The sequence below is a fragment of the Acidimicrobiia bacterium genome (assembly GCA_018057765.1).
Lineage (GTDB): Bacteria > Actinomycetota > Acidimicrobiia > IMCC26256 > JAGPDB01 > JAGPDB01.
On record JAGPDB010000011.1, the window covers coordinates 1 to 53906 of the forward strand.

Annotated in this window: 51 protein-coding genes; 26 read left to right on the forward strand and 25 right to left on the reverse strand. The window is 35.6% G+C overall.

Annotated features, from left to right (window positions below; genetic code table 11):
* From KBF89_04885 to KBF89_04910, 6 genes are all read left to right on the forward strand, one after another.
* The coding region (locus KBF89_04885; GenBank protein MBP9115661.1) for a hypothetical protein at nucleotides 1–825 on the forward strand (825 nt) is incomplete at its 5' end.
* A gap of 60 nt (nucleotides 826–885) precedes the next feature.
* Nucleotides 886–1524 carry a class E sortase gene (locus KBF89_04890; protein MBP9115662.1) on the forward strand — a complete coding sequence of 213 codons (639 nt, stop codon included), beginning with the start codon at nucleotides 886–888 and terminating at the stop codon, nucleotides 1522–1524.
* 17 nt (nucleotides 1525–1541) lie between these two features.
* Nucleotides 1542–2633, forward strand: coding sequence for a PDZ domain-containing protein (locus KBF89_04895; GenBank protein MBP9115663.1), 1092 nt, complete (start codon nucleotides 1542–1544; stop codon nucleotides 2631–2633).
* 60 nt (nucleotides 2634–2693) lie between these two features.
* Nucleotides 2694–4649 carry a DivIVA domain-containing protein gene (locus tag KBF89_04900; protein ID MBP9115664.1) on the forward strand — a complete coding sequence of 652 codons (1956 nt, stop codon included), beginning with the start codon at nucleotides 2694–2696 and terminating at the stop codon, nucleotides 4647–4649.
* A gap of 16 nt (nucleotides 4650–4665) precedes the next feature.
* Nucleotides 4666–7623, forward strand: a complete 2958-nt coding sequence (locus tag KBF89_04905) for a UPF0182 family protein (GenBank protein ID MBP9115665.1) — start codon at nucleotides 4666–4668, stop codon at nucleotides 7621–7623.
* Between the two features lie 54 nt (nucleotides 7624–7677).
* Entirely contained in the window at nucleotides 7678–7956 is a 279-nt protein-coding gene (locus tag KBF89_04910) for a non-heme iron oxygenase ferredoxin subunit (protein ID MBP9115666.1), read from the forward strand.
* Nucleotides 7957–7966: 10 nt separating this feature from the next.
* Here the strand turns inward: KBF89_04910 and KBF89_04915 are convergent, their stop codons facing one another.
* The 3 genes from KBF89_04915 to KBF89_04925 all read right to left on the reverse strand — a co-directional run bounded on the left by KBF89_04915 (nucleotide 7967) and on the right by KBF89_04925 (nucleotide 9912).
* Nucleotides 7967–8953 (reverse strand): L,D-transpeptidase family protein, encoded by a 987-nt coding sequence (locus KBF89_04915; protein MBP9115667.1) that lies wholly within the window; start codon nucleotides 8951–8953, stop codon nucleotides 7967–7969.
* Between the two features lie 66 nt (nucleotides 8954–9019).
* Nucleotides 9020–9184: a hypothetical protein gene (locus KBF89_04920; GenBank protein ID MBP9115668.1), complete on the reverse strand. Its 165-nt coding sequence runs from the start codon at nucleotides 9182–9184 to the stop codon at nucleotides 9020–9022.
* 224 nt (nucleotides 9185–9408) lie between these two features.
* Entirely contained in the window at nucleotides 9409–9912 is a 504-nt protein-coding gene (locus KBF89_04925) for an SUF system NifU family Fe-S cluster assembly protein (protein ID MBP9115669.1), read from the reverse strand.
* Between the two features lie 23 nt (nucleotides 9913–9935).
* Here KBF89_04925 and KBF89_04930 point away from each other — a divergent pair, with 23 nt between their 5' ends.
* The 10 genes from KBF89_04930 (at nucleotide 9936) to hisE (ending at nucleotide 20391) form a co-directional block, all read left to right on the forward strand.
* Nucleotides 9936–12134 carry an MMPL family transporter gene (locus KBF89_04930; GenBank protein ID MBP9115670.1) on the forward strand — a complete coding sequence of 733 codons (2199 nt, stop codon included), beginning with the start codon at nucleotides 9936–9938 and terminating at the stop codon, nucleotides 12132–12134.
* 366 nt (nucleotides 12135–12500) lie between these two features.
* Nucleotides 12501–13397 carry an ATP phosphoribosyltransferase gene (hisG, locus tag KBF89_04935; GenBank protein MBP9115671.1) on the forward strand — a complete coding sequence of 299 codons (897 nt, stop codon included), beginning with the start codon at nucleotides 12501–12503 and terminating at the stop codon, nucleotides 13395–13397.
* Nucleotides 13394–14434, forward strand: a complete 1041-nt coding sequence (locus tag KBF89_04940; GenBank protein ID MBP9115672.1) for a histidinol-phosphate aminotransferase family protein — start codon at nucleotides 13394–13396, stop codon at nucleotides 14432–14434. Before hisG ends, KBF89_04940 begins: the two co-directional genes overlap by 4 nt.
* Complete coding sequence (gene hisH, locus KBF89_04945; protein MBP9115673.1) at nucleotides 14434–15024, forward strand: imidazole glycerol phosphate synthase subunit HisH; 591 nt, start codon at nucleotides 14434–14436, stop codon at nucleotides 15022–15024. The genes KBF89_04940 and hisH overlap by 1 nt, the downstream gene beginning before the upstream one ends.
* Nucleotides 15024–15725: a 1-(5-phosphoribosyl)-5-[(5-phosphoribosylamino)methylideneamino] imidazole-4-carboxamide isomerase gene (locus KBF89_04950; GenBank protein ID MBP9115674.1), complete on the forward strand. Its 702-nt coding sequence runs from the start codon at nucleotides 15024–15026 to the stop codon at nucleotides 15723–15725. Before hisH ends, KBF89_04950 begins: the two co-directional genes overlap by 1 nt.
* Nucleotides 15725–16492 (forward strand): imidazole glycerol phosphate synthase subunit HisF, encoded by a 768-nt coding sequence (gene hisF, locus KBF89_04955; protein MBP9115675.1) that lies wholly within the window; start codon nucleotides 15725–15727, stop codon nucleotides 16490–16492. Before KBF89_04950 ends, hisF begins: the two co-directional genes overlap by 1 nt.
* Nucleotides 16489–18072: a hypothetical protein gene (locus tag KBF89_04960; protein ID MBP9115676.1), complete on the forward strand. Its 1584-nt coding sequence runs from the start codon at nucleotides 16489–16491 to the stop codon at nucleotides 18070–18072. The genes hisF and KBF89_04960 overlap by 4 nt, the downstream gene beginning before the upstream one ends.
* Nucleotides 18062–19387 carry a histidinol dehydrogenase gene (hisD, locus tag KBF89_04965; GenBank protein ID MBP9115677.1) on the forward strand — a complete coding sequence of 442 codons (1326 nt, stop codon included), beginning with the start codon at nucleotides 18062–18064 and terminating at the stop codon, nucleotides 19385–19387. The genes KBF89_04960 and hisD overlap by 11 nt, the downstream gene beginning before the upstream one ends.
* Nucleotides 19380–20102, forward strand: coding sequence for an HAD family phosphatase (locus KBF89_04970; protein MBP9115678.1), 723 nt, complete (start codon nucleotides 19380–19382; stop codon nucleotides 20100–20102). Before hisD ends, KBF89_04970 begins: the two co-directional genes overlap by 8 nt.
* Nucleotides 20095–20391 (forward strand): phosphoribosyl-ATP diphosphatase, encoded by a 297-nt coding sequence (gene hisE, locus KBF89_04975; protein ID MBP9115679.1) that lies wholly within the window; start codon nucleotides 20095–20097, stop codon nucleotides 20389–20391. The genes KBF89_04970 and hisE overlap by 8 nt, the downstream gene beginning before the upstream one ends.
* A 44-nt stretch (nucleotides 20392–20435) precedes the next feature.
* On the opposite strand, the gene KBF89_04980 is transcribed toward hisE, so the two are convergent.
* The 3 genes from KBF89_04980 to KBF89_04990 all read right to left on the reverse strand — a co-directional run bounded on the left by KBF89_04980 (nucleotide 20436) and on the right by KBF89_04990 (nucleotide 26857).
* Nucleotides 20436–21059, reverse strand: coding sequence for a hypothetical protein (locus tag KBF89_04980; GenBank protein ID MBP9115680.1), 624 nt, complete (start codon nucleotides 21057–21059; stop codon nucleotides 20436–20438).
* 64 nt (nucleotides 21060–21123) lie between these two features.
* Complete coding sequence (locus tag KBF89_04985; GenBank protein MBP9115681.1) at nucleotides 21124–22368, reverse strand: SufS family cysteine desulfurase; 1245 nt, start codon at nucleotides 22366–22368, stop codon at nucleotides 21124–21126.
* Nucleotides 22369–22453: 85 nt separating this feature from the next.
* On the reverse strand, nucleotides 22454–26857 hold the full coding sequence (locus KBF89_04990) for a hypothetical protein (GenBank protein ID MBP9115682.1): 4404 nt from the start codon (nucleotides 26855–26857) through the stop codon (nucleotides 22454–22456).
* Nucleotides 26858–27118: 261 nt separating this feature from the next.
* Between KBF89_04990 and KBF89_04995 the strand changes: the two genes are divergently transcribed.
* From KBF89_04995 to KBF89_05005, 3 genes are all read left to right on the forward strand, one after another.
* Nucleotides 27119–31051, forward strand: a complete 3933-nt coding sequence (locus tag KBF89_04995) for a fibronectin type III domain-containing protein (protein MBP9115683.1) — start codon at nucleotides 27119–27121, stop codon at nucleotides 31049–31051.
* A 49-nt stretch (nucleotides 31052–31100) separates the two neighbouring features.
* Nucleotides 31101–31562, forward strand: a complete 462-nt coding sequence (locus tag KBF89_05000; GenBank protein ID MBP9115684.1) for a hypothetical protein — start codon at nucleotides 31101–31103, stop codon at nucleotides 31560–31562.
* Between the two features lie 84 nt (nucleotides 31563–31646).
* Entirely contained in the window at nucleotides 31647–32183 is a 537-nt protein-coding gene (locus tag KBF89_05005; GenBank protein MBP9115685.1) for a DUF488 domain-containing protein, read from the forward strand.
* Here KBF89_05005 and KBF89_05010 read toward each other — a convergent pair.
* Both KBF89_05010 and KBF89_05015 read right to left on the reverse strand, forming a co-directional pair.
* Nucleotides 32180–32830: a DsbA family oxidoreductase gene (locus tag KBF89_05010; protein MBP9115686.1), complete on the reverse strand. Its 651-nt coding sequence runs from the start codon at nucleotides 32828–32830 to the stop codon at nucleotides 32180–32182. The genes KBF89_05005 and KBF89_05010 overlap by 4 nt on opposite strands.
* 168 nt (nucleotides 32831–32998) lie before the next feature.
* The gene (locus KBF89_05015; GenBank protein MBP9115687.1) at nucleotides 32999–33787 is read right to left on the reverse strand and encodes a hypothetical protein; all 789 of its coding nucleotides are present in this window, start codon (nucleotides 33785–33787) and stop codon (nucleotides 32999–33001) included.
* A 79-nt stretch (nucleotides 33788–33866) separates the two neighbouring features.
* Here KBF89_05015 and KBF89_05020 point away from each other — a divergent pair, with 79 nt between their 5' ends.
* The gene (locus KBF89_05020; protein MBP9115688.1) at nucleotides 33867–34814 is read left to right on the forward strand and encodes an SPFH domain-containing protein; all 948 of its coding nucleotides are present in this window, start codon (nucleotides 33867–33869) and stop codon (nucleotides 34812–34814) included.
* 141 nt (nucleotides 34815–34955) lie between these two features.
* Here the strand turns inward: KBF89_05020 and KBF89_05025 are convergent, their stop codons facing one another.
* From KBF89_05025 to KBF89_05035, 3 genes are all read right to left on the reverse strand, one after another.
* On the reverse strand, nucleotides 34956–35219 hold the full coding sequence (locus KBF89_05025) for a hypothetical protein (GenBank protein MBP9115689.1): 264 nt from the start codon (nucleotides 35217–35219) through the stop codon (nucleotides 34956–34958).
* A 95-nt stretch (nucleotides 35220–35314) separates the two neighbouring features.
* The gene (locus tag KBF89_05030; GenBank protein MBP9115690.1) at nucleotides 35315–35878 is read right to left on the reverse strand and encodes a DNA-3-methyladenine glycosylase; all 564 of its coding nucleotides are present in this window, start codon (nucleotides 35876–35878) and stop codon (nucleotides 35315–35317) included.
* Between the two features lie 7 nt (nucleotides 35879–35885).
* Nucleotides 35886–36341 (reverse strand): hemerythrin domain-containing protein, encoded by a 456-nt coding sequence (locus KBF89_05035; GenBank protein MBP9115691.1) that lies wholly within the window; start codon nucleotides 36339–36341, stop codon nucleotides 35886–35888.
* A 201-nt stretch (nucleotides 36342–36542) separates the two neighbouring features.
* On the opposite strand from KBF89_05035, the gene KBF89_05040 reads away from it, so the two are divergent.
* A complete protein-coding gene (locus tag KBF89_05040) occupies nucleotides 36543–37808 on the forward strand; it encodes a hypothetical protein (GenBank protein ID MBP9115692.1) in 1266 nt (421 codons plus the stop codon).
* Nucleotides 37809–37847: 39 nt separating this feature from the next.
* Here KBF89_05040 and KBF89_05045 read toward each other — a convergent pair whose 3' ends face one another.
* Nucleotides 37848–38030, reverse strand: a complete 183-nt coding sequence (locus tag KBF89_05045; protein ID MBP9115693.1) for a hypothetical protein — start codon at nucleotides 38028–38030, stop codon at nucleotides 37848–37850.
* Nucleotides 38031–38184: 154 nt separating this feature from the next.
* Here KBF89_05045 and KBF89_05050 point away from each other — a divergent pair, with 154 nt between their 5' ends.
* Nucleotides 38185–39669, forward strand: coding sequence for a hypothetical protein (locus tag KBF89_05050; GenBank protein ID MBP9115694.1), 1485 nt, complete (start codon nucleotides 38185–38187; stop codon nucleotides 39667–39669).
* Between the two features lie 78 nt (nucleotides 39670–39747).
* Here the strand turns inward: KBF89_05050 and KBF89_05055 are convergent, their stop codons facing one another.
* From KBF89_05055 to KBF89_05070, 4 genes are read right to left on the reverse strand one after another with little or no spacing between them, the layout of a single operon-like run.
* The gene (locus KBF89_05055; GenBank protein ID MBP9115695.1) at nucleotides 39748–40797 is read right to left on the reverse strand and encodes a hypothetical protein; all 1050 of its coding nucleotides are present in this window, start codon (nucleotides 40795–40797) and stop codon (nucleotides 39748–39750) included.
* Nucleotides 40794–41999 carry a hypothetical protein gene (locus KBF89_05060; protein MBP9115696.1) on the reverse strand — a complete coding sequence of 402 codons (1206 nt, stop codon included), beginning with the start codon at nucleotides 41997–41999 and terminating at the stop codon, nucleotides 40794–40796. The genes KBF89_05055 and KBF89_05060 overlap by 4 nt, the downstream gene beginning before the upstream one ends.
* 14 nt (nucleotides 42000–42013) lie before the next feature.
* Nucleotides 42014–42448, reverse strand: coding sequence for a DUF4188 domain-containing protein (locus KBF89_05065; GenBank protein ID MBP9115697.1), 435 nt, complete (start codon nucleotides 42446–42448; stop codon nucleotides 42014–42016).
* Between the two features lie 42 nt (nucleotides 42449–42490).
* Nucleotides 42491–44032, reverse strand: a complete 1542-nt coding sequence (locus tag KBF89_05070; protein MBP9115698.1) for a phenylacetate--CoA ligase family protein — start codon at nucleotides 44030–44032, stop codon at nucleotides 42491–42493.
* A 199-nt stretch (nucleotides 44033–44231) separates the two neighbouring features.
* Here KBF89_05070 and KBF89_05075 point away from each other — a divergent pair, with 199 nt between their 5' ends.
* Nucleotides 44232–45629 (forward strand): FAD-dependent monooxygenase, encoded by a 1398-nt coding sequence (locus KBF89_05075; GenBank protein ID MBP9115699.1) that lies wholly within the window; start codon nucleotides 44232–44234, stop codon nucleotides 45627–45629.
* Here KBF89_05075 and KBF89_05080 read toward each other — a convergent pair.
* Nucleotides 45604–46125 (reverse strand): hypothetical protein, encoded by a 522-nt coding sequence (locus KBF89_05080; protein ID MBP9115700.1) that lies wholly within the window; start codon nucleotides 46123–46125, stop codon nucleotides 45604–45606. The two genes, KBF89_05075 and KBF89_05080, sit on opposite strands and share 26 nt — an antisense overlap.
* Before the next feature lie 121 nt (nucleotides 46126–46246).
* On the opposite strand from KBF89_05080, the gene KBF89_05085 reads away from it, so the two are divergent.
* Nucleotides 46247–46570 carry a hypothetical protein gene (locus tag KBF89_05085; protein MBP9115701.1) on the forward strand — a complete coding sequence of 108 codons (324 nt, stop codon included), beginning with the start codon at nucleotides 46247–46249 and terminating at the stop codon, nucleotides 46568–46570.
* Nucleotides 46571–46832: 262 nt separating this feature from the next.
* Here the strand turns inward: KBF89_05085 and KBF89_05090 are convergent, their stop codons facing one another.
* Complete coding sequence (locus KBF89_05090) at nucleotides 46833–47219, reverse strand: hypothetical protein (protein MBP9115702.1); 387 nt, start codon at nucleotides 47217–47219, stop codon at nucleotides 46833–46835.
* Nucleotides 47220–47302: 83 nt separating this feature from the next.
* On the opposite strand from KBF89_05090, the gene KBF89_05095 reads away from it, so the two are divergent.
* Nucleotides 47303–48355 carry a hypothetical protein gene (locus tag KBF89_05095; GenBank protein MBP9115703.1) on the forward strand — a complete coding sequence of 351 codons (1053 nt, stop codon included), beginning with the start codon at nucleotides 47303–47305 and terminating at the stop codon, nucleotides 48353–48355.
* 1037 nt (nucleotides 48356–49392) lie between these two features.
* On the forward strand, nucleotides 49393–49629 hold the full coding sequence (locus KBF89_05100; protein ID MBP9115704.1) for a DUF1059 domain-containing protein: 237 nt from the start codon (nucleotides 49393–49395) through the stop codon (nucleotides 49627–49629).
* Between the two features lie 139 nt (nucleotides 49630–49768).
* Here the strand turns inward: KBF89_05100 and KBF89_05105 are convergent, their stop codons facing one another.
* The 7 genes from KBF89_05105 to KBF89_05135 all read right to left on the reverse strand — a co-directional run.
* Nucleotides 49769–50410: a class I SAM-dependent methyltransferase gene (locus KBF89_05105; protein ID MBP9115705.1), complete on the reverse strand. Its 642-nt coding sequence runs from the start codon at nucleotides 50408–50410 to the stop codon at nucleotides 49769–49771.
* Nucleotides 50411–50589: 179 nt separating this feature from the next.
* Nucleotides 50590–50847: a GlsB/YeaQ/YmgE family stress response membrane protein gene (locus tag KBF89_05110; GenBank protein MBP9115706.1), complete on the reverse strand. Its 258-nt coding sequence runs from the start codon at nucleotides 50845–50847 to the stop codon at nucleotides 50590–50592.
* Nucleotides 50848–50870: 23 nt separating this feature from the next.
* A complete protein-coding gene (locus KBF89_05115; GenBank protein ID MBP9115707.1) occupies nucleotides 50871–51323 on the reverse strand; it encodes a hemerythrin domain-containing protein in 453 nt (150 codons plus the stop codon).
* Between the two features lie 299 nt (nucleotides 51324–51622).
* The gene (locus tag KBF89_05120; GenBank protein MBP9115708.1) at nucleotides 51623–52315 is read right to left on the reverse strand and encodes a hypothetical protein; all 693 of its coding nucleotides are present in this window, start codon (nucleotides 52313–52315) and stop codon (nucleotides 51623–51625) included.
* Nucleotides 52315–52425 carry a DUF4044 domain-containing protein gene (locus tag KBF89_05125; protein MBP9115709.1) on the reverse strand — a complete coding sequence of 37 codons (111 nt, stop codon included), beginning with the start codon at nucleotides 52423–52425 and terminating at the stop codon, nucleotides 52315–52317. The genes KBF89_05120 and KBF89_05125 overlap by 1 nt, the downstream gene beginning before the upstream one ends.
* Before the next feature lie 166 nt (nucleotides 52426–52591).
* On the reverse strand, nucleotides 52592–53392 hold the full coding sequence (locus KBF89_05130; protein MBP9115710.1) for a hypothetical protein: 801 nt from the start codon (nucleotides 53390–53392) through the stop codon (nucleotides 52592–52594).
* Between the two features lie 74 nt (nucleotides 53393–53466).
* On the reverse strand, nucleotides 53467–53906 hold a 440-nt coding region (locus KBF89_05135; protein MBP9115711.1), incomplete at its 5' end, for a hypothetical protein.

Sequence of the window (53906 nt, forward strand, 5' to 3'; positions counted from 1 at the left end):
TCATTATCTGCAACAGTAACAATTATTGATTCAGCATTTCCTGGTAACCAAGGATTTGGAGCTACCTCAGAATTTGCACAAAACATTTCAGTAGGTTCATCCGCTGACTTCGACTCAGATGGTGTATCAGATATAGTTGAAAATGCTGCACCTAATAACGGCGATGGTAATGGTGATGGGATCTTAGACTCATTACAATCAATTGTTACATCATATAAAATTCCTGACAGTGCAGTATATGCAACATTTGTAACTAATGGTTGTTCAGAAAATGGTACAGTTTCTTCTCTTAGCGAATCAAACTTTGTCGCAACGGATGGTAACTACGAATACCCATTTGGGCTAACAGACTTCTCGTTGAATTGTTCACGAGGTGCAACTGTAGATGTAACGAAAATTGTACATGTACCAGATTCAGCTGATGGGCTATCTGTTCGTAAATACCGTCCAGAAACAGCAGAACACTTCTTAGCTGTTCCAGATTCTACAGTGACGAATCAAACTGTAGGTGGTGAACCAGTATTAGTATTGAACTATCAACTAACTGATGGTGGAGCTCTTGATGATGATGGAATCGCTAACGGTATAATTGTCGACCCTGTAGGTATTGCTAGAGTTGCTGTAGCTAGTCAACAAATCACTACTCCAACTAATGGAAATACTGGCTCAACTGCTGGGAATTCTCCTCAAAGATCAACATCCGCGAAAGGTGTTTTATCTTTAACTGGTACTAACTCAGTAGACAATTTAATTATTGCCTTTGAGTTAATGATCTTTGGATTCTCAGTATTTCTTGTTTCAAAAAGGAGATACCAAAAAGGTTAATATTAGGGAAATACGATTTTAAAAACTAGAATGGCTAGCAATTAAATTGTAAGGGATGACATGTTTAAATCAAAGTTTAAATACGTATCAATAACTTTAATTGTCGTTGCTCTAAGTTTGTCGGCTTTTTTTATTATAAATAAGAACAAAGAAAATGCTAATGCCCAAGTTGATAATCCAATAGGTCAAGTTACAAAACCAAAAGCTACGACTAGCACTACAACAACTATTTCAACATTGCCAGCATTGCCGCAACCTTTAGATTCTCCAGCAGATCCAAATGCCAAAGTTCCTGTTGTTCAAATTGGTTCTATAGAAATTCCCAAATTAAGTATGATACAAAATTTGTATGAAGGTGTAGAACTTACAGTTTTAAATGTAGGCCCTGGACATTGGCCAGGGACAGCAGAGCCAGGCGGATATGGCAACACTGTAATTGCAGGTCATCGTGTAACTCATTCTAAACCATTTAGAAATGTCGACCAATTAGTAGTTGGTGATGATATTTTTGTATCGCATAACAATAAAATATTTAATTATAAAGTTAGCGGTACTGAAATTGTCTACCCTAAAGATATTTGGATAGTTGATCAAACTCCAGGCTTTCGATTGACATTGTTTGCTTGTCATCCTCCTGGTTCAGCTTCACAACGTATAGTCATTTACGCAGATCTTGTAGACCCACCATTTGATGTATAACCTAGTAATATCTAATAGTGAAAACTTCAGACCAAAAAGTAGATTCTATTTATAAAGTAACAAAGTTACAGGTATTTTTCTCTGTTCTAGCAATATTATTGTTCGTATTTATACAAGTAGGCCAAAACTATCATCTAGATAAGGTAATTTTGTCTCCAGGAACTGCAGATTCTGTTTCAAAAACCATACATATACAAGGTGCAAAGTCATATAATCCTAACGGAACAATACGTTTCCTCACTGTTCTAGTTACAACAAATCGTCCAACACTTTTTGAGTTCTTAAAAGCAAAATATTACGATGATGATACAGAAATTATAAAGTGGGAAGAAATTCGTGGAGATATCAGTTCTAATGATGAGAATGCAATGAATCAAGCAGCAATGACTGCAAGTCAAAATTCTGCAAAAGTCGTTGCTTTAACAAAACTTGGTTGTGATGTGAAAAAATCAGGTGAAGGTGCATTAATTACTAATGTTGAAAAAGATAGCGCTGCGAGTAAATTTAATATTAAAGCAACAAATATTATTACAGCCATTGACGGCACGAATGTTTCGACAGATCAAGATGCTGTAAGCATACTTTCTAAACATAAGCCTGGTGAAGAAATAGTTTTGTATATTAGAACTAATTCAATCTCAGATGCCAAAGAATATAAAGTTATTCTTGGTGAAAATCCAAAGAAACCTGGTGTAGGTTTTTTAGGCGTAGGTCTTTCAACGAGTCTTTTAAAATTTGATTACCCAATAAACATAGAAATAGAACAAGGTGACGTCTCTGGACCCAGTGCTGGCTTAGCGTTCACTCTTTCTATCATCGATAAACTAACAGTAGGTGAACTTACTGGTGGTAAAGATTATGCCGTGACTGGTGAAATTGGTATAGATGGAAAAGTATATCCTGTTGGAGGTGTAGCACAAAAGGCTGTTGCTGCAAAAAATTCTGGTGCTAAATTTATGATCGTACCTAAAGGTGAAGCAAAAGATGCAAAGCCCAAGGTAGGTAAGATGAAATTATTTGAAGTTGAAAATATAGACCAAGCACTCAAAGTTTTGAATAAAAATGGTGGCGATCCGCTACCACAGGTGCGCGCCTGTCCCAATTCATAGTACAATATTATGTATAAATTATCCTATTTATACCGAAGTAACTGAACGGGGGAGATCAAAGTGTCAGAAACTAATTTCACGCTTTCATCACAGGCTCAAATAACACCAGAAGAAATCGAAAAACGTAGCTTTTCAAACAAAGTTAGAGGTATTTCAGAAAGCGAAGTACGATCATTTTTGCGTCGTATTTCTGACGAAATAACACGATTAAATGACAATGAAACCAAACTTATAGAAAAAGTTAAAAAACTAGAAGAAAATAATTCTTTAAAACATGTTGCATCCAAAGCTGAACTATTAGAGAGCTTGGGTGAGCAGACAGCTCGAATATTAGTAGGTGCTGAAGAAGCAGCAGAACAGATGATTGTCGATGCAAAGGAATTAGCAGCAAATTTAACTGAAAAAGCTAATAATAATTATGACGAAATGTGCATTAAGACTGATGATGAAAAAGAATTGCGTGAAAAAGAAATAAGATTAAATTTTGAAAATTCTAAAAAGCAAGCAAATAAAAATGCAGAAATGATAGTTGAGAATGCAAGAGTGCATGGCCGCGAAATTTTTCAAGAAGCAACAGTATTACGTGAAAAAATACTTAAAGATTTATTACGTCGTAGGGAACTTTTAAGTGAGCAAATAGATGAACTTCGAAAGGGTCGAGAAGAATTACTTGATTCTTATAAAGTTGTAAAAGGTTCATTTCAAAAAGCTACTGATGCATTAGTAGGCGTTGAAGAAAAAGCATCAAGTGAACTAATGGCGAATCCTATAGATGTTGATGAACTACTTGCAGCTCATATTGAGTTACCAGCAATGTTAAATTCATCAAACCCCATAGAATCATTTGTAGATACAGAAGAAAAATTAACAAACGATGATGAAATAAAAGATGATAAAACAGAAGTTCCTACAAAGGAAACTTCTTCTGTAAATATCATAAGTAAAGATTCAATTCAAAGTATTAACGAGCCGGCAATTGAAAAACAAAAAGAAATTTATGATCAAGAATCTACATCGACGGAACATTCTAAAAAAACAAAGTCTTTAAAAACTTATATGAAAGACGCTTTAGGCGTCGAAAAGAATGATGATATTGACATTGATTTAGTTGATGAAACAATTGATATAGAAGAAACTAACAGTGAAGAAATAGTTGAGGATAAAAAAGATGTTAGCGAACTTTTCAAAAATCTAAAAACACCCAAAGATAAGCAACTAAAAGATTCAGTTTTGAGAAAAACTGAATCAGACCCAAATGAAATTGAGCAGACTAATTCTTCTGAAACCTATAGCGACTCGCCAACAATAGAGAGTGAGTCCATAGATGTCAAGAGCGAAGCTGAAGGAACTAAGCCTAAGAAAAAAGCTCAAGCGAAAATAAAAACTACATCACCAATAAAAATGCGTGACAATGCAGTAGCAGAATCAAGCGCGTCAGCTTTGCGTAAAGCAAAAAAACAGCTACAAAACGAACAGAATGAGCTATTAGATAGTCTACGAACAACTAAATCAAAAAAGCGCCTAAATTCAATGGATGTTTTACCATCAATAGATTCACATCTAAAAATTTGGGTAGAAAATTTGCGTGAAGAAATAGAATCCGTATTTGATGCTGGTGTTAAATCAATAAGTAAAGAAAAAATTGTTGTTAGCGAAGGGTCTTTAAGTGAAATAGTTAATTGGATTATTTCTCCACTCAGCGAATCCCTAGCAAGTTCAATTGATGAAGGTGATATAGCAGATGTCACCACTCGTGTTGGTGCAAAATATAGAGAATGGCGTAGTAGTGATCTAAAAATTGCTTTAACTGATGCTTTATGTGCAACATATTCACATGGTGTGATAGCAGCTTCGCCAAAAGGTGCAGTACTTAAATGGATAGTTGAGAAACCAGGACAATGTGTTGATTGTGACGACAATGCTTTGGAACCAACCAAAGTCAATGAAGAATTCCCAACAGGACAAACTTGTGCACCAGCGCATTCTGGTTGTCGGTGTGTGATTGCACTTAGCTAACGTCTAACATATTCGCATGGCTAATAATGTGCGAACACAAACTAATTTTAAACCACCTTCCAAAAAGACCATTGTTATTTTTGCAATTGTTGCTTTTATCTTCCTTTTTGGTTCAAGTTTTAAATCCATTGCAACTTTTTTTGTAGAGAAAATGTTATTCTCTTCGCTTGGACAAGGTGATACGTTCAACAAATTGCTAAGTGCAAAATATTTTATTCCTACACTTTCATTTGTGATTATGACCTTTGTATGTGTATTTATTATATTCCTTACTAATAGGAATGCAAAACACCACTCGACACAGAACAAAACAGATGTGTTCATGACTGTACCTGCTTCAATATTTAAGACAAAACCTGTTTTGATTAGAAACATAATTTCTATAATCGTAGGTGCATTTTTTGCTTCAACGACTTATGGTTATTACAAAGAATGGATACTTTTTAGAAATGGCTCAAATACTGGGATTAAAGATGCAACTTTTAAGAAAGACATAGGTTTTTACTTATTTAAATTACCATTTATTCAAGTGTCACTAACTTGGTTGTTCACTGCTTTAATAGTGTTGATCTTAATTAGTGTTCTATCGCTACTGCTAACAGGTGGATTGCGACTTGAAGCGAATAAACGCCATATTTCTACATATGGAAGAATTCTATTATCGGTTTTGTTATTTCTCACTACATTGGTTAAAGCAGCAGAATATTATTTTGAGAAATTTTCTCTTGTACACTCAACAAGAGGTGCAATAGATGGTGCTACGTACACTGATATCAATGCCCAAATTCCAGCACTACGTCTGATGGTATTCGTTGCAATTATTGCATCAATATTATTTTTGGTAAATGTTTTTCGTAAGGGTATCGTGTTACCCCTTGTTGCACTTGGGCTTTGGCTAGCTGTTGGTCTCGTCGTAGGTACTGTATATCCAGCAGTTATACAAAGATTTGTAGTTACACCTTCTAGGAATACAAAAGAAAAGCCATATGCTAAACAAAATATCGAAGCTACAAAGGCTGCATATGATCTCGATACTATTGAGTCATCAAATGTAAATTATGAGCAGACAATATCTCCAGAGACAGCACAAAGTGTAAAGGCCGCATTAGCAAATGTCACACTATTTGATGAATCTAGCGTTGCTCCCTATATACAGCAAAAAAGAGGAACACAATATTATGAATTTGGCGTAGGTGATCGCGATAGATATACCGTTGATGGCAAAGTGTTACCATCAATAATTTCTTCACGCGAACTTGTTGCAGCTAGTAATCTACCTGATAAATCATGGCAAAGTATCCACTCGGTTTATACTCACGGATTCGGAGCAGTTGCCCTTAATTCATCAGAAGTATTACCCGATTCCGCTCCAGACTATTTAGTTGCAGATCTTCCAAATGTTACAGAGAAGAAAACTGGCAATAAATCTAAAGATACTAGTAGTGTTGTGAAACCAGCAACTAATAGCCTCTCGTTAGATACTTCGAAAGCAAGGGTGTATTTTGGTGAAGGTCTAAATGATTTTGTATTTGTTGGTTCTAAAAAAGAACAAACACCTACAACTGACAAATTTGATCTAGCGGAATCTACGGGAGTTAAATTAGACTCATTTTTGAAAAAAGCTGTTTTTGCACTCAACTATGCAGATTATAATATTATGATTTCTGATGTTGTAAATAAAGATACAAAGATCATTTATGATCGTAATCCTGCCCAGCGTGTTAAAACCATTGCACCTTTTTTAGATATTGACTCTGATCCATACCCTGTAATTACAAATAATGAAATAGTTTGGGTTGTGGATGCTTATACAACTTCTAACCAGTATCCAAATTCTCAATATTTAGATCAGGATAATTTAGATTTCAGTAGCTCTTTAAATAAAAGAATAAATTATGTCCGCAATAGTGTTAAGGCAACAGTTAATGCACGAACTGGTGAAGTAAATCTATATGTTATAGATCAAAAAGATCCAATAATTAAAGCATATGAGAAGGCTTTTCCTAAGTTATTTAAGAAGGAAAGTGAAGTTCCAAAGGATATAGTTGATCATTATAGATATCCTAACGATATTTTCGATGTTCAAAGCCAAGTTTTAGCTGACTACCATGTGAGTGATGCAACAACATTGTTAAAGAGTTCTAATAAATGGCAAGCAGCTCCTGATTTAGCTGGTACTGGTACTACAACACAGATTACAACAGTTGCAGAAAAAGGTGGTCGTGCAGATAAATTAAAATCAGTTGGTACCCCAATCCCTGGTTTATACCAATATATTTCTCATACGGCAATGGAAAAACCAGAGTTTGTATTAACTCGCTCATTTACACCTATCGGTGAAACTTTTAAAATGGAATCTTATCTATCCGTAAGTTCTGATCCCGGTAGTTACGGGAAGATGAGATTGGTTAACTTTAAATCGACTGCAGATGCTAGCGCGTTGACTCCAACACAGATTGTTGGACAAATAAATGGTGATGAAGCTTTTTCTAGAAACAAAACTTTATTAGGTCAGCAAGGATCTTCTATTGTTCCGGGTGCATTACAGATAATTCCAGTCGGAAATACTGTTGTGTATGTTCAGCCACAATTTGTTCAAGGTGATTCTGCGGATTCTAGACCTGTGCTTAAATATGTGACTGTATCTGTCAGCGGCTTAACTGTTTGTGCTGCTTCTATCGATGAAGCAGTAGATATGCTTATTAGCGGAAAACAGGAATGTTCTGAATTCGCTGCAGTCTCGTTGCCCTTGCCAGGAAGTACACCAAAAACAGATACTGTAACAACAGATACTACTGTAAGCACTCCTTCAAGTGATATCTCTAAATTGTCAGATAAAGACCTTGTTAACGCTTTGGCGCAAGCTCGTGCAGATTACGATAAAGCACAAAATCCTGTAGATTTAGGTGCATTACAAAAAGCTGCAGATAAAATGGCTAAATTTATAGATGAACTTGAGAGACGTAATAAATAAAAGATAATAATGTTAATAGAACTTTGTGATATTTCAGTACTAGACGTCGGTTCTATGAAACGCATCATAAAAAATGTTGATGATAAAGAGATGCGTTTTTGTATTATCAATCTGGGTACAGATATTTATGTTTTAGATGATCTTTGTACTCATGCTGATTTTTCCTTATCGGAAGGTTTCCTAAGCGCTAAGACTCATGAGCTTGAGTGTCCTAAACATAGTGCAGTTTTCGATATCGATTCGGGCAAAGCTAAATGCTTACCTGCAACTGAACCTGTGCAAACCTATAAAGTCATTCTAAAAAATAACATTATCTATATTGAATTAGAATAATTAATTATGGTCAAACTGGTGGAACAACAGGTACCGGTGGTTCCGGTGGAGGTGGTGGAGGAGTTGTTGTAGTAGTTGTCGTAGTCGTTTTTGGCGAAGTATCTACAACTTCACCAACTTTATTCCATGAATACTCAACAGGCTTAGCGGCTACTACGTAAACTGGCTCTCCTATAGTCACTAAGCTTGGGAAGTATTCAGAAATATACATCGGTATTCGTGTGCAACCATGACTTGCTGGTGTAGTCGGTACTGAAGAATAACCGTGAACTGCAACTCCACCTTTGAAATATACTGGGTTATATAGGTCACCGAGGTCACCTTTTTCGGTACCCTTGTATTTGCGATAAAACTCGAATCGTCCTGTTGGTGTATTAGCTGCCGCGCATGTTCTTCGTGATGTTTTTTTAGATATGTAGCAATAATTTTTTTGATTCCCAGTAGATGTTGTTGTAATTAATTTTACAAAATTGTTTTCATATAAAACACCTATTTGTTTATCTAAACTTATTTCATAACGGTTAGCCTCAGCTGGGTAGACAAATGGTTCTTCGTATTGGAAAGTATTTAACAAATTAATTTCTAAATCAGTAATGCGATTAGTAATAGGAATACCCTTATATTTTTGTAATGATTGGACAGCGAATTGTGTTTTATAATCAAATTTTGTGTCAACAGTACCTGGATCAAATTTTAAGTCAACGAGTCTTTGTTCTACCAAAGTTACAATGTCATAATTAGAACCCATTCCCAATGATTGTCCATTTAACAAAGGTATATTAGCGGGTGGTGGTTGAGGTGTTTTTGGCGGGAGAGTGGTAGTTGTCGTGGTTGAAGTCGTTGTAGAGCTTGTTGAAGATGTTGTAGTTGTAGTAGTAACAGCTACTTCAGCTGATGAAGAATTCCGGAAATATAGCCCACCTATAACGAGTGCACTGAGAATAATTGCACATGATATACATATCAAAAAAATACGTGATTTAATTAATTTTAACAATGGACTAGACCTTAATTAGAGAGATTTCCAAATATAATAGTCGAAATATTTATTTTAGTCTAAAAATTAATTAGTTATAAGTTCTTTGTCGATTTGTGTGTGAACGTTGCTAACAGCAGCATTTCTTAAGTCGAGTAAAAAATCAACGACCTCAGCGCCTTCAACCAAAGTTCGACCTTTGTACTCATCCAATTTAGAATCTATTAGTAATATAAGTGTCGCGTTTTCCATGTCATAGTCCTTCGGGGTGTCAAGGGTCTTATTGTACATTGTCTTCCATTTGGGTTGATTTGTCTATAGGTTTATTGGGTATTGCCTAGTTGTATATATAACATAACTATATGACATGCTATTCCATAAAGTGTTACAATAACGAAAACATTACATCTACCTGGTCTTTCTCTTCTTATCATCATCATTATCATGTTCATTATCACGATAGATAAGGGGAAGAACTACTCAGTTGTAGCAAATTCTCCTGATTTACTTTCTTTATCGTCAGCTATTGCTCGAGCCAAAGTGTTAAACGACAGTGTTGCACACTTAATACGCACAGGAAATTTCACTACACCAGTTAATGCTTCTAACTCTCCGAGGAGTTCAGTCTTTTCTTCGTCAGCAGTTGAACCATCTTCATTTCCTTCAAGTTGAGATTCATGTACATCCATAAGTGCTTTAAATTCGTCTATGAGTTTTAATGCATGACTAATTGTTTTACCTTTTATAGCTTTAGTCATCATTGACGCACTTGCTTGTGATATTGAACAACCACTACCGGACATTTTTACATCTACAATAATTTCATCCTCAATTAATATATATAGAGTTAATTCATCACCACAAAGAGGATTCTTGCCTTCGGATACAATGGCCGGTGGGCTTTCAAGTTCTCCTCGATTACGTGGCGCACGATAATGGTCAAGTATAACTTCTCTATATAATTCTTCTAAGTTTGACATGCAATAAGTGTAGACTTTTTCTTATGCTACTTTCCATTACAAAATTCTGTTTTAAAAAATATCGTATTGTGATTTCAATATGGCTAATAGCTTTAGTTGCTTTTGTCGCATTAGCATCGAGCTATTCAGGAGAATGGTTAGACCAAGGAGCGTTGCCTAATACAGAATCGTCCAAAGCTATAGAGGTATTAAAGAAAATAAATCCTGATTTGGCAGACAATGCAGCACAATATGGTGCACGTATAGTATTTGAATCAAAAGATGGAATTATTAATCACGAGAAGGAAATAGATGCTTATCTAAATACATTAGTTGCGAAGAAAGATAAAACTAATATAGCAACTTTCCAATCACCATTTGACAAGAAAACTAATGGTATACAAATTTCAGATGATGGAAATATTTCTTACGCAGAAATTACTTTTGAGTCGGGTATAAAACTTCAAAAGGCTGGAGTTCCATCTATAGATTTAGCAAAAGATTTACGCAAAAGCATTACTGTTGAATTTAGTGGCCAGGGTTATCAAAACTTTGAGATACCAAGTAGCGAAGCAATAGGCATATTTGCTGCGTTGCTCATATTGCTTTTCGCATTTGGCTCACTAATAGCAGCAGGTGTTCCAATATTTACAGCAATCGTAGGGATCGTTATTTCATCTAGTGTTGTTGCACTTATTGCAAATCTTGTAGGTATTCCTGAATTCACAACACAAGTAGCAGCAATGATCGGTATTGGTGTTGGTATCGATTATGCATTATTCATTGTTACTCGATATCGTGAATCTTTAGCTAGGGGAAACGATCGTGAATCAGCAACTATAGAAGCTATGACTACGTCTGGAGCAGCGGTACTTTTCGCTGGTATGACAGTTGTAATTTCTCTATTAGGCATGTTATTCATAGGCCTAGAATTCATTAACGGTTTAGCAATCGGTACATCAATAACAGTTTTTATAATGGTTCTAGGTGCGCTAACTTTCGTGCCAGCATTATTAGGTTCAGTAATCGGAAAAAATTTACATCGTCTGTCTGTTCCTCAGCGTAAAGTTGACCCAAATAAAAAGAAATTCTGGGTAAGATGGTCAGAATTCATACAGCGCCGTGCTTTGATATCGTTATTATTAGGTGTGGTAATACTTGGTACTTTAGCTATTCCATTATTTTCATTACGTGTTGGTGCTAGTGATGATTCAAATGTTGGAAAGAAAGAAACAGTACGTAAATCGTATGAGCTTTTAGCTAAAGGTTTTGGGCCTGGTTTTAATGGGCCATTACTTATTGTTTTAGATTCTGGTCAAGCAGGTAAACCGGAAGTATTAGCAAAAGTTGTTGGTGAGCTCGAAGCAATAAAAAATATTGAGAGCGTATTTCCTTCATCGCAAGTTATTAAAGCAGCAAGTCAAAATGCTAATGCGATGCCAAAACCTGGCGAATCTCAAATTTCTGTAATAAATGTGAAGCCAAAAACTGGTCCACAAGATGAAGCAACAACAAATTTGATAAATCAATTGAGAAATGATATTTTGCCGAAAGCATTAAAAGATTCTGATGCGAACACAAATGCAAAAACATATGTGAGCGGCTTCACGGCTTTTAATGCAGATTTTGCAACTGTTATGGGCGAAAGAATCCCAATATTTATTACTGCGGTTTTAATTTTAAGTTTCTTATTGTTAATGGCAGTATTTAGATCCGTATTAGTTGCATTAAAAGCAGTGCTTATGAATCTACTTTCTATCGGTGCAGCCTACGGTGTAGTTGTTGCTATATTTCAATGGGGTTGGTTGTCAAAACTCATTGGTATCGAAGGGGCAGGACCAATCGAAGCTTGGGCGCCAATGATGCTCTTTGCCATAGTATTTGGACTTTCTATGGATTATGAAGTTTTCTTGCTTTCAAAAATCAAAGAAGAATATGATGATACAAAAGATAATGCAGCAGCTGTGACACACGGACTTGCTGCAACTGCAAGAGTAATAACAGCAGCTGCTCTAATAATGGTATTTGTCTTTGGTGCATTCATACTTGGTGACAACCGACAAATAAAACTAATGGGGGTTGGTCTCTCGATGGCTGTATTGTTGGATGCAACTATTGTTCGTATGCTTTTAGTACCTGCAGCAATGGAGTTATTGGGCGACAAAAACTGGTGGATTCCTAAATGGTTAGACAAAGTAATACCTAAGATCCATGTAGAGGGCGTCAAAGCTGAAAAGCATTAGATTTATAGAACTTCATATATCTCTCCAGCGCTTCGCGATAGTTCCGAGATACATAAAGCCTTAAACATATTTTTATATATAATTTTCAGTATTTGACGTATATATGTCGTTTGGCTATAATTAATGTCATGTTAAAGCGAAATATATTTTCTAACCAGTCATTTGCTTCATCTTTTCATGCACATCATCACCATATTATGGCGGTGAGCTGATTTAGTTTTTATATACTAATTTCTTTGACCCGCCACATTAGGCGGGTTTTTTTATTGCTCGTCTATTTGCAAACTTTGTCATTCGTACCTAAGTAGAGTCCTTTAGAACAATGTCAAAAGATCTAAAATCAATTCACAGACCAAAAAGGAAATCATGAATCAACAAGAAAATTCTTCTACACTAAAAGTTGCTATGCCACGTAAAGGTCGAATTGCAAGTTCATTAAGCTCACTATTTATTAACGCAGGTTATGAGTGGCCAATAAATGATAAAGAAGGAATGCTATTTGCGAGATTATCTAAAGATATTGAAGCAATGTATATTAGAACAACAGATATTCCAGAAATCGTTGCAGATAATATCGTTAATTTAGGGATAACTGGAACGGATTTGGTTGAAGAGTCGGGCTGTAATGTGAAAGTTATTCAAGAACTTAATATTTTCAAATGTCGGCTAGTTCTCGCTGCAAGCCCGCAATGGGCTGAAAAATATAATAAGAAAAAACAAAACACTATAAGAATTGCAACATCTTTTCCTAAAATAACTAGGAAATGGGCGCAAGAGAATGGTCTCGACATTATGATTGTTCCACTTTCTGGTTCTGTAGAAATTGCTCCGCGTTTGGGTATTGCAGATGTCGTGGTTGATCTGACTCAAACTGGAGTTACACTTCGCAACAATGGTTTGATTGAAGTTGAAACTATACGCGATGTCAAGGCATGTATTGTTGCTCCTGGTGATTTTGATATTGAATCAACGAATACAGAATCATTACAAACAAAAATATTTGTCGATACATTAATGTCTGTATTAAATGCACGTGGCAAAAGGTATTTGATGATGAATGCGCCAAAGTCGGCTATTGATGAAGTTCGCAAGATTATACCTGGGTTAACTTCTCCAACTGTATTAGATCTTTTCCAAAATAGTGATGTAGTAGCTATACATGTAGTTGTTGATTTTACTGATATAAATGTTATTGTCCCAAAGCTTCGTGCCTTAGGCGTTAAGGGAATTTTAGTTTCACCTATAGAAAAGCTAATACCATGAGTAGTTCTTTAATGCGACCTGAATATGAAGGCATGGATACTTATAACGGTATTGAAAATCGAGCTCTGATTGATCTCGGTCAAAATACAAATCGATGGGGTATGAATCCGGCAGCGAAAAGAGCATTGCTTAATATTGATGATGATATTATTTTTAAATACCCAACTCCTTATGGAGATGATCTAAAAGACGAAATAGCTAAGTATGTTGGTGTTAATTTTGATCAAGTTTCAATTGGGTCTGGTTCATATGACCACTTAGACACAATTATTCGAGCTTGTTCAAAACCCGGTCAAGTATTTGCAATATCGAACCCGAGTCTACCTGTAGCAGAACTTGTAGCAAAAATGAATTGTCTTAATATTTCTTTAGTGGATTTTAAAGAAAACTATTCAATTGATACAGATGCATTAGTTGACACTGGCGCTCAGGTCATATTCCTATGTTCACCAAATAATCCTACAGGTACTATTATCTCAGCTGAAGAAATTATTGCTGTCATAGAAAGAGCAAAAGGTCTTGTGATTCTTGACGAAGCATACAGCGAATTTAGTAATACTAATTATGATGAGCTCATTAATAAATATGACAACTTAGTTATATTGAGAACTTTTTCAAAAGCATTCGGTCTAGCTGGTATGAGAATAGGCTATGCATTAGCTTCAAATGAACTTACTAAAGCTATTGAAATATCTCGAGGTATTTTTAAAACGAGCGCATTATCAGAATACATTGCTAGTCAATGTTTGCAAAATGGTGTTGATGAGATGAAAAATATTGTCAACGAAACAATTGATTCACGTGAAAAATTTATTGCAGATTTAAAAGAACTTTCGCTAAATCCAATAGAAAGTGAAGCAAATTTTGTGCTAGTTCCTTTTAATGATGCTCAAATTTTTGGTGAAAAACTTTTTAGTAATAATATTAGTGTGCGAGTTTGTATAGGACTCGCTGGTATTGGTGATGCACTCCGAATCACTATTGGCCCAAAAACAGAAATGGCTCTAGTGATTGAAGCATTAAGAAAGATATTGTGATGAAAGTAACTATTTTTGATTACACAGTAGGAAATGTGCACTCATTAGCTAAAGCATTTTCTATTGTCGGTGCAGATGTAACTATTGAAACAAAATTAAAAAGCTTTAAGGGAGTGGATTTGTTAGTACTCCCAGGTGTTGGTGCTTTCGATCCTGCAGCAGAAACATTGAATACTTATAAAAATGATATTCTTGAAAACCTTAATGATGGACTTGCATGTTTTGGTGTATGTTTGGGAATGCAAATCTTTTTCGAAAAATCAGAAGAAGGTGAACTTCCTGGCTTAGGTATCATTAAAGGTGAAGTTAGGAAAATTGAATCTAAGCGTACTCCGCATATGGGTTGGAATGATATTTATGGCAATGATAAAATATTAAAACAATCTGGTATGACAAATGGATACTATGCAAATAGTTTTGTGTGTCAGCCAGAAGATGACAAAGTTGTGGTTGCTTTATCTAAACAAGATAATGACGAATTTCCTGCAATAGTAAAACAAGACAATATCACTGGTGTGCAATTTCATCCAGAAAAATCTTCTGTTGGAGGAATAAATTTTTTGAGAGAATACGTAAGGAGTCTCAGCTAATGAAAATAATCCCAGCAATTGATTTAAGGGAAGGTAAATGTGTCCAACTTCGTGGAGGATCATATGATGATGAGTTAGTACGACTTGATGATCCGGTAAGTGTTGCTAAAAGTTGGAAAAATAAAGGATATAAAATGCTTCATGTTGTTGATTTAGACGCAGCAACAAACAGAGGGAGTAATCGTGAGATTATCGAAGAATTAATTGATGTATTCCCAGAGAATATACAAATTGGCGGAGGAATCCGTGAAGTTGATGATATTTCTTGGCTAATAGATAAGGGTGCGTCTGCTGCCATGGTTGGAACAAAAGCAGTTTTAGATCCAAAATGGCGAAATTTAATTGCCAATAAGTTTCCTGGAAAAATAATTTATTGTGCTGATGTGATTGCAGATGAACGTATTGTTGTATCAGGGTGGAAACAAGACTCTGGTATAACACTTGTTAAGGCACTTGATGATATTTCTAGTCTTGATTTATTTGGTGTTTTAATAACATCTATTGTTCAAGAGGGAACAATGGGTGGTGTTGATAGTGCACTTTTTGAAAAGGCAACATCTTATTCATCATTGCCAATTATTGCCGCAGGCGGTATTGCTTCGTATAAAGATATTGAAATATTAAAAAATGCAGGAGTCTCGAGTGCTGTTGTTGGAACAGCAATGTATTTAAACGATTTTTCTATTAAGGATGATAACTAATGGTCTATCAAAGAATAATCGCTTGTCTTGATGTCGCTAATGGTCGTGTTGTTAAAGGTACTAAATTTGTTGACCTAACCGATAAAGGTGATCCTGTTGAACTAGCTAAGCGATATGAAGCTCAGGGGGCTGATGAACTCGTGATGTTGGATATTTCTGCAACGATTGAAGAACGTGTAACATTTCTAAAAACTGTCGAGCAAATCGCAGAATCTATTTTCATACCATTGGTTATTGGAGGTGGCATAAAAAATCTTGATGATATTACTAATGCATTACGTTCTGGCGCGGATAAAGTTGCTATTAATTCAGCTGCAATTGCCGATCCAACAATTATTAGTCGTGCAGCTGCACAATTTGGATCACAATGTATTGTTGCATCAATAGATGTCCGACAAAAAGGTGATGCGTGGGAAGTGGTATCGAGAAGTGGCACTACAGATGTAGGATTAGATGCAATTATTTGGGCTCAACAATGTGTTCAAAATGGTGCTGGTGAGATTTTGATGACAAGTATTGATCGTGATGGCACACGTATTGGCTATGACACTGAGCTCTTAAGTACAGTGCGAGAATTAGTAGATGTACCTCTAATCGCATCCGGAGGAGCCGGTACTATTGAAGATATAGCCTATGTCTTTACACAATCTAATGTTGATGGGGCACTACTTGCAGGAATATTGCACGATGGGAAAATAACAGTTGAAGATATAAAAGATGAATTAATAAAAAATCCAAAATTATCGATTAGAAAAGTTGTTTTATGAAAAGCAATATTGAAAAATTCGATATCGAACTTATTGATTTTGAGAAAGGTAACGGCACTATTGCCGTTGTTACAATTGATGACAACAATGGTGAAGTACTGATGTTGGCTTATGCCGATCGTCAAGCTATAGAGTTGTCTCTTTCAACGGGCCAAATGCATTATCTTTCAAGAACGAGAGGTTTATGGCATAAAGGGGCAACTAGTGGAAATTTTCAAAAACTCATCAGATTAAGTCTAGATTGTGATAATGATTCTATTATCGCACATGTAATATCTAATGGGCCTGCTTGTCATCTTAACACTCGTTCATGTTTTCGTGAAGTAGATATAACTAATCAAGTTAATAATTCTGATATTCCTATATTAGAACAAATTCAAAAGATTCAACATAGCGATCTTTCTCTCGCGCAAGATATGACAAAAGCATGGTTTAAGAACGCACTTGATATAGAAGCGACTGATGTTATTCTCACTCCGCAGCCAACATCTTTAAACTCGTTTAATGGCATAGCAATAATTAACGCTGAATCCGTCTTCTTTAAATCTCACACTGAACCAGATAGTGTAATTACTGAATATTATAATTGCCAGATTTTAGATGATGCTAAATATTCTATCGTGAAACCTTTACGCACTGAAAGGAGCCTTGATCAGCAAATAGTTTTTTATCCTGTAATTAATTATTCAACATTATTCGATTTATCGCGATCTATTGAACGTGAAGAAAATGACAAAATATCTAGTGAAACAATTATTAAAGCAGAAAAAGATGATTGTCTGAAACTACAGAAGATATATAGTGATACTTTAGAATTAATTGATGAAAAAGAAAATGCACTAGCTCCAATACATCAACTTTTCTTTCACCGAATTACTGGCGAGCGTTTTATAGATTACTATGATGGGAAATCTATAGACACTCTTGATGATAGTCGAATATCAATCCAAGATTTATTTCATAAATCTTGGACCATCAATGGTGTGAAACAAGGATCAACCCTAGGAGAATTAATTGATAGAGCAAGTATTGTTTTAGATCCATCCCAAAAAACCTATTCATGCATCGGTCATGGCGATGCACATTTTGGAAATATATTTCTTGACGATGATAACAATTATCTTTATTTCGATCCTGCCTTTGCTGGAAGACATTCACCAATTTTAGATATGGTCAAACCATTTTTTCATAATATTTTTGCTCAGTGGATGTATTTTTCACAAGAGAAAGCAAAAGAAATAGATATTAAAGTTTCAATTGATGACGATAATATAAAACTCGAATATTCTGGGGCATTTACTTCTCTGAGAAAAGAACTTTACGAAGTTAAACAAGAATATCTTGTTAATCCTATTATGGAAATGTTAATTGAAAAAGGTGAGTCGCAAGAATCGCTAATGGAATTATTCTCACTGGCGCTAATGTGTTGTCCATTGTTGACACGTAATTTATCTGACACAGATATTTACTCGCCATCAATTTCTTGGCTTGGTTTTGCGATTGCAGTCCAGTTGGGTAATGGTTTTGAACTGCAAGATTTTAGATTTCTAAATTCTACAAAAGGAAAAAATGATAAATAAATTCATATTAAATGAAATGTCCGATTCAGATAAGAATAGAATTATGCAAAGGGCACAAGCTGACTATTCTCGCGTTGAGCCAATTGTTCGTATTATTATCGATGAAGTTAGGCAAGGTGGTGACAGCGCTATTGTTGATATAACAAAGCGCATCGACAAAATAGATTTAGAAGTTGACGCTCTTAAAGTTTCTAAAGAAGAATTCGAAATTGCTGAGAAAGAAATATCTCCTGAACTAAAAAAATATCTTGAAGATGCATTTAAGAATATTAATTTGCACCACAAAGAACAGTTACCTCAGAAGTCTTGGCAACAAGAAAATGTTCCTGGTGTCATAGTCGGCGAGAAAACTACTCCTATTATGTCTGTGGGTCTCTATGTTCCACGTGGTAAAGGTTCTTTCCCTTCAGTAATGTTGATGCTTTGTACTCCAGCTGTTATTGCTGGTGTGCCAGATATTTATGTTTGTACTCCTCCGGGTCCTGATGGATCCATTGATGCTGCTTCACTTGTTGCTGCAAGAATTTGTGGTGTAGAAAATGTATATAAAGTTGGTGGCGCTCAGGCAATGGCAGCATTGGCTTATGGTACGCAAACGATACCAAAAGTTGACAAGATAGTCGGTCCAGGAAATCAGTATGTTTCTTGCGCTAAACGATTAGTCTATGGAATAGTTGATCCTGGTTTGCCAGCGGGTCCGAGTGAATCTATTGTACTCTGCGATGAAACTGCGGACCCAGAAATTGTAGCGCGCGAATGGTTAAATGAGGCAGAACATGGACCTGATTCAGCTGCACTTTTAGTTACTAATTCGATTGAACTGATAGGGAAAGTTGAGAAAATTGTTCCAGGTTTAATTGCTCAACTCACCCAGGAAAGAAGAAATTTTATAGAAACTGGTTTGAGTACTTACGGTGGAATAATTATTTGCTCAGATTTTGAAGCGGGTATAGATTTTGTCAATGAATATGCACCTGAACATTTGCGAATAATTTCTAAGAATGAAACTGAAGATATGGACAAGATCATAAATGCAGGCGAAATTCTTGTAGGAAGTTATTCTTCTATCTCTTATGGGAACTTTGCTATAGGTCTTAATGCCATTTTGCCAACTGGGGGTACAGCGCGAAGAGATTCTTGTGTCGGTGTTGAAACATTTCTAAAACGTTCATCATTTTCTATTGTAAGTGCACAAGGTGCTGTAATCATTAGTCCTATTGCTGAAGCACTAGCACAATGGGAGGGTTTCCCAGGCCATAAAGAATCGGCAAGATTTGCTCGTATAAAAGCAGAAAAGGAATTGATAGATGAATAATATTTCTAAAGATATTGTTGTTTTAGCTGGTCGATTGAGTATTCCATCTCAAAGCAAAGCCTTATTGTTTGATATGGATGGGGTATTACTAGATACCCTCTCATTTGATTATAAATACGTAAATATTTTATTAAGAAAATATATTAATGAATCAATATCTGTATCACAAGAAATAATCCAAAGAAACTTTGCACTAGCCGTACCAGATTTTTTTGGTGTTATTTTAAAAGAATACGATATTGTCGTAAATGAAAAAATATTCAGTTTGATAACTGAAGAATTTGATCTGCTAAGGTCACAAAGTAATCCGAGTATTCACGAAGGTATATTAGAAATATTGCAAGATGCAAAGGAACGAAATCTATTATTATGTGTTGTCTCTAATAACGCGAAAAATGACGTAACTTCTATCTTATCGAATACTGGTTTACTTTCGTATTTCGAAAAAGTTGTTGGAAATGATAAACCAGGAATACTAAAGAAACCTGCACCTGACATGTATTTAGAAGGTGCTCGATTATTAAACGTTGATCCATCTAGTTGTGTTGTAATTGAAGACTCCGTTTTAGGAGCACAAGCTGGTTCAACTGCACAATGTTTTGTAGTGGGAGTTGGCACTGGTGCGAATAGTTTCATTGAACTTGAAGAAAATGAATATGTTAATGTTGCATATCCTAATTTTTCTATAAATCCAGACCGGAGTAACCATGAATAATGTAAATGAAAGTTCACCACTTGCGAAATTGGATGCAATCATTGAACAGAGACTAATCGAACCAAAATCAGGTTATACTGATGAATTGTTGGCTGATAGTAACAAACGCATGAAAAAGATTGGTGAAGAATCAGCTGAACTTATAGTTGCATGTGTGCAAGGTGATAAAGAGTCTGTAGCAGGTGAAGCTGCTGATCTCTTTTATCATATACTCGTAGCAATTCGTGGTGTCGGTGTAACTTTCAATGATGTCGAAAATATTTTAAAGCAAAGAAATAAATCTAAGTAGTAAAAACCTATCTAATTACGTATGAAATAAAGAATATCAATAACTTATTTCAAAGTTGCAGCTTGTGCAATCTTTGTGAGTGCATCTTTAGCTGAAAGTACATCAAATGTCGTTGGACCATCTGGTATTGCAATAACGAATAAATACACGTTAGTACCTTTGATTGCAGTTATTGTAAATTCTTGCCCTCCAGTGATAGGCTGACTCGCAAGGAATTTTGCTTTATCTCCTACATTTTCAATATCTTGTCCTGAAGTGGCTGTAAAATCTTTTATATCATCAAAAGATCCTTTTGAATACTGAGCTAGATCTAAATAGAATGAATGCGAGATTGTTCCATCTTTTTCAAATGGAAATATACAAGATGTACCTTTATCTCCATCGCCTAGACTTTGAACGCCGGTAGATTCCGGACCCTCAAGAACTGGGGCAGCTGTGCCTAATGCAGATTTTATTGTATCTTTGCTCACAATATCACATAAACCAAGTTCATCCTCAGCGCCAGATGAACTAGAGTCCTCACTGTTATCAGTAGGGGCAGCCGAAGTTTTAGTGCTTGATGATTCTGGCTTTTTATCTTCGTTGTCACCACAAGCTGTAAACATTGTTGCAACTAATAAAAGTGAAAGGGCTAATACTATAAGTTTAAAATGTTTCAAATTTGACATTATTCTCCTTAGATTTTGTTATTCTTATCTTAGGAGATTATTAGTCTTGAGTATTGGCTTATAATTAAATGGCAAAGAATTTTATTGCCTTCTCTATTGCATCACCAAGTCGATCAAAATCATCTGTTGTGTTATATAAATATGCACTTGCGCGCGATGTTGCACCAATACCTACTCTATCGCCCTCAGATAAAACACGCATAAGTGGTTTTGCACAGTGATGTCCCGCTCTAACACATACTCCGCTTTCATCTAATACTTGTGAAACATCGTGCGGGTGTACTTCTTTTATTGTGAAACTAAAAACTGCTAAACGATCATCGGATATTTTTGGCCCGTGAAGTGTTACTTTGCCGTCGAAACGATTCTTGAACATATCTAATGCATAATCAGTCAGCATTTTTTCATGATCGAGTAGATTTTTAAAACCTATTGATTCTAAATAATCAATAGCGCTACCAGTACCAATAGCTTCTACAATTGCTGGAGTCCCTGCTTCAAATTTTTCTGGTAGGGGAGCAGACGTGAAACCCTCAAGAGTCACTTCTTCAATCATTGATCCTCCACCTAAAAATGGATCCATTGCATTTAATAGTTCTTCTTTGCCCCATAAGATTCCAAGCCCAGTAGGACCGAGCATTTTGTGTGCAGAAAATGCAATAAAATCCGCATCCCAGTCTTTAATATTTAGTTTTAGATGGGGGACGTATTGACAGGCATCAACAACGCTTATTGCCCCTGCAGCTTTCGCTAGTTCAACAAGTTCTTTTACTTGTGTAACGGTACCTGTAACATTACTTGCTGCGCTAAAAGCAAAAACTTTTGCATTTTTTAAAATCTCAGTCGCATTATTTAAATCCAGACGAGTTTCATCTGTTAATGGTATCCATTTAATAATGGCACCTGTACGTGAAGCGAGTTGTTGCCAGGGAACAATATTGCTATGGTGTTCTAGATGGGTTAAAACAATGACATCGCCAGTTTTAATATTTTTGTCGCCCCATGCACGTGCTACAAGATTTATAGATTCTGTAGCATTACGTGTAAATATAACTTCTTTGTCGGTACTAGCACCAATAAATTTAGCTATTTTTTTACGTGATAATTCAAACTCGTTACTTATCTCTTGTGCTGTTGTATAAACGCCACGATGTACATTTGCATAATGGTCATTATATACATGATCCATTACATCGAGTACTTGTGTTGGTGTTTGACTCGATGCACCAGAATCCAAGAAGGTTATCTGATGCCCGTTGACAATTCGTTCTAATCCAGGAAAGTCTTTTTTAATTCTTTGTACGTCCATATAAACATTCTAATTCGACATAAGTTAAAAGGCCATAGCGAGCAATTTCAAATAAATTTTAGTAAATATTATTTAAAGGGAATATTTAAATCATTTTTGTTCTACGTTTAAAAATCTTTGATATTACTAGACCGCCAATAATAAACATTAATGCGGTAAGACTACCTAAACCACTATACCCGGTATTTGCAAGGCTACCATTTGCCTTAGCATCATTGCCAGAGACATCACTTGGTCTTAATCGTGTAAAGGCAAAGTCATGTGTAAGATCTGATGTTAACAAAGCGCTAAGAACAGGATAAGAAACAGCATCAAATTTTGAATCAGGGTCGTAAGATTGTTGACGTATATTACTAGGTAAAGTTGAAGTATCAACTGAAACTTTATATGAGCCAATAGGTAGGCCAGTAAATAGATAAACTCCTTCAGAATTTGTTGAAGTAGTTAGAACCATGTCATCGCCACCACCAAAGATATTGTCAATACCAAACCAAGTAAGTGTGACACTTATATTTGCTAAACCAATATCTTCAACTTCTTGAATTCCATTACCGTTTACGTCGTAATAAATTGTGTCACCTATTGTTGAGTATCCAACTAGTCCAAAGTCATAATTTAAATTAGTAGCATCTACTAACACTGATTCAACTACACCATTTATATCTGAATCTATTGTGTCATCTGAACCAATATTACTTTTTGCGGCTTCGTATCCGGCAGGTAAAGTATATGACACAGCGTATGTACCAGCTGGCCCTACAATTTGCCACTGCCCTGAAGAATCTGTTGTAACATTAAATGTCTCATCGTCGCCTCCACCTAAAGTGTCATCATCTCCATAATATAAAGCAGTGATTGTGATTCCACCAATACCTGGTTCACCTAAAGATTGTAGACCATCGTTATTGAGGTCTAACCAGACGAAGTTTCCAATCGATGCTGGTAGCTCAAGAGCGAAGTCTATTGTTAAGTTCGATGATGAATCCCACAAACCTGAATCGCCGGCTTCTCCAACTGGCTCTCCAAGATTTGTTAAATTGAAATTTGATGAACGAATATTTGTTGATGAATACATGCGTGCATTATGATCTTGTGTTTCATCATTATCATTACGAATATTTGATGAACCAAATTTCTGTGCTCGATATCCAGTTAATGCTCCGTTGTTTTGTAATTCACTTGGTGCTATTCGAATATAATAATTTCCTTCAACATCGGTATTTAAAATATAGTATCCGTTGGTATCTGTTGTGGTCGTATTAACAATGCTGTCATCAGAAACTAAACGTAACTGCATTTCAACATTTACTACTGGTGTATCGCCGCTATCAAAATATCCATTATTATTAATGTCTACAAATACTCGATTTCCGACTTGTAAATGTTTAGTTTTGAAATATACATCCTCTGAGTGAATCTCGCCTGTTAGTCCAGACGCTCGTCCCATTGCATTATTTGTATATATGTCACGACCTGTATTGTTTTGAGTATCTATTGTTATACGTACCGTTTCACGCGCTGTAGCAGCTAGAGGTAGGGTTGTGAAACGAATACCAGTAACTTGTGCACTTGTTGGACAGCCTACAGTATCAACTTGTGCAAGGGTACAAGACCAAATACCTGTTCCGACAGCAACATTCGAAGCTGGGTCAGGATTTATAGTCGATGAAGTTTGAGAAGTTACATATGTTTGAGAGATGTTAGGCGCACGAGAAAGATCAATATCATCTAGAGAAATTGTTCCAGTGAAATTTGATGGAGGAACTCTATTATCACCATTGTATGGTAATACGTCAATGAAGTCGAAAGTTCGTGCAACAGTGGATGCATTTGTATATGTGATATCGTAACGACCTTGACCGTCAATTGGAATAAAAAAGTCTGGTGTCCACTTTGAAATAATGAATTGCGCAGTCTGAGTAAAACTTATCCAGTCATCGTCGAAGCGCCCATTGGAGGCATTATCGTAATAGCCACCCCATGTACCTTCAACTGTCGGCCATGTTACAGACTGTGTTGCTAAGCCACTATCAGCAACTAACCAAGCTCTTGTTTGTCGTTTTATACCGTTAGTAAATGCAAGGTCGGTGTGGGCAGTAACCTTCCAGTAGCCAAAAAATCCTTCAGCAACATATGCCACGCCTGGATCATTACCACTTGGAAATTGAAATTGATAGTCACCTAATTCCCATATTGCGCTTGAATATCCTAGGTTTGTTCGACTACCAGGATTAGTAATACATGATGGGTTTATTGACGCATCGCAGTCACCTATTATATCTGAAGGTGAAAGTGTTGAAGATTTAAATGTTATACCTTCTGGAAATACAACGTAAGCTTTTGCATTTTCTATATCAATATTGCCGTTATATGACATTGAAGCGCGGAGATCGAAGGTCCAATCGGTTCCTGCTTGAACACTTTTTGTTGATTCTGAAGCTCTATGTTGGGTTCCGTTTACTGAAGTGTCAACATTGTCAGTTAATTCTAGGTGGCCATTTGGTGGTACTACATATGCTCTGTCGCAATTTGATGGGAAGTTATTTATAACACCCCAATTGTAGACTTCGCAGGCTGACGTTAAGTTTGTCCACACATTTGAAGTTTGAGTATTGGTTGTAGTTCCTGATCGAGATCGCATCACATTTTGTACAATGTCACCTACTTGTTTATTAGGTAATACTTGCATTGATACAGATACTTCAATTCTTCTTCCCGGTATTAAGTCTTTTCCATCTGTTAGTCGTACGCGTATAACGTTTGCTTTTGTTATTCCGCCTGTTACATCATTAGGATCTAAATGCCAATCTCCTGAACCAACTGTGTCACAATCAAAAGTTCTAAGTTCACTTGAAGTTGTCATTGGTGCAACAGAACTATATTCGACAATTATGTCGGATTCACTTGGTACAGTTCCGGCTGGGAAACCGGTAACGTTTGTAATAGCATTTAACTTTGCAGAATGATAGTTATGTTGCGTATAGCCATATGATACAAAAGAGTTATAGCCAGATAGATCGCCATAAAAGTCATTTGCGACTATTTGTAAATTTGAGTTATCAATAGTGTCGCACATTTGCGGAGATGATATTGCCGTTATAGAAGTCGAATTATTACTATAAAGTAATTGCGAGAAAAGTTTCTCGCCTGGTAATACTACGTTGTCATTGTTTGGAGACACACTACCAAATGATGCAGGTTGAGAATTTATATATTCATTTACACTATTGTCGTTTGCCCCACCCAAAGAAAATCTCTTAGTAGATGATTCGCCTGTACCTATTCCTACGTCAGTACAAGCTGAATTATCTGTTATTTGATCAACAAAACTTGGATCTGAACCAACAACATTTAAATCACTAACTGTGTTACAAACACGAACGGTATTTAGTTGGGGAATGGGGTCATTTCCTGATGTATCAAAAGCAAGAATATCATTCCAAGGAATTGTTGTTGTAACATAACCAGCAGAAACTACAGCATGATTATTTGTACCAATTGGTGAATCCCACACTTCATTTGGAATACCTGGTGTATTCATTCCATAATATGCTGCAGGGGTTGCATTGACATATCCAAACGGAAACCATGTTGAGTTATAGTCAATACCTGTATTTGATATATTGATATTTGTTCCAGCACCGCCAGCTTGGGTACAATTAAATGTTCCTGCATTTTTTACAGCGCTTCTATTTCCATTTGGCCTTGGAGTACTACTCACACCTATTGGTATTGGCATATTGTCACCCGCAACACCAATCCCACAAGAGTCTAAGGTTGCATTTTGCCAAAGCGTTCCCATAGATGAAAGATCATCATTTAGAGTTATATCACCTAACGAATTACTGTTGGCACCCTTGACTGTGTTTGCAAGCGGGTTCATTAAACCAAAAGTGACACCCCATGAAAATGTTACACTTTCTGGTTCACCCGTTCCATTGTTTCTATTGATATTATATGCACCAGGCCACTTGCGAGTTTCTATACCTGAACTCGCTGAAACCGCAGTAATGCTTTCTGTACTAGAAGTCACATCATCAGGATTGATAGGTGTTGGGTAAAAAGAATCTGGAGTCATAACACCTGATACAGTAAAACTCACATCAACATTTGTATTGTTCGGAGTTATTGCTGAAGGTGACCAAGTTGCAGAAATCTTATTTACAGAACCTATAACAAATGGTCCATTGATTTTACAACTTATAGTTAGTCTGTCTACACTAACTTTTCTTGCACCAGGATATTGACCAATACAAGAATTCGGTAAACTAGTTTCATCCCACAATGCGCTACCTGCAGCAGGGTTTAGTGTCGCTGTTAATATAACGTAGTCGAGGTTGTGGCTATTTCCATCATTAGTATTTACAGTGAAATCGAAGTCTTGTCCAACGCTATCATTGTTTGCAACAATGTGGTTTGTTGTTGAATTATCTAATGAGGTTGGAAGTGGAGCAGCGCCATCAAATGTAGTTGTAAGTGTTGGAGCCAAATATATAGGTTATCCAGGATCTGCATATGCTGAAACCTGAGGTAGTGATGTGATAATAAAAAGCATTATAAAAATAAACGCATTTAATTTCGGAAAAAGAGAGAATTTAGATTTCATAGGTCAAAGTTTATCGTCATAAATGATGAAATGTTTAGCAATAAAATACTTTAAAGTTCAGTTTATAAATTTTTGTTATTAAAGAATACACTAAAGAATACCTCTTATTTGTCCGATTAATACAATATGTTTAAAATGGTAGTCATGCGCGTTATTACGCTGGTTTGCTTACTATCATTCCCAGCGTCATCTTTCGGTAGTGGTCCTATGCCAGAGACTAGTACGGGAATTTCAACTCCAATAAATGGAAATTACTCAATCTTACGTGGAACAGCCACGGGTGAATCAATAAGCGAATACGGATTTGAGTATGGTGAAACAACGCAATATGGTTCAACTACCTCGTCTTCACGACAGCTCCTTGATGTTGCGACACTAATTGAAAATGGGAGCATAAGTTTTGGAAGTTCTGGCGATCCCAATGATGAGTTGGGCTATGTTGAAGGAATTTCACGAGATAGTGAAGGCAATATTTTTGTTGTTGACGCAAATAATGATGCTATCCGTAAGTATTCCTCTACTGGCAAATTCTTACTCAAATTTGGAACAACCGGTACAGATCCAGGACAATTTAATAGAGTTGGTCCAATAGCTATTGATTCAGATGACAATGTTTATCTAGGTGATATGTATAATAACCGTGTACAAAAATTTGATACACAAGGTAATTTTATCAACTTAATTAATTCTGATGTTTCTGGCGAGAATTTCCATAATCCAATGGCAATCGCGCTCGATGCCGACGACAATCTCTATATTGCGGATTCTTGGATTTCGAAATATGATTCCAATGGCAACCACATTGCTGAAATAGCATCTGATGGATATGGATCCGAGCACTCATCATTTGGTGGAATAGATATTGACAATTCTGGAAATATATTTACATCAGAAATGAACAGTTCAACTGTTCGCAAATATGGTTCCGATGGGATACTTATAAATTCATTCGATACAACATACAATAATCATCAAAATATTAATTATACAGGAAGCATCAATCTCGATAGTTCAGGTAATATTTTTGTTACTGACGAATATGATAGGCGTATACAAGTATATAGCCCAACGGGAACATATATTGGAGAAACTAATCCATCCGAATCATGGAGCTCAATTTATATTGCAGATGATGACACTATCTATTACAGTGGATATTCTGGTATTGGTATATACGCTTTAGCTCTGGAACCGGGCACTTTTTCGGCGCAAACAGATTTATTGCAATGTAATACTCAATATCACTATCGTTCTTATGCAACAAATGAAAATGGAACATCTTATGGGCAAGATTCAACAATTGATACTGGTGATTGTCCTGACGGTCCTGAAAATGTTCTTGCTTCACCAACTGGTCGTACAGTTACACTTTCGTGGAGTAGCGATACAGACCCAGATGTCTTGTCACATTATCTAATTGAATATAAAAAGTCTTCAGATTCCAATTGGACTGAACAACATACTTTAATGGATCAAGATGCACCTAATACTGGAACAATTGCAGGTCTTGAACCGCAAACACAATATGATTTTCGTATTGCACTAGTTTCAGGAAACCAAAATAGTGGAATGTCAAATTCGAACTGGTCAGATACAACTATTGCTAGCACTGCATCTGTTTCAACATATCAAATTTCTACTTGCGAACAATTCGAATCAATTGGTGTCAATCCAGATACATATGTAACAGGTGATCAAGAGGGTATATATCTTTTAGCAAATGACATTGATTGTTCTCAGTCACATAATTGGACATGGAAAAATGTAGAAATTGATGATGCGTCTATAGAAGTTGAGGGTTTCCTTCCTATCATGAAACCAGATGCTATCGGAGGTGCTTTACATGGTTTCCGTGGTGAACTAAACGGAAATGATCACAGTATTTCAAATATTTCACAGAGCTCGTATGTATATAGTGGAGTTTTCTATTCTTTGCAAGGAGCTTATATCCACGATATTGCATTTGATAATCTATCCATTCAGATAAACTTACCACGAGGATATATTGGTGGTTTAGCGGCTACTAGTGAGGGAAATGTAAAGATCGAAGATGTTAGTATTAACGGAGATTTGACTAGTGTTGTTGACACAAGGCCACATTTGGCAAATATACACATTTCAGGTGGTATAGCAGTTGCCCCTAACGGTCATATTTTTATTGGCGATTTTGAGAATGTAATAGAAACCGACGATCAAGGTATTGAGATAAATAGATTTTCAGGAGATTTTCATGAAGTAACAGATTTGGATATTGATGGTAGCGGAAATATTTTTGTGACCGATCGTTCATCACAAAATGTATATAAATATGACTCAGAAGGTACACTTCTAGGAACGGTAAATCCAGATACTTCAGGCTCTAATCCTGGTTCATTTCCTATGTCTTCAGCCATTGCTCCAAATGGAGATATTTATATTGCGGGCTGGTCTGAATCGCATCCGCTCCAAAAGTTTGATTCAAGTTTCAATCTTTTAAATAATAGCACTCAGTATGGACAAGATCCTGGACAATTGAGTCAAGCTTATGGTGTTGCAATTAATCTTGAAGGTCATATTTTTGTTACTGATAATTCACGAAAAATTTCTGAATTTGATTCAAATTTAAATTATGTTTCTGGTTTTTCATCACCTGTTCCAAGTTATGATTTTGGGTATAACATTGCTTTCGATCAGCAAGGAAACTTTTATGTAGGAACTAGTGTTGCTGGTGTAGTGCTAAAGCTTAATGCTGAACGAGAATTTCTAAACCAGATTGGCCCAACAGGTGTAAGAGCTAATTATGGTTTTATGGGGTTGGGTGTTGACTCTCAAGGTAATGTTTATAAATCAAATCCACTAAATTATCATGTTGAACTCTATGATACTGACGGAAATTTCTCGCGCAGGATCGGAACAAGTAACAACCTTGAGTCGGAACTTACTGTTGGTGGGCTAATTGGTTATTCTGGCTTCCCTAATCAAACAACTCCAATAGCTATATCAAAATCTTCTGTTGACATGTCAATTAATCTTGAAAATGGTCAGCCTTTACAACCTACAGTTACTATAGGGGGGGTTATTGGTTCCGGAATTGGAAATATTAATCAAACTGTATCAAGCGGCGACATTACTACCACTGGAGGGATATTGTATTTTGTTGGTGGTATTGCAGGTTATTTTGCTGGTAGCATTATTGATTCGCATACAAATAATATTGTTAACATTAGTGGTAGCGAAATTAATACGATAGTAAATGGTGGATTAGCAGCTTCGGCAAGAATTGAAGAACTCACAGATGACAATTTTATTATTCATGAATCGAATATCGAAAATTCATATTCTGCAGGTACGCTGACTCTTGCCGGTGGAAATGATGCTGAAGTAGTAGTTGGTGGGATAGCAGGTATGTATCAAGGTAGTACATTCAAAAATGTGTTTAGTGCACGAACCAATAATATTAATATGGATCGTTCAACAAATGGAATGAATGTACCTGTGAGCGGTCTAGTTGGCATGATAATGGTAGATGCAGACGCAGTCATAAATAACGCTTTTGATGTAACTTTGGCGGGTACAGATATTTGTTTCGGGATGTTGTATAGCTTTTTAACAGGCCCTGGGGATGCTTCTGGGCTTGATTGTAATTTAGCTAATGTTGATGGTAATGATCCTGATCATTTTAAAAACAATAATCAGGTAGAACCATTGGTCGACTGGAATTTTGATCAAATTTGGTTAGCGGAAGCTGGTGTCTATCCTCAATTGAAAGTTAAGGGCATATCAGTTAATCATGGACCTGATGAAAATCCTGGTGCTAATGAAAGTCCCGTTGATACTCCTAACGATAATCCGAATGAAGTAGTTGATACTGCTAATGGTAGTAATCAAGATAGTTCTGCAAATGCAGATAACCCATCGAGAGGTAAAGCTCTAAACTCTGGAAGCTCTAAACCTATACTTGGTCAGTTATCTCTAACTGGTTCTAATAGTTTTGATGCAGCAATACTTTCCTTAAATCTAATAGTTCTGGGTTTTGTTTTAGTCTTGTTGGTTCGTGGACGTTCTATCGCAAAAAACTTACGGTCCAACTATAAATAGGCAATAAAGACCATTTGCACTATATAGACGTATAGCCTAAACTTTATATATGAAAATTAAAATAGCGGATATTTCTGATATAGCACGTATTTGTGAACTAGACCTTTTCAACGAAATCCTACTCAGGCTGTACTCTTTAAAAGAAGAAGACATACAGTTGCATGAACAACTTGTAGAAGAAATTAAATATAACCCTATGTCTGATCCTGCAAATACTTTGTTGGTTCAAATGCTTTATCAGGTACTTCATGATTTAGACAAAAAGGACGAACTTCCGCCAGAATTAAAATACAAATATCATCTAACAGATTTTTTGATTATTGAGTCAGGTATTTTAGCTTCAATAGATCAAAATTCTGTTAGAGAATTTATGGCTAAAAATGGTTTTAATTCGGAAAGAGTTGAAGAAATAATTGATCTAAATAGCAAATTTCAAGCAAGCATAGAAGCTGTTACTCAAAAACTACAAAGCGACCCAGAATCACCAGCACAACCCTACATTGGTCTTTAGTCCGATTATACATTTGCTCGCGAGCAAACAATTTTAAAATCCTAAACTTTAATATGACTATGTATTAGTAGTAATCTAACGATTATGCTAGATACAATTTTTACTATAGGACATTCCACACGTACTATAGAAGAATTCATTTCTCTATTAAATACTTACGATATTTCTCTTGTAGTTGATGTGAGAACCATCCCTAAATCACGTCACAATCCTCAATTTGGTGAGGATGAAATATCAAAAAGTCTCAAGGCTGCAAAAATTAAATATAAACAACTTCCACTATTGGGTGGATTGAGACCTACGACTAAAGATTCTATAAATATGGCATGGCGGAACACCTCATTTCGTGGCTTTGCTGATTATATGCAAACGAAAGATTTCGAGAAAGGTATCGGACAGCTTTTAAAACTGGCTAAAAAAGATATAACTACAATTATGTGTGCAGAAGCAGTACCTTGGCGTTGTCATCGTTCATTAATCGGAGATGCACTATTAGTTCGCGATATAAAAGTATGCGATATTATGACAGAGAAATCTTTAAAACCTCATAAGCTCACTGGATGGGCGCAAGTACAAGGAACAACTGTCACTTATCCCGGTGAGCAGATTCAACTATTTTAACAACTAGTAGCTTTGGTATTTTCCCAAGCTTGATTTAGACCTTCAAGTATTACATTGGTACCTTGCGCTCCTGAAATTCCATATTCCATATTGAACACAAACATAGGAACGCCGCTAATTCCGAGTTCAGCTGCATGATACTTATCGGCTTCTACATCATTTGCAAAATCAGAGCTATCTAACATTTCTGAAACCTCAGTTTTGTCAAGTCCAATTTCATGTGCAAGTTTTATAAGAACGTCTTGATGACCAATATTTAACCCATCAGTAAAATATGCTTTTAGTAACTGCTCTTTAACTTCGGATTGTTTATTTTTTGTAACAGCATATTGTAAAAGCCTGTGTGCATCAAAAGTATTTGTAAGTTTCATATCGTCAAAATTTAGTTCAATATCATATTGTTTTACATCACTAAAAGTTCGGCTATTAGATTCACGCATTTCCTCTTGTGTCTTGCCAAATTTTTCTGAGAGCATCTCGTAGGCACTTATTTCATTATCGATTTGTGCATCTGGGTCTAGTTGAAACGAATGATACCTAACATTTACTTGATCTCTATGTTCGAATTGATGGAGAGCTAAATCAAATTGTTTTTTGCCAACATAACAAAAAGGACAGGCAATATCGGACCAAATATCTACATTCATAATTCCCCCAAAGAATCTTAAGAGCATTATGCTAGTGCGGTCTTGTGGAAATCACCAGTTACCACTGTGTCACAAGTCTACCCAAATAGTTTTTTGGAGAATTTTCCTTAAAAAACATTGAGAAGTCGTTTGCTAGATATGTATTAAAAAATCTGATAATTATAAAAATTAATTAAGTGATGTTTGCTTGATAGATGGCGGAGCAGTGCGACCTGATACAAGTAATGATCCATTAATCCCAGCTAATTCTCTTAACAATTCATCTAGGTGGCTGCTAAGTTCATCTTTTGAAATATTACTTTTTGCTGTTACACCTAAAATGTGTGCTAGTTCTCCATTATATGTACAACTAGCTACATCAAATCTTACACACCAATCTTTCTTGCTCATTAGAGCCTCAATAGCTGCATACTCAAAACGATTCAATCTGCTTTTGTCTACATTAGTTATTTGGTTAGTGTTGATTGTTTTAAAAGCCTGTGGCATCGATGCTTGAAAATAGGAATTAACATGGTCGAGATCTACAATAATAGGAGTATTTTCTTTTATAGCGACTATACCAATTCGATCAAGAACAGCTGAAGCTATAACATTTCTTAAGAGAGTAGGGATGACTCTAATTTCTGTGTCTTCAGTAAAATATGCATGTGCTCGTTCTTCTGTTGGGAATATACTAACAACAGCGTTAGTTGGAGAAACAAGATTATTGATCGCAATTGTATTCGAGGTTATGTCTTCTGGATCTGCAAGCATCATTTGAAGATGCTCAAGTGTTTCAATCACTACTGTTCCTTCCCCAAGTGCGGTATTACAGAATCCTACATAAACCTCTAAATCAAGTAATTCCTGGGGGATTACGAAACTTGCTGGCAAGGTACTCTTTCTAGCAAATATCTCTATTAGAGCATCGAAATTTGATTTTGGCTCTTTAGGTTTTGGTCTGTTTCTATGTGTCATCTTTACTTCCTTGTTGATGCTCGATATAGTTTATTAGATTAATATATTTATGTCTAAAATTTAGGCTAGAATTTTATTCGTGATTAAATCTAATATTAAAGTTCCAGCACCATCGAAGAAATTTGTCTATAAAATATCAGCATTAGTATTAATTGTTTTGTTGGTAATAATTGCTTTGGCTGGTGCTCCCTTAAAGAAAGTTCCTGCAGACAAAATTGCGCTTTCTTATGGAGGAGGTCTTTTTGAAGGCGCGCAATATCAAGATACTATTGAGCCAGGTTCAAGTCTAAAATTTAATGGCTTTTATGACAAGTGGTATGAATATCCAACTACACAACGCAACTTTATTCTTACTGATTCTGGCGAAGGCGAGGAACAATCGGGGGGTATTGATGCTCCCGATAAAAATGGTGTGAGTGAAAGAGTTGAGCTAACTGTTACTTTTAAACTTAATACAAGCAAAATTCGAAAGTTCCATGAGTCTATTGGCCTGAAATATAAAGCGTGGACAGAATATGGATGGAACCGTATGCTTTCAGAGAATTTCCGTGGTCCGTTATATTCTGCTGTTCAACAAAAGTTACGTGAATATACAACTGATGAGATACGTGTTTCGCCAGATGTAATTGTTTCTGTGCAAGATGATGTTGAAGCGAATCTACGTAAAGATATTGTAAAACTTTTGGGTGATGAATATTTTTGTGGTCCTGATTATAAGTTAGATTCAAAAGAATGTCCTGATTTAAAAGTGAGTATCAAATCCATTACACCTCCACGAGAAGTTATTGCATCATATAATGATCAGAAAACTTCACAAAATAAAATCATTGTCGCTACAAATAATGCCTTGGCTCAAATAGAAAAAGCCAAGGGTGAACAAGCCTCTAAAGATGCTGTTGCTCAAGCTTTGACTAGTGAATATTTAGCATATTTAAAAGTGCAAGCATTACAAGCCTGTGCAGCTAATTCAAATTGCACTCTTGTGGTAGGCGGTAATGACATAAATGTGAATACTGGGAGCAAGTAGAGCAGTTGCTTCAAATAATTAATTTAGTTCAGATCCTGTCTATTCAGGTGGCAGAACTAATTTAACTCATAATTAATCAACTCACGATGGTTTAAACTAAATGGGCATTATGGTGTAAATGAAATCTCTAAGTCAATAATCTCAATTCGTTTGCTTTATTGTCAGGTCTATGGATATATTTCCTTTAATTTTTTTACTGATATTTTCTACAATTACAAAACTTAATTTTGGGTCGTCTTCTTTCCAGGCTGGTATTACTTCGTCAGTAATCCAAGTTCGAACATCTTCTAAATTTGAAGGCTTACCATAATTTAGATATTTGATGATCACTTCTTCTAGGCACTCTAAATGTGCTTGTACATCTTCAATTGTTAATGTTCGTAAGGTAATGCGTGAGCATGTCAAAATAGGTGATTACGTAAATAGAGTTTATAGTATTTTTATATTGACAATTACTGCTACTAAATAATTAGATAAAGAAATAGTTGTCGATATTGGGCTTATTTCTTAGAGATATATTTGTTGTCTTTTATATAAAAACGCCATAATGTATCTTGTCCTTTTGACAAGCCTATTCTTTTCGTCGTGACTATATTATCTGGACTAACTTCTGGCATAAGTAGAAGTTTTAATGGCTCTCTAGATAAATAGTGTCCATTTAAATCTTTGCTTATATCTAATGCTTTACAAAGTTTTGATGGTCCATTACTAATTGTCACACCGTCATGACCGTTTCGTAATAATTTCATTTCGTCGTGGCCGTATATAGGTTCGACGGCTCTAATAAGTGCAGCTTCACCAAAACCTTGTGGGCCTGTCACTACATTGCAACAATAATGCATTCCATATATAAAATAAACGTATAGGAAGCCAGCTTTTTCAAACATGATTTCGTTACGTTTAGTCTTACCACAAAAAGTGTGACTACCCGGATCGTTTTGGTCGTATGCCTCAGTTTCAACTATACGCGCGCGTATTATTTTTTCATTTATAGTTCGTTCAAGCACACAGCCTAATAGTCTCTTTGCAGCTTGATCAGTTGGACAGATGAGATCATTAAACATATTTATTTTAACTATTAGATAACTTCTTTTTCATTCTGTCGTAATCTTTAATATATTCTTTATTTAATTTTGTCTTTTGTGTTTCGGATAATATTCGTCCAGAAAGTTGGAAGAAACCTTTTTCTTCATCCTTAAAATGATGATGTATTTTCTCTGAAAGTTCTTTTGCGTGTTTAATAAATGCTTTACCTTTTGGATCAAGACTACGAATTTTCTCGATCATTTCTTCATGTTCATGATGTTCAGATAATGCATGTCGCGATTCAGATAATCCTGCATCATGCATAAGACAAGGCGCATATAAAAAGCGTTCTTCAGCAGCTGCGTGAGCCTGAAGCTCAATAGCAAGCGCTAAAAACGACTCTTTCCTTTTAGAAGGCGACGATCTAGTAGAAGTCATTGTTCTTGTGTATTTTCTAGCTAAATCGTGGCTTTTTCTTAGTTCATCAAAAATTGTCGACATGTTGGATCCTTATGGTCTTAAGATAGGTTGCATGTCAAAAAGTTTATCATGATGCCCTTTTATACTGGTGTGTTTAATTTACGCAAGGATTTTGGTGTTAGCTATATGAAAATTGCGCTAGATTAAGCAGAAACCCAATCCATAAAACTTGTCCACATGTCGTATTTGCCCTAGTTGCGTATTAATGATTAAAATGGCCAGATGAGTTCAGGAATAAATACACCTACGCGAGTAAATCCTCAAAAAAATCCGATAGTTGTTGAAGATGTAATTCAAGCAATTACAGATCTAGATGCCAAAAAATTCCGTGATTATTTTTATAGAGCAAGAAGTTTATTTATCCTAAATGGTAATAATAAAGAGAGTGCCACAAAGATTCGTGAACAAATTCTGCAAACAATTTCTGAAGGTAAAGCCACTGAAGAAATAGCAAAGGCTTTTCGTTCATATTTTGCATTAACAGGAGTTGAACTAAAAGAAATCCCTTTGATAACTCAGCCAGACCAATATCCTGAAGGTATTCATTTCGTCAATGCTTCCACAGAAATAATTGGTCGTCCTCAACCTAGCAATATAGAAGATACCATTAATGCAACCATTACTCTTGGAAATGAAATGGCACAGCTATTATTTAGAAACTATATAAAAAGAGCCATGAATCTACATGGTGAAGAAAAAATAGCGACATTTGATATGTTAAGAAAGCATTTACATTCTTTTATACAAAATGCGGATAATGAAACGCTCAATTATGCGCTTGATTGTTTTCCTAACTCTAAGAGAACAACATTTATGAGAGATAACCCCCTAGAAATCAACGAAATTGAAGCACTAATAGCTAGACAGAACGGAATTATTTTTCACGACTCAGACAAAGACTTATTCAAAAGATTAATGAACCACGTTCGCCCTATAACTTTGAACGCATTAGTAGTTCTCTGCGAAGAAGCAACAGAAAAACTTGAAGGTTTAGTAAGGGGCTATGTGACGTCAGCACTTATTAGAAAAACACGATTGGTTGATGACGATTTACATAAAGATAAAGTAAATGAATTATTGGTCAATCTTATAGAGTCAGGCAACGATGAGGCGCTTGCAACTTATTATCACTCTTTTGGCTTTGAAGTTAATATAAATACAATAGACTTGCTTTTGGCAAAAGGTTTCGCACATACACTATTAGAAGTTCAAGAAGACAATAAACTGACAAAAGGCCAATTCGATATCTTATTTGGTTTAGCTACAGGTACTAACGAAACACCATGTTTAAATATTGACCAATGGAAAGCAGTCCTTGATGCTCATGTTAAGGAAGGTTTAGGTTTTGAATTAAGCGACAAACAATATGAGTTAATAAGAGATCTCAGACCTTCGTTAATTACATATATTGATGAGGCCGCGCACGCACCAGCTCGAACTCCACCAGCTCTAGGTTCCAGTGGCAATGCAGGGTTGCTCTTGCCATAATCGTAAAATAGACCGACAGTGAATTGCTTAGTCGATATGTCATATTCTCAGCACTTCTTTAGTTTTGACTATATAATTAACTATGGCAATACCAACAGTCATTGTAATCACTGAACTATCTTGCGTTTTTACAATACCGTTATAAGTAATCGCCAAAACAGTAAGAATTATAGTAACTTTTTCAATCATTTGAGCTTTCTGTATTGCCTGATATATATTCATATTTCATCATATGCCACTACTTTCATATGTTTATTTCTGTGATTAATCACAAATAAGGCTCTATAAATACCTTAAAACCAAATAGGTCAAGTTTCACTTGAATTTACACATATCTGATATATGATAATTATCTAGGATATTTAAAGGAATTAACATGGATGATGGTTCTACACAATCAAAAAGGAGATTGGCTGCTCAAGATTTCGGTAAAAATGCTGAAATAGTTGAACTTTGTGAGCGGATTAGAAATGTGGTCAACGAAGATGACTACAAGCGCATACACGATTTTTTGCAAAGTTATGTAAATGTTGCCATAGATCCAGAAACAGTTTCTGCAATAAAGCAGAAGACTGAATCTGTAAGAAGAGAACAATTAGAGCAACTCGAAAGTGATTTCCATAAAGGGTACCTAATGCTTGATCAAAGAAGCGGCATGGAATTGGGGGAACTTAAGAATATAACTAAAAACGTAGACGATACTCAAAAGTATTCGTTTGCAGATTTATATATCATCAGTCTGATTCAACATAAACTACGCATTGCTGGCGAGCCTGGCAATGAACCGACAGCACAAGAGATTTCTATAGCATTTGCGGCGACAAAAGAAAAAATAATGAGAGAACTAGAACGTTCACGATTAGTGATCTGTGAACTAATAGAAGAATTTGATCGTGATAATCAGCTTATTATCGACGAAGGTATGCAAAAACGTTACGATCAGTCGGTTCGATTTATCGATAAAATTGCTGAACTTGGTGATAGGCCAAAAGCCTCACTAACTAGTAGGTTTGGTCTAAATAAAGGTAGAAGTTCTGGCGATCAAGATGAAATGGTGAAGAGTTATTTCGACAGAGCTAAATGGCCGTCATTCGAAGTTAGTGCATATGATCACATCAATACCGCAACACAATATTATTTGCGTACCATATTTGGTGATAGGCCTTTAAGTGGTTTAACTATTGAAGAAGGTAAAAATCATTCCGTAGATAAATGGCAAGTATTCCATGAGATGACACCTACTGTTCCGCTTAGTGCAAAAGAATGGATTCGAAAATGTATTGACCAATGGTCAGTTGAACAGCTTGGGGTTCAAGGCTTGTGGGCACAACGGATGGAAGTAAAAGAAGCACAAGTCGCTAAAGACAAAGCTGCTTTTGTTTATTTAAGCCCAAGTGATATAGAAGCACCCACGCTAGATTGGTCAGAGGCTGGAGGGTTTAGCGAACGAGCGCCTATAAAAGCACGAAATGTGCCAGTAACAAGATATGAAGCTACAAAAGGCTTTATTAAACTCTCAGCTGATAGCCAAAGAATTTTAGATTTCATTACAGATCAGGCCAATGATATGAGATTAGAAATTGGAAGCAAACCCTTTATCTTGCCGATAGTGTTAGATGTTGTTCAGGGAGCAATGGAACCTTTAGGTGACAGTTTCTATTCGAAATATAAGAATGTAGATTATCTAGATGTACAGGGTGCGGGTGAAGCTGTAATGAAACTAGCTTTAAGGCGAGTGCACCCTGATGTAAAGAGGTCTCTCACTGGTGATCTGGGATTAACAGAAAGCCAAATCGCTGATGTGGAAGCAATTACATCTGCTTTATTTCAGTCACTTAAGTCGAATTCGATCACTTTATAAATAACTACTTTTTGATTTTTGAAGATGATATAAAAGTCACCAAAGACTCAGAACAAGCTTCAAAATGAAAGAGGTTTGCTAAACAAGCCTTAGGGATCGACCGCTATGAGTATCTGAAAAACCTGTACGAACAACAAACACAACTTCCGAAGAGGTATTAACGCATAGAATCTTTTCTAGTTCACTTTTAACCTTAACAACATCAAGAAGTTGACTCATAGGATGAACCGAATAATCACTACGACACAACAGAGACCAAGAACAAAACAAATATCTACCAGTATCAATAATATCTCTAGGATTTCCATATTTTTTCAATGTGAAAGCAACAAGTATTGTATCGTTAGTCAGAGTATTTAGCCGAGATTTTACCAAGATTTTAGCCAAACCCAAATATTTCAAAACAGAATGAATAGGACGAGAAAACAATATTTTTAAAAAACGAGCCTCAAAAAATTTAAGATCCAAAACGATAGAACTTAAGCCATCACGGGCAAGAAGTTTACGTTCAGCCCTTAACCAATAATTCAATTCAACACTACTATCGGTATCAGACATTTGAATTAAATCTGCTTTGTCTAAAAGATCAGCAATATCCTTGGAACACCTAATAATTTTGTGTTCGACATTGGATTCTACTTTCTGGTCATCAACATATGTCAAAATATCTGTGATGTCTTTAATGCTTTTTGTTATATTAGTAACAGCAAAAACTTTGCGATTAGTAGAACGATTAGACAAATCAGAACTAGTCAATGTCTTTGGGTATAATTTTGATGAAATTGAAATAGTACATGACGAAAATTTGCCAGCATTTGAATCAGTCTTTGAAATATTGTTTAAATCAGACTCTATATCTATATCTGTATCTGTATCAAAATATAGATCTATATCAAAACCTGATTCTCCACCAACCACAACAGCAATAGATTCAATGAACATTCCTAAGCATAAGTATAGATCTCTAAAAATCGGGTCAGTAACATGTAGAACACGACTAGAATCATAAGTAATAGTCAACTTATCGCCACCGAGTTTAACGAGCCAGGGTTGGGTATTATGTGGAGAAGGCGCACGGTGAATTAGCTCGCGATGCTTATCGTAAATTTCAGATATATTCAAAGTCATTTTGAGACAACCGCTTCATTATTAGTGGTCTCAATAGTATCAGCGATCTCTTTCGTGTTAGCAATCTTTTTAGTTTCAAGCTCTTTTGAGAAAAAAGCAAAATCCTGTAAAGGCCTACCACCCGCACGCAAATATGAAGCCGAAGAGCCAGGATTAGTAAGTTCGACAAAAGTGGAAAACAGTGTTTCATATCCTCCGGCTTTAAGATTTTTGAAAAGTTCACGATGAAGCAAAGTTTGAAAGCCAGAACCAGCAAAATCTGGGTCCGTCCCTTTTATGATCAAAATTGCACTTTTACGATATTTCTTTCTAGAAAAATAAAGTTTTAACTGGTTAAACATATTTAAATTTCCAGAGCACTTAATTATAAAATCTGAAATATCAGGAACAACCAAAACAAAAGCAACAGGTACTCCATCTTTTTCTAAAAATAATAGAAGTGACTCATCTATAAGATATTCGAGACCATCAGTTTGAAAAGCAAATTCTTGTTCATCAATATTTGTAAAATAGGGGAGGGTAGAAAAACTCTTATTTATGAGTGGTAACAAAACTTTACGTTGTTCATCAAATTCTTTTTTATCACCATAACGAATCGCCAGATTTTCGCTTACAAAGTTAGTATCATCAAAATTAAACAAACTCTCAGGGTCAAACCCATCATCTTGAATACCATCACATATCCAGGTTTGAGAATCATTCTCATGTAGGAAACCCCAATCATCTAAGGCTTTTACAAAAAATTCTGGTGTATAAGCACTATCAACGAAACCAGGAATATCAAAATTCGAGACGCTAGCTCCACCTTGCTGATTAGGTAGCAAAGATGCTGGACCAAAAATTTTAGAAGCTCCAGAAACTAAGGCTTGTTCTTCAATTAAATTAAAAAAAGCTTTAAAAACTTCGATGTCATCATTAAGAATAGTGCAACCAAAAAGAATAACTTTAGAACCTAACTTTTTGTTAAAAAGAATATTACTGTGCAAAGTGGTACGCCCAACAACCTTATTATCTTTCAAAAAAAGCCAAGCATTAATTTCACCATATTTACAACTCGGATGTTTGCCATTTAACATTGCTTTAATGACACTATCCAGAATAGGGACATCATAAGAATCATAGGGTGTCTCCCAGGAAAAATCGAGAAACTTTTTTATATCACTTTTAGTCTCAACACTTTTTGCGCTTACATTAATTTCCATAATCGATAACTCTTTTAAACTTTTGGTCCGTCAGACTCATCAACAAGTGGTGTGAAATTTTCTATATGTGAGAACTTTCGATCTTCAGCACGCCAAACGCCGTTTGAATAGCCTTTTTCGTCTGCATTATATATGCGAATAAAACCGCCATCAGCGAGTGATCCGCTTGCCATTAGCCATTTGATCAAGTTGTGGTGCGATTTACTTCGCGCAAATTTCAACAAAGAGTCTTTATCTTTAAAAGCCGCAATAGTACCAAGGGTAAAAGGAGGGAAATAAAAAGTTCTATGCCAACAGTAACCTTCTTCAACACGTAGATCTTTGATCATCAACTTATAGCGACGAGCCAGTCTTATCCACGACAATGGTGATTTATATTTCGTTGCTCCAACAAACATAGACTCACCATGAGCATATTTTGGGGCTATAGAAAAATCGCTAGTACGCATTTTCATCCTTCATATTTTTTCCTAAATAATTTAATCTAAATTTTAATCCACAAGGTATTTGTTTTTAAGTCCAGCTTTCATTTTTGAGAATACTCCCGTTTCAAAACGATGTACTCTAACTATAATTTCAAAACCGTTCGCATCTTCCTCAATGGCTTCAGCGATGTCGCGATTGATACTTGCCAAATAAGTCAACAGAGCTTGCGAGATTTGTTCTTCGAGTCCCTTTAGTATCTCGGGAGAAGATTCTGAACCTTTATTTAGCTCAATATGCAAAATCGGTTCCGATTCGAGTTTCTCATTTTCTTTTAACTCTAAACAAAAACGAGAAACATGTTTAGCTATCTCTGGGTCATTATATATACCATATTCAACATCTTGCGGATAAATATTCGCACCCATATAACTAATCGTGCTATCTGCACGTCCAAAGAAAAACATTAGTGGAATACGCAAAGGTTCTTTTTTGATGATGCGTGTCGCTTCTTTATATAGAGCCTTATCGTATTTCAAAATTTTTGTGATATCACGTAATGTAAAAAGTGTAACTTCATCGCCTAAGTTATAGCGCAATTTTGGCGCCAAAACATGCGAAGAATTAATTGTGCAAATCAATTCGTTTCTGTGATTTACTTCCAAAAAATTCTCTAGAGGATTATATTGAAAAATCATAGGTGTACGTGACTCATCACTCCCAAGAATCAATTTTCGCAATTCACTATTCTCTAACAAAATATTTCTTAACCATATAGTAAAAGAAGATTCCCCTGCAATACCTAAGGTTAAATCAGTAGCACCATATACAGAACGTACGCGTGAAATATTTTGTTCACAATATTGGCGTAAAGCTTCAGTTATACCTTCTCCACCGACCAAAGCATCGATATTGTATTTTGAAAAGTCAAAACCTCGAATATTAAATTCGTCAATCATCTGTTTTAAAAATGGGGGATAGCCCGTAATCAAATAATTAAAATCGGGACCAAAATGCTCTATCGTGTCATATATCTTGTCGATATCAGGACCGGTATTTTTTACCATACCAATACGAGCGGCAGCTTCACCAGTAATAGTCCCAGTCGCCCAAGCACCCATAGAAAAACCATTTATTGTAAAACGATTTTTAGCAGGTAATACTAAAGAAATATATCCAGCCATATTTTTGTGTATCTGTTCGAGTTCTTTATCTGAGCGCATCCAATTGTATGGGGTACCCGATGAGCCAGCAGATTCATCAATATGGGTTCCTTTATGCGAAAGTCTGCCAAATCTACAACGTTGAAGTGGAGTATATTTTTTGATATAAGTTTCTTTACTAGTTTCAGGAAAAGAACTTAGAGAAAAGATTTTCCAATCATAATTATTTTGTTTCAAATAATCTTTATATGCTGGTACTGTATATGAACTCCAGGCACATGCCAAATAAGCGTGAACTTTACCTACCGAACCCATCCATTCACTGTAGTGGCGGGCTGAAAATCTCCAAAGTGGGCTACTTAAACGTATTAGCTTATATATACCTGTCAAAGCCCAATTTGCTAGACCTAAATATAAGAATCGTATTGCGCGACTAAATAATCTCATCGTACTAGTCTCGTCTAAATAAAGAAAAAATTAACGTCATTATTGACGTTTTTATGAAGATTGATGGTTTTATCTATACTCAAATCAATATTAATGTATTAATAAAAATCCATCATTAATGATAATAGTTAAAAATCAATATGATTATAGCTATTTAGCTGATATAATGGCATTTCGTACGATATAGGAATATAGATAAATGCCTAAAGATAAGAGAAATATCATAATTGTTGGTGCTGGTGTTGCTGGATTAACTCAAGCTGTTGCTTTAATGAGGGAAAAACCAGATCTTAAAGTCACAGTTATATCACCAAAAGATGATGACAAAAACTTTAAGCATAGAGCTTCAACTGCGCTTATTGTCCCACAAGTATTCGAACAACTACAAGAACTACTCGACGATGACATATATCAAACTCTAATAGAAAATGATATTGAGCAATGTCAAAATTTATTTCTCGATTTTTTTGGCGTTGAAGCCTTACTCGATTTCAAGGATAAGAATAAATTTGTCGCATGTGATCCACAATTTAGAATAAATGATGCTCTCGAAGAACAAGCAATTAAATTAGGCATCGAATTTGTTGATGCTAGCGTTGATACAATAAGAACAGATGGAGAATATCGATCTGTAGGGTATACCCCAAACCAAACTGATGAAAGCAAAGGAGCTAATGGGAAAGTCTTTTCGCTAGATGCAGACTTAGTATTAATTGCTAATGGTATTAATTCGCAATTGTCAAACGACTTAGGAATGACTCCGACAAAAATAGATACACCTTTTGAATATAAGTGGATAACTTTTGATATGCCAGAGCAGCTATCAGAAGATTTAACCGTCCCATTTGTTGCGAGGGTAGGGAAATCGAAAGACGAACCTAGCGTTCAGATTGGCTGTTACCCAGGAGCTGACAAAAAACTTGTTGTGTATATTGCTGTCGATAAAGGCCGTAATATAAGTATTGATGATGCAATCCATGATCCACGGATACCTTCAAATATGAGAGATTTTTTACAAGAAAACGTTCCAGATACTCGACCCGAAATAAATAAAAATTGTGATGTCTCATTGAGATTAGAAAACTGGCCTGAAGGAGTTTTCCCTATTGGTGACACTATGGTGAGTTTAAATCCAAGAACTGGTGATGGGATCAGGCTTGCTATGTTAAATGCCTGTGGTATAGCTAAAGTAATTATGCTGGAAGGTGGCGTAGCAACGATTCCTGAGCAAAGTATAAATAGGATAAAGTTTCTTGCAGCAAATATGGCTTTGACTAGTACTAATTCCCCTTTTGCCGTTGCTTGGCCAAGTCAAGATGAACTAGGTTTCGCAGCGTCCTTGGGAGATAATCCGCAAGCTAGGGGAGTTCTCTTATCTGCTTTTATGACAACTGGTGTTGATGTAGATGGTATTAATGACAATTATGATAGTGGTGAACTGCAAGCAACTCTACAACCACTTATTGATACAGCGAGCCATGCATCGGGTGATCCAGAGGCTAGTGCAAAACTAAATGTGTTACTAGCCAGAGTATTTAAGGATTTTAATTTTGGGTTAACTACAGATCCTATTAAAGCGCAGTTAGGAATTTATTAGCACGCTTAATAACAGCATTAGATTTATGGCTCTGTTGGATTTTTAATAAAACTCTCATTTCATCATTAGAAAAACTTCCATCTTGTGTAAATTGAAACAAGGTTATCATAGTATTTGCAGAAACAATCCAATCAACATCTTTGGTAGAGATCAAAGCTTTAAGCCATGTTATTGCTTCGAGTTTTTGTTTTTTTGTGAGTTTAACTTGGCGAAAAATCTGTGCCATGTGCCATTGTATTGATGCCTGGGTGCAGACAGTTAGTTCACCTAAAAATCTTTTTATATACGGTTGAAACCAGTCGGGATTAATGCGGCAAATCTTTTCAAGTGCATCTGCTGCGCGCATTCTCAACCAAGGATCTTTTTCGAATAGGCAATTATAAAGCTCATCTAATCTTGCTTTATTAGCCAATACAATTTCTATAACGTCATTAACTCGACCAAGCGAATTTGACTTACCCCCAACAATTAATATTTCTTTGAAGTTCTCATTCATATATAGATACTACTAAATAGGCGTAAATGTTGTTATCTTACTTACAAACGTAATGCTTATATCGAATACAAAACTTATAAATATAAACTTTGTTTTAGTAAGTCAAGATTAATGACGAAATATGCTTATGAAGTCTAGATTCATAATTTTATTAGTACCAATATTATTAGCTATTGGTGCCTATGTAAGAGTTGACATTGCATCAGGGCTTCTTGTCGCAGTCGAAGCGCCTGTTTTTATTGGTGCTTTTGCCATTACTCTTCTATCTGTTTTAGGTCTGATTATATTAAGAAAAACTTTACCAACTTCAATATTGTTTGTATATTCGACAATCTTCGTATTCCTATGCTTTATAGCATCAGACTCTAGAGGTAATAAGGAAGTAAATTTTTTCTATACTGATCATAGTACTAAAGATGGTCAAACATATTTGCTTGGTCGTTGAGTCTAATAACATTTTTTCTTAGAGTTGCATTTGTGGTGACAATAGCAGCTTATTGTATTGTTATATTATTTCGGAAAGAAAAAAATCAGGAAACACTGGCAGACTAGGTATTAGTTCCAAAATACAATTATCAAACGATCTTAAAAACTAAATCATAATAATCTCATGTATTGTGATCTCGTTTGGATTATTAAAATACAAGCGTTATGACTATTTTGTTAAATATGAAGAATTTATGTAACTCAATATCTCAAATAAAAGTTTAAACACTGTTCGACCTCATCGCCCTTAGATGAGTCAAGTTTTCATCGCCAGCTAACTTTTTATATTCTTTTGATTCAACGGGATAGATTGCAATCTTTCCTTCGCTATCACTATGAACACCCCAGCCATAACGCTTTGTCAGTGGTGAGGCCCTAAAACATGCTTGACCTTTACTAAAAAAGTCTTTTCTACTTATACCCTTTCTTTTTCCACCGACATTATAGAGAACATCATCAGAAGTATATTTATAATCATTGTCTATGAGCATTTCGTATGTGATTTGTGCCACCGTCTTTGGGTCTTTCACAGGTGGCTCTTGACCAATTTCAGCAGGACAATCTTGTGCTACTTCTATAAAAGTATCAAAATAGTTAGTGCTATGCATTTTGCTATTATAACAAACTGGACTTTAACAAATGCTTTATCATGTTTGCGCCTATATGGCATACTCAATTAGAATCAATCTTCATGAAAACAATATCACCAGTAGGTAAACAAGTTGTAAAAGCAGCGATTGCAGCCATTATACATAATGGATTTATTCTTGGTAGCCAAGTAGCTAAAAATTCATTAAGCAAGATTATTAATGATACGTTAATGCAAGCAGATGAAGAAAACCCGGCTATATATACCGATGAGGAACGCAAAGCAATATTAGCAGAGATAAGAAGTCATTTTCTTGAAATCGTTAAAAGCGGAGAATACGAACTAGTGCAATCCGTATACTACGCAATTAAAGTCGGTATGGGTGAAGACTTTATGAAAGATCATCCTCTAACTCAACCAGAGATCGTAGTAATAATTGAAAAAGGGTTTGTAGATACTATAGGAAATGCAGTTCTATATGGTGCAATTTCTAATAATCTCACTCCTGAAATCATAGATCTATGTATAAGCGCTATTGAGAATCGAAAAGATAAATATCCTAACCCACAAGCTGATGCAAATATAATTTTTGGTGGTCTCATGAGCCATGTGAGACCTATCTCTTTTGAACAACTCGTCGGTTATTACAAAAAGGCTGTAAAAAAAATCACTGGACCAGAAATAAGAAATATTCCAGGTATAATAATTGACGATATTACATTGCTTGATGAATATGATCGTGATCCAAAACTTGAAGCTGAGCTTTTGGGCAATCTTTTTTGGAAATCAGATGATATTGCACTTAGTAAATATGTTAAACGTTTTAACACGAAACTTGCTAGCGATACCTTAGATACTTTATTATTATTTGGTTTTCCAAAGACGCTCACAGCATTCGCAGGGAAGGAAGCTAAGTTAGATAATGATCAGCTAAATGCGCTAATCGGTTTAGCTTCTGGTGAATCCGAAATTGATAATGTACTCCAAATTGACTGGCAACATGCTCTTGAAGCATACATAGAAAGTGGTCTGGGATTCAATTTAGACGAGCAACAAAAAGCTCGAATTAATGCGATTGATAGCAATTTGATACCGCAGTATTACTCAAATACATCAACTCCAAAGCAATCGATAACGTCAGCACCAACGCTGTAACTATTAGCTTGATAAATATAATCTGATATAATTCTCGTCCATAAGAGCATTTGCGCCTATTGTTCGGACTTGACCATATTGTATATATGGCTACAACATGCCCAAACACTCCAAGCCGACTAGAAAGAGTTAGTGCTGAAATAGTAATTAAAGCAATAAATGCTAATGATATAGAAAATCTAAAACGATATTTTGAAGTAGTTAGGGAATTATTTTCTCTTAATGGATTACACAAAGCACAAGCCAAAAGAATACGTGTACAAGTGTTGAACACAATTTCAAATGGCGATGTTTCAGAAGACATGACCAAGTTTCTTCGTGGATACTTTGAATTTACTGGTGTTCAACTTTGTGAAATCCCTGCTGTGGTTAAATTAGAAAAATATGGAGATCAATTTTCTCTCATCACAGCAAAAACATCATTGGCTGGAGATCTTGAGCCAAGCGAGATAAAAGATATTATTAAAGCAACTCTAAATGATGATAACAAAGGATCACAATCATTATTTCGAAATTTTATATGCGAATCTCTTCGTTTATCATTTTCTGGGCGGCAAAAAATGATAAACGATATCAGGAAACACCTAGCAAGCATTGTGCGTAAGGCAGATGCCCAAACTATATCACTAGTATTTTCAGAAATTAAAAACACTATGGGTGAAAAATACTTTCAAGATAATCCTTTAAAGCTTACTGAAATCGAAGCTCTCCTGAAAAGTAAGTCAATAGGTATATTGCGTGAAGCTATTGCTAACAATACAATTTCCGATGATCTTAATCCTCGAGTTATAGCTGTATGTATAGAAGCTGTAGATCAATTAGATTGTAATGGCCGCAAATCTTATTCAGCTTCAAATGCCTTATTCGGTGGTCTCTTAATGGGCCATATTAGACCGGTTTCATATGAAGAATTACTAGCTTACTATGAGCTAGCAGGTACGATTTCATACCAGCGTATAGCTAATAAAGTGAAAATTAATATTCTTGAAACTTTAACATTAAATAGCGATAGAATGTCTATAACGAAAGGTAAAAATATGAAAACAATGACTTGTGAACAACTTGGCGGAGCTTGTGACTTAAAATTTAGCGCAGAAACATTCAAGGATATTTCTGATCAAAGTAGAGCTCACGGTATGGAAATGTTTCAAAAACAAGACGAAGATCATAAAGGTGCAATGGGCAAGATGACTGAACTTATGCAAACTCCTGGTGCTATGCAAACTTGGATGGCAGATAAAGAAAAAGAATTCGATGCAGTCCCACAAGACTAATGTTGTTTAACTTACTAGTGCGCTTAAATTGATATTGATTCTGAAAACCTACATCTATAAAAGTTTTTACTTATATAGCCGTCACGAATTATAAAAATAATAGCGCATAAGAATATTTTTTGTAAAAAAATTTAAATAATTATTTCAAACGTCTCAAAAAGATAACGTTATCTTCGAGCATCACACGGTGTCCGTTTGGACTCATAGCTTCACGTTTACATTTTTCTAATTTGATTGTTTTCCATTTATCTTGATCTAATTTAAGTGAATCATACGTTTCTTTCACACTAGGGAAAGGGCTATGGTGATGTTGAGACCATGGCGGAGGTCCTGCATGATCAACAATTAATAAATGGCCATCTATTCCTACAGCTAATAAAGCCTTTTTAAGTACAGCAGTTTTATCGAACTCGATAGGAGAGTGCAGATAGTGCACCGAAACAAGTCCGAAAGTGCCATTTGGAAAACTTTGAGATAAGTCATGTTGTGCAAAAGAGATTTTGTTATAGACAGGGCTGTTATTCGCCGCTTTTATTGCTCGATTAATTGCTATTTTTGAAATATCAGTAGCAGTTACTTGCCAACCTATTTTAGCTAGCCAGATAGCATCGCCACCTTCACCACAACCAAGTTCAAGAGCATTGGTAGGTTCTAATTCGTGTACATAACGCCTTAAAGTAATATTTGCATTGCCACTCCACATCTGCTTGCTAGAAGAATATTGATCATCCCAGAACTTTCTCTGTGTTATGTCGTCTTCAGGGGATTGTTTATTGCGCATAGTTACCTATATTATTGCATATCTTTAACAGAAAATGAAACTTAATTATTTATTATCACTATAGATATTTGTAGTAAGTAGATAATTGAGTAAGAAACTTAAAGGACAGCATTTAGGGTAGGTCATTATTGTGTGACCTACCCTAAATTAATGCATATATAAGTAAATTAATTAATTTATTATACTTTCCTTCCTGATACCAACTTAACTAGGAACAAAAGCACAATTGCGCCAAGTACCGCTACTGCGAAACTAGAAAGATTAAATTCAAATGTTTTTTCTCCCCCAAGTACGTGCATTAGAAAGCCACCTATTGCGGCTCCTATAATTCCTACAATAATGTTAAGGAAAATTCCTTGTTCCTTGTTCGTATCCATAACCATAGAGGCTACCCATCCTGCGAGTCCTCCAAATACTAGCCATGCAATAATTCCCATTTTTTCTCCTTTGTTTTGTTTTATTATTTAGATTTTTTTTCTAAAAGACGATTGAAATCAATCAAATATTCGTCGTTTAGTTTTTTTGCTTCTGCATCGCTCAGTACCTTTTTGGATATTTTGAAAAATTCTTTTTCTTCTTCATTCATATGATGATGAACTTCTTTAGACAACTCCTTAACGTTTTCTAAAAATGCCTCACCTTTAGGATCAAGTTTTTTGATTTTCTCGATTAATTCTTCTGCATCACTATGCTCTCCTGCGCCATGGCGAGCTTTGCTTAGAGCCTCATCGTGCATATATGCTGGTGCATATAAAAAACGTTCTTCCGCTCCAGAGTGTGCTGCTAATTCATCTGCAAAATCTTTGAAAGCTTTATTGCGAACATCAGGGTCCAGCTTTATAGATGTCATCTCTCGCATAAGGGATCGTAGTTCATTGTGATGTTCAAGTATTGAATCATATATTACTGGCATTGTTTCTCCTTAATTTATTGTCTTGATTTTTGGTATATCTAAAAAAGAAAAATCTAGCTATAAAAGCAAATATAATAAAGTAAGGTCCAAATCCATATTTTTTTAATAATCTATAAAAAATAATCATTTTTCCCCTTATCTATAAATGGTTTTTTGAGCGGTTCCCTTGATTCTTTTATTATCGTACAATTAATATTCATGATTTTCTGTAAAAAAAGTTACAATACTATGGAAAATCTAAATTTAAAAAGGGATATACGTGAATAATGGGAAAATAATCTGCTAAAAAAGCTGTTCATTTAGCTGATCACGTAAACAACAATATCCGCAGTTGAAGTTGGTAGACCCTCTGGCGTTTCTCCAACTTGACCCTTGAGTGTTGTAGCAATTTCGCTTGCTAATTCTTTGCTGGTTTCATTATTAACAACAATAATTGTTTTGCTAATTGCTACATCAGATGAGATTTGCTTGGTAGTTACTTTGCCAGAATAATCAGTATTTAATCGTGCTGTTGTTTTGTCTGAGTTATTGTTGCGCGCAATTATGTCGACGCTAACGCCATTTGATAGGGGAGGAACAGCACTTGTAGGTGTAGTTGTAGATGAAGTGTCAGATGTTTTAGTTTCTTTATTACTAATACTAATAGGCCCAACATTTACTAACTTATTAGTACTAGGGCGATAAATTATTGCTTGTTGCGCTGAAGTGTAAATAAGAATTTTATCTCCTATTTCTGCATCAGAAAAAAACTCTTGACCGGCGAACTCTTTCGTGCTTTCAACTGTAATTAATGTCGCTTTTCCTTTTGGAAGATCGTATATTCTAGAGGCTTGCTCAGTTACTTCTTTTAGTTCTTTATTAGGGTTGATATTGCTATCTTTTACGCTTTTATATTGTAGAAAGAAAAATACGGAAATACCTATTAGTATTAAAAGTATAATTATATATATAAATTTATTTTTATTCATTCGAGGCATAATATTCTCTGTCATTAGAAATTCAATACAAATGGTGCTGCTACACCAACAACCATGGCTACGAGCATAAGAACAACAAACACTAGTATTATTTTATCTCTTTTTTTCTGTTGTGAACTGCTCATAGTTTTTCGATAGCCTTATTGTCTAAATCGTTATTATATTCATTAATTTGGTTTTATTAATATGTAGATTATAGTATTTGTCACAATATATTTCTAATTTCTCAATTGGGTAATAGGTGTTATGGCTTAAATTTTTGTAGGTTCAAACCTGCACAGATTTTGAATATTAGTTTGCCAGACTTAAGTCAAATCTTGATTCGACGCCACTAATCACATCCAACTTAATCGGCTGTCCTAGTTCTACTAATTCGCTAGATAGTTCACCACATACTTTTTCCAATTCATCTAGCGGCAGACTAGATACAGCCTCAATTTCCAAAATAGTAACACTGCGTCCATTAGAGATTTCGCTATTAAGCCTATAATTCAGACACCATAATTTTGTTTGCATTATACGCCCTACGCGATCTTGTAATTCAGATATACTTAATTGGTTTGCGACAACATTATTATCTTCAGAATAAAACTCACCTAGAATCGGTTGGCCACTTGTTAGCACATGCTCATTTACTCTTTCTGGGCTGACAACCGCTGCAACTTTGAGATCACCAATAACAACAATGCCTAATTTTAGTAAATCGCATGTTAATAATACCGGCCACAATGCTTCAGCTTTGACGGTACTAAGTGTTTTATCCGGATAAAGCTCAAGCGCACGTTCCATATTGCCGAAAATACATATGGCATGTTCGTCTCCTATACCTCTAGAACTTGTTTGATCTGAGCAATAAGCTCTGATTCCAATTTTAGTAAGATCGAGTTCGAGCGCAAGGATTTCTTGTGAATTTACAGTGGGACCTTTGTCTTGTTCAGTTGAATAAGCTATATATATTGTTAAATCCTTGAACTTCTCTGGTATTTTTAATCCTCCAGGTGTATTGGCTCGTTTTATTAAATATCTCAAAAAATCTTGATACTTGGCATTTGGGTAGTTTGGAATGTATGGAGGAGGGGGAATATCTGGCATTTTTATGTCCTAAATTATGAAATCTATGTAAAAGATTTAGCTGATCAGTGTAATCTTTTTCATCGGTCTTAAAATTAATATATAGCAACTGGAGCAATTAAAGGTTTTTCTGTAGTGGGTTTGATACTCTGTGAGAGAACAGCTTCCTTTGGGAAACCTAAGTCTTGTAGTTGTTGAATTAGTTTTCCATCTTCCCCAATTAATTCTGCTACAGTAGCTTTTAGAGTATCTGAAAGTACCCCACCAGGAACTGAGGCTCTTGGTTCAATACTAGTTTTACCATTATCTACCAAGATAACAAGCTCTTCGCCTAGCTTGTTTAATACTAGGAATACTCGGGTGCAATCCAACGCTCTTACTATTTGTAAATCGTCAATTCTATTTATATTCGAATCAGGGTTTTCTTGAGCAGAAAGTAGTTCATCTTGGATCATTTTTACATGATCATCTGTTTCACCATCAATAAAAATAATATATTCAGGACCATCAGAAATAGGATTTCTCAATTTCATTT

Coding starts and splice junctions, on each gene's coding strand:
- KBF89_05035 (MBP9115691.1), bottom strand. CDS start 36,341: ATGTCGACAATTTTTGATGAACTAAGAAAAAGCCACGATTTAGCTAGA.
- KBF89_04940 (MBP9115672.1), top strand. CDS start 13,394: ATGAGTAGTTCTTTAATGCGACCTGAATATGAAGGCATGGATACTTAT.
- KBF89_05070 (MBP9115698.1), bottom strand. CDS start 44,032: ATGAGATTATTTAGTCGCGCAATACGATTCTTATATTTAGGTCTAGCA.
- KBF89_04930 (MBP9115670.1), top strand. CDS start 9,936: ATGCTACTTTCCATTACAAAATTCTGTTTTAAAAAATATCGTATTGTG.
- KBF89_05030 (MBP9115690.1), bottom strand. CDS start 35,878: ATGTTTAATGATCTCATCTGTCCAACTGATCAAGCTGCAAAGAGACTA.
- KBF89_04980 (MBP9115680.1), bottom strand. CDS start 21,059: ATGTCAAATTTGAAACATTTTAAACTTATAGTATTAGCCCTTTCACTT.
- KBF89_05095 (MBP9115703.1), top strand. CDS start 47,303: ATGAAAACAATATCACCAGTAGGTAAACAAGTTGTAAAAGCAGCGATT.
- KBF89_05045 (MBP9115693.1), bottom strand. CDS start 38,030: ATGAATATATATCAGGCAATACAGAAAGCTCAAATGATTGAAAAAGTT.
- KBF89_05000 (MBP9115684.1), top strand. CDS start 31,101: ATGAAAATTAAAATAGCGGATATTTCTGATATAGCACGTATTTGTGAA.
- KBF89_05010 (MBP9115686.1), bottom strand. CDS start 32,830: ATGAATGTAGATATTTGGTCCGATATTGCCTGTCCTTTTTGTTATGTT.
- KBF89_04920 (MBP9115668.1), bottom strand. CDS start 9,184: ATGGAAAACGCGACACTTATATTACTAATAGATTCTAAATTGGATGAG.
- KBF89_05110 (MBP9115706.1), bottom strand. CDS start 50,847: ATGGGAATTATTGCATGGCTAGTATTTGGAGGACTCGCAGGATGGGTA.
- KBF89_05115 (MBP9115707.1), bottom strand. CDS start 51,323: ATGCCAGTAATATATGATTCAATACTTGAACATCACAATGAACTACGA.
- KBF89_04995 (MBP9115683.1), top strand. CDS start 27,119: ATGCGCGTTATTACGCTGGTTTGCTTACTATCATTCCCAGCGTCATCT.
- KBF89_05050 (MBP9115694.1), top strand. CDS start 38,185: ATGGATGATGGTTCTACACAATCAAAAAGGAGATTGGCTGCTCAAGAT.
- KBF89_05105 (MBP9115705.1), bottom strand. CDS start 50,410: ATGCGCAATAAACAATCCCCTGAAGACGACATAACACAGAGAAAGTTC.
- KBF89_05060 (MBP9115696.1), bottom strand. CDS start 41,999: ATGGAAATTAATGTAAGCGCAAAAAGTGTTGAGACTAAAAGTGATATA.
- KBF89_05100 (MBP9115704.1), top strand. CDS start 49,393: ATGAAAACAATGACTTGTGAACAACTTGGCGGAGCTTGTGACTTAAAA.
- hisH (MBP9115673.1), top strand. CDS start 14,434: ATGAAAGTAACTATTTTTGATTACACAGTAGGAAATGTGCACTCATTA.
- KBF89_05080 (MBP9115700.1), bottom strand. CDS start 46,125: ATGAATGAGAACTTCAAAGAAATATTAATTGTTGGGGGTAAGTCAAAT.
- KBF89_05085 (MBP9115701.1), top strand. CDS start 46,247: ATGCTTATGAAGTCTAGATTCATAATTTTATTAGTACCAATATTATTA.
- KBF89_04985 (MBP9115681.1), bottom strand. CDS start 22,368: ATGGACGTACAAAGAATTAAAAAAGACTTTCCTGGATTAGAACGAATT.
- KBF89_04910 (MBP9115666.1), top strand. CDS start 7,678: ATGAAACGCATCATAAAAAATGTTGATGATAAAGAGATGCGTTTTTGT.
- KBF89_04890 (MBP9115662.1), top strand. CDS start 886: ATGTTTAAATCAAAGTTTAAATACGTATCAATAACTTTAATTGTCGTT.
- KBF89_04950 (MBP9115674.1), top strand. CDS start 15,024: ATGAAAATAATCCCAGCAATTGATTTAAGGGAAGGTAAATGTGTCCAA.
- KBF89_04970 (MBP9115678.1), top strand. CDS start 19,380: ATGAATAATATTTCTAAAGATATTGTTGTTTTAGCTGGTCGATTGAGT.
- KBF89_04960 (MBP9115676.1), top strand. CDS start 16,489: ATGAAAAGCAATATTGAAAAATTCGATATCGAACTTATTGATTTTGAG.
- hisD (MBP9115677.1), top strand. CDS start 18,062: ATGATAAATAAATTCATATTAAATGAAATGTCCGATTCAGATAAGAAT.
- hisG (MBP9115671.1), top strand. CDS start 12,501: ATGAATCAACAAGAAAATTCTTCTACACTAAAAGTTGCTATGCCACGT.
- KBF89_05125 (MBP9115709.1), bottom strand. CDS start 52,425: ATGAGCAGTTCACAACAGAAAAAAAGAGATAAAATAATACTAGTGTTT.
- KBF89_05090 (MBP9115702.1), bottom strand. CDS start 47,219: ATGCATAGCACTAACTATTTTGATACTTTTATAGAAGTAGCACAAGAT.
- KBF89_05040 (MBP9115692.1), top strand. CDS start 36,543: ATGAGTTCAGGAATAAATACACCTACGCGAGTAAATCCTCAAAAAAAT.
- KBF89_05065 (MBP9115697.1), bottom strand. CDS start 42,448: ATGCGTACTAGCGATTTTTCTATAGCCCCAAAATATGCTCATGGTGAG.
- KBF89_04925 (MBP9115669.1), bottom strand. CDS start 9,912: ATGTCAAACTTAGAAGAATTATATAGAGAAGTTATACTTGACCATTAT.
- KBF89_05055 (MBP9115695.1), bottom strand. CDS start 40,797: ATGACTTTGAATATATCTGAAATTTACGATAAGCATCGCGAGCTAATT.
- KBF89_05120 (MBP9115708.1), bottom strand. CDS start 52,315: ATGACAGAGAATATTATGCCTCGAATGAATAAAAATAAATTTATATAT.
- KBF89_05130 (MBP9115710.1), bottom strand. CDS start 53,392: ATGCCAGATATTCCCCCTCCTCCATACATTCCAAACTACCCAAATGCC.
- hisE (MBP9115679.1), top strand. CDS start 20,095: ATGAATAATGTAAATGAAAGTTCACCACTTGCGAAATTGGATGCAATC.
- KBF89_04905 (MBP9115665.1), top strand. CDS start 4,666: ATGGCTAATAATGTGCGAACACAAACTAATTTTAAACCACCTTCCAAA.
- KBF89_05015 (MBP9115687.1), bottom strand. CDS start 33,787: ATGACACATAGAAACAGACCAAAACCTAAAGAGCCAAAATCAAATTTC.
- KBF89_05005 (MBP9115685.1), top strand. CDS start 31,647: ATGCTAGATACAATTTTTACTATAGGACATTCCACACGTACTATAGAA.
- KBF89_05075 (MBP9115699.1), top strand. CDS start 44,232: ATGCCTAAAGATAAGAGAAATATCATAATTGTTGGTGCTGGTGTTGCT.
- hisF (MBP9115675.1), top strand. CDS start 15,725: ATGGTCTATCAAAGAATAATCGCTTGTCTTGATGTCGCTAATGGTCGT.